The sequence below is a fragment of the Zunongwangia mangrovi genome (assembly GCF_900112105.1).
Classification (GTDB): Bacteria; Bacteroidota; Bacteroidia; order Flavobacteriales; family Flavobacteriaceae; genus Zunongwangia; species Zunongwangia mangrovi.
In genome coordinates this window covers 57,672-115,342 of the sequence record NZ_FOKV01000008.1, presented here as the reverse complement: position 1 = coordinate 115,342, position 57,671 = coordinate 57,672, and the positions used below count along the sequence as shown (strand labels likewise).

At 33.9% G+C, this 57,671-nt stretch carries 54 protein-coding genes (2 of these 54 cut by a window edge); 17 read left to right on the top strand and 37 right to left on the bottom strand.

Annotated features, from left to right (window positions below):
* Together BM201_RS15175 and BM201_RS15170 are read right to left on the bottom strand one after the other, a co-directional pair.
* Positions 1-1,771, bottom strand: partial view of an alanine/glycine:cation symporter family protein gene (locus tag BM201_RS15175; protein ID WP_092544127.1) — the 5' portion only. Its footprint begins 317 nt before the window's first position; the window shows 1,771 of its 2,088 coding nt (coding positions 1-1,771); its start codon is at positions 1,769-1,771; the stop codon falls past the left edge of the window.
* Positions 1,772-1,958: 187 nt separating this feature from the next.
* Positions 1,959-2,936, bottom strand: a complete 978-nt coding sequence (locus BM201_RS15170) for a PLP-dependent cysteine synthase family protein (protein ID WP_092544125.1) — start codon at positions 2,934-2,936, stop codon at positions 1,959-1,961.
* A 139-nt stretch (positions 2,937-3,075) separates the two neighbouring features.
* On the opposite strand from BM201_RS15170, the gene BM201_RS15165 reads away from it, so the two are divergent.
* Entirely contained in the window at positions 3,076-3,537 is a 462-nt protein-coding gene (locus BM201_RS15165; RefSeq protein ID WP_092544123.1) for a copper resistance protein NlpE N-terminal domain-containing protein, read from the top strand.
* A 186-nt stretch (positions 3,538-3,723) separates the two neighbouring features.
* Here the strand turns inward: BM201_RS15165 and BM201_RS15160 are convergent, their stop codons facing one another.
* The gene (locus BM201_RS15160; protein ID WP_092544121.1) at positions 3,724-4,956 is read right to left on the bottom strand and encodes an ABC transporter permease; all 1,233 of its coding nucleotides are present in this window, start codon (positions 4,954-4,956) and stop codon (positions 3,724-3,726) included.
* A gap of 13 nt (positions 4,957-4,969) precedes the next feature.
* Here BM201_RS15160 and BM201_RS15155 point away from each other — a divergent pair, with 13 nt between their 5' ends.
* Together BM201_RS15155 and BM201_RS15150 are read left to right on the top strand one after the other, a co-directional pair.
* Entirely contained in the window at positions 4,970-6,217 is a 1,248-nt protein-coding gene (locus BM201_RS15155) for an exo-beta-N-acetylmuramidase NamZ family protein (protein ID WP_092544273.1), read from the top strand.
* 11 nt (positions 6,218-6,228) lie between these two features.
* Positions 6,229-6,852 carry a class I SAM-dependent methyltransferase gene (locus tag BM201_RS15150; protein WP_092544119.1) on the top strand — a complete coding sequence of 208 codons (624 nt, stop codon included), beginning with the start codon at positions 6,229-6,231 and terminating at the stop codon, positions 6,850-6,852.
* A gap of 15 nt (positions 6,853-6,867) precedes the next feature.
* Here BM201_RS15150 and BM201_RS15145 read toward each other — a convergent pair whose 3' ends face one another.
* Positions 6,868-7,362 carry a YkgJ family cysteine cluster protein gene (locus BM201_RS15145; RefSeq protein ID WP_092544117.1) on the bottom strand — a complete coding sequence of 165 codons (495 nt, stop codon included), beginning with the start codon at positions 7,360-7,362 and terminating at the stop codon, positions 6,868-6,870.
* Between the two features lie 20 nt (positions 7,363-7,382).
* On the opposite strand from BM201_RS15145, the gene BM201_RS15140 reads away from it, so the two are divergent.
* Both BM201_RS15140 and BM201_RS15135 read left to right on the top strand, forming a co-directional pair.
* Positions 7,383-8,090, top strand: coding sequence for a class I SAM-dependent methyltransferase (locus tag BM201_RS15140; protein WP_092544115.1), 708 nt, complete (start codon positions 7,383-7,385; stop codon positions 8,088-8,090).
* Between the two features lie 25 nt (positions 8,091-8,115).
* Positions 8,116-8,904 carry a hypothetical protein gene (locus BM201_RS15135; RefSeq protein ID WP_092544113.1) on the top strand — a complete coding sequence of 263 codons (789 nt, stop codon included), beginning with the start codon at positions 8,116-8,118 and terminating at the stop codon, positions 8,902-8,904.
* Positions 8,905-8,984: 80 nt separating this feature from the next.
* Here the strand turns inward: BM201_RS15135 and BM201_RS15130 are convergent, their stop codons facing one another.
* Together BM201_RS15130 and recQ are read right to left on the bottom strand one after the other, a co-directional pair.
* A complete protein-coding gene (locus tag BM201_RS15130; protein ID WP_092544111.1) occupies positions 8,985-9,182 on the bottom strand; it encodes a hypothetical protein in 198 nt (65 codons plus the stop codon).
* Positions 9,183-9,195: 13 nt separating this feature from the next.
* On the bottom strand, positions 9,196-11,391 hold the full coding sequence (recQ, locus tag BM201_RS15125) for a DNA helicase RecQ (RefSeq protein ID WP_092544110.1): 2,196 nt from the start codon (positions 11,389-11,391) through the stop codon (positions 9,196-9,198).
* Positions 11,392-11,476: 85 nt separating this feature from the next.
* Between recQ and BM201_RS15120 the strand changes: the two genes are divergently transcribed.
* The 4 genes from BM201_RS15120 (at position 11,477) to lptB (ending at position 14,506) form a co-directional block, all read left to right on the top strand.
* Positions 11,477-12,442 carry a KpsF/GutQ family sugar-phosphate isomerase gene (locus BM201_RS15120; protein ID WP_092544108.1) on the top strand — a complete coding sequence of 322 codons (966 nt, stop codon included), beginning with the start codon at positions 11,477-11,479 and terminating at the stop codon, positions 12,440-12,442.
* On the top strand, positions 12,442-13,269 hold the full coding sequence (gene tatC / locus BM201_RS15115; protein WP_092544106.1) for a twin-arginine translocase subunit TatC: 828 nt from the start codon (positions 12,442-12,444) through the stop codon (positions 13,267-13,269). Before BM201_RS15120 ends, tatC begins: the two co-directional genes overlap by 1 nt.
* Before the next feature lie 3 nt (positions 13,270-13,272).
* Complete coding sequence (locus BM201_RS15110) at positions 13,273-13,629, top strand: carboxymuconolactone decarboxylase family protein (protein ID WP_092544104.1); 357 nt, start codon at positions 13,273-13,275, stop codon at positions 13,627-13,629.
* Positions 13,630-13,765: 136 nt separating this feature from the next.
* Complete coding sequence (gene lptB / locus BM201_RS15105) at positions 13,766-14,506, top strand: LPS export ABC transporter ATP-binding protein (RefSeq protein ID WP_092544102.1); 741 nt, start codon at positions 13,766-13,768, stop codon at positions 14,504-14,506.
* Between the two features lie 44 nt (positions 14,507-14,550).
* Here lptB and BM201_RS15100 read toward each other — a convergent pair whose 3' ends face one another.
* Positions 14,551-15,291, bottom strand: coding sequence for a CDP-alcohol phosphatidyltransferase family protein (locus tag BM201_RS15100; RefSeq protein WP_092544100.1), 741 nt, complete (start codon positions 15,289-15,291; stop codon positions 14,551-14,553).
* 179 nt (positions 15,292-15,470) lie between these two features.
* Between BM201_RS15100 and lnt the strand changes: the two genes are divergently transcribed.
* Positions 15,471-17,063: an apolipoprotein N-acyltransferase gene (lnt, locus tag BM201_RS15095; protein ID WP_092544098.1), complete on the top strand. Its 1,593-nt coding sequence runs from the start codon at positions 15,471-15,473 to the stop codon at positions 17,061-17,063.
* A gap of 159 nt (positions 17,064-17,222) precedes the next feature.
* On the opposite strand, the gene BM201_RS15090 is transcribed toward lnt, so the two are convergent.
* The 30 genes from BM201_RS15090 to BM201_RS14945 form a co-directional block, all read right to left on the bottom strand.
* Positions 17,223-18,611, bottom strand: a complete 1,389-nt coding sequence (locus tag BM201_RS15090) for an exopolysaccharide biosynthesis polyprenyl glycosylphosphotransferase (protein WP_092544096.1) — start codon at positions 18,609-18,611, stop codon at positions 17,223-17,225.
* A 32-nt stretch (positions 18,612-18,643) separates the two neighbouring features.
* On the bottom strand, positions 18,644-19,651 hold the full coding sequence (locus BM201_RS15085) for a glycosyltransferase family 4 protein (protein ID WP_245758667.1): 1,008 nt from the start codon (positions 19,649-19,651) through the stop codon (positions 18,644-18,646).
* Positions 19,641-20,663 (bottom strand): glycosyltransferase family 4 protein, encoded by a 1,023-nt coding sequence (locus BM201_RS15080; RefSeq protein ID WP_175487063.1) that lies wholly within the window; start codon positions 20,661-20,663, stop codon positions 19,641-19,643. Before BM201_RS15080 ends, BM201_RS15085 begins: the two co-directional genes overlap by 11 nt.
* Positions 20,617-21,984, bottom strand: a complete 1,368-nt coding sequence (locus BM201_RS15075; RefSeq protein WP_245758666.1) for an O-antigen ligase family protein — start codon at positions 21,982-21,984, stop codon at positions 20,617-20,619. The genes BM201_RS15080 and BM201_RS15075 overlap by 47 nt, the downstream gene beginning before the upstream one ends.
* Entirely contained in the window at positions 21,975-23,036 is a 1,062-nt protein-coding gene (locus BM201_RS15070; RefSeq protein WP_092544094.1) for a glycosyltransferase family 4 protein, read from the bottom strand. The genes BM201_RS15075 and BM201_RS15070 overlap by 10 nt, the downstream gene beginning before the upstream one ends.
* Complete coding sequence (locus BM201_RS15065; RefSeq protein ID WP_175487062.1) at positions 23,033-24,142, bottom strand: glycosyltransferase family 4 protein; 1,110 nt, start codon at positions 24,140-24,142, stop codon at positions 23,033-23,035. Before BM201_RS15065 ends, BM201_RS15070 begins: the two co-directional genes overlap by 4 nt.
* 1 nt (position 24,143) lies before the next feature.
* Positions 24,144-24,971 carry a class I SAM-dependent methyltransferase gene (locus BM201_RS15060; RefSeq protein ID WP_092544092.1) on the bottom strand — a complete coding sequence of 276 codons (828 nt, stop codon included), beginning with the start codon at positions 24,969-24,971 and terminating at the stop codon, positions 24,144-24,146.
* Entirely contained in the window at positions 24,968-25,735 is a 768-nt protein-coding gene (locus BM201_RS15055) for a hypothetical protein (protein ID WP_092544090.1), read from the bottom strand. Before BM201_RS15055 ends, BM201_RS15060 begins: the two co-directional genes overlap by 4 nt.
* Positions 25,732-26,718: a glycosyltransferase family 2 protein gene (locus BM201_RS15050; protein ID WP_092544088.1), complete on the bottom strand. Its 987-nt coding sequence runs from the start codon at positions 26,716-26,718 to the stop codon at positions 25,732-25,734. The genes BM201_RS15055 and BM201_RS15050 overlap by 4 nt, the downstream gene beginning before the upstream one ends.
* Before the next feature lie 8 nt (positions 26,719-26,726).
* Positions 26,727-27,935, bottom strand: a complete 1,209-nt coding sequence (locus BM201_RS15045) for a glycosyltransferase family 2 protein (protein WP_175487061.1) — start codon at positions 27,933-27,935, stop codon at positions 26,727-26,729.
* A gap of 310 nt (positions 27,936-28,245) precedes the next feature.
* Complete coding sequence (locus tag BM201_RS15040; protein ID WP_092544263.1) at positions 28,246-29,406, bottom strand: glycosyltransferase family 4 protein; 1,161 nt, start codon at positions 29,404-29,406, stop codon at positions 28,246-28,248.
* Positions 29,406-30,800, bottom strand: a complete 1,395-nt coding sequence (locus BM201_RS15035; RefSeq protein ID WP_092544084.1) for a glycosyltransferase family protein — start codon at positions 30,798-30,800, stop codon at positions 29,406-29,408. The genes BM201_RS15040 and BM201_RS15035 overlap by 1 nt, the downstream gene beginning before the upstream one ends.
* Positions 30,800-31,675: an N-acetylneuraminate synthase family protein gene (locus BM201_RS15030; RefSeq protein WP_092544082.1), complete on the bottom strand. Its 876-nt coding sequence runs from the start codon at positions 31,673-31,675 to the stop codon at positions 30,800-30,802. The genes BM201_RS15035 and BM201_RS15030 overlap by 1 nt, the downstream gene beginning before the upstream one ends.
* Complete coding sequence (locus tag BM201_RS15025; protein ID WP_092544080.1) at positions 31,672-32,826, bottom strand: acylneuraminate cytidylyltransferase; 1,155 nt, start codon at positions 32,824-32,826, stop codon at positions 31,672-31,674. Before BM201_RS15025 ends, BM201_RS15030 begins: the two co-directional genes overlap by 4 nt.
* 111 nt (positions 32,827-32,937) lie before the next feature.
* The gene (locus tag BM201_RS15020) at positions 32,938-33,753 is read right to left on the bottom strand and encodes a polysaccharide pyruvyl transferase family protein (RefSeq protein ID WP_092544078.1); all 816 of its coding nucleotides are present in this window, start codon (positions 33,751-33,753) and stop codon (positions 32,938-32,940) included.
* A complete protein-coding gene (locus BM201_RS15015) occupies positions 33,743-34,705 on the bottom strand; it encodes a glycosyltransferase family 10 domain-containing protein (protein ID WP_092544076.1) in 963 nt (320 codons plus the stop codon). Before BM201_RS15015 ends, BM201_RS15020 begins: the two co-directional genes overlap by 11 nt.
* Positions 34,698-35,834, bottom strand: coding sequence for a glycosyltransferase (locus tag BM201_RS15010; protein ID WP_245758665.1), 1,137 nt, complete (start codon positions 35,832-35,834; stop codon positions 34,698-34,700). Before BM201_RS15010 ends, BM201_RS15015 begins: the two co-directional genes overlap by 8 nt.
* Positions 35,827-36,900, bottom strand: coding sequence for a glycosyltransferase family 2 protein (locus tag BM201_RS15005; protein ID WP_092544074.1), 1,074 nt, complete (start codon positions 36,898-36,900; stop codon positions 35,827-35,829). The genes BM201_RS15010 and BM201_RS15005 overlap by 8 nt, the downstream gene beginning before the upstream one ends.
* 56 nt (positions 36,901-36,956) lie before the next feature.
* Positions 36,957-37,979: a glycosyltransferase gene (locus BM201_RS15000; RefSeq protein ID WP_092544072.1), complete on the bottom strand. Its 1,023-nt coding sequence runs from the start codon at positions 37,977-37,979 to the stop codon at positions 36,957-36,959.
* A gap of 9 nt (positions 37,980-37,988) precedes the next feature.
* On the bottom strand, positions 37,989-38,774 hold the full coding sequence (locus BM201_RS14995) for a glycosyltransferase family 2 protein (RefSeq protein ID WP_092544070.1): 786 nt from the start codon (positions 38,772-38,774) through the stop codon (positions 37,989-37,991).
* Positions 38,771-39,604 carry a glycosyltransferase family 2 protein gene (locus BM201_RS14990; RefSeq protein ID WP_092544068.1) on the bottom strand — a complete coding sequence of 278 codons (834 nt, stop codon included), beginning with the start codon at positions 39,602-39,604 and terminating at the stop codon, positions 38,771-38,773. The genes BM201_RS14995 and BM201_RS14990 overlap by 4 nt, the downstream gene beginning before the upstream one ends.
* A gap of 10 nt (positions 39,605-39,614) precedes the next feature.
* On the bottom strand, positions 39,615-40,595 hold the full coding sequence (locus BM201_RS14985) for a glycosyltransferase family 2 protein (RefSeq protein WP_092544066.1): 981 nt from the start codon (positions 40,593-40,595) through the stop codon (positions 39,615-39,617).
* A complete protein-coding gene (locus BM201_RS14980; RefSeq protein ID WP_092544064.1) occupies positions 40,588-41,826 on the bottom strand; it encodes a glycosyltransferase in 1,239 nt (412 codons plus the stop codon). The genes BM201_RS14985 and BM201_RS14980 overlap by 8 nt, the downstream gene beginning before the upstream one ends.
* Before the next feature lie 4 nt (positions 41,827-41,830).
* Positions 41,831-42,763, bottom strand: coding sequence for a glycosyltransferase family 2 protein (locus BM201_RS14975; RefSeq protein WP_092544062.1), 933 nt, complete (start codon positions 42,761-42,763; stop codon positions 41,831-41,833).
* On the bottom strand, positions 42,760-43,566 hold the full coding sequence (locus BM201_RS14970) for a glycosyltransferase family 2 protein (RefSeq protein ID WP_092544060.1): 807 nt from the start codon (positions 43,564-43,566) through the stop codon (positions 42,760-42,762). The genes BM201_RS14975 and BM201_RS14970 overlap by 4 nt, the downstream gene beginning before the upstream one ends.
* Before the next feature lie 18 nt (positions 43,567-43,584).
* On the bottom strand, positions 43,585-44,532 hold the full coding sequence (locus BM201_RS14965; protein WP_092544058.1) for a sulfotransferase family protein: 948 nt from the start codon (positions 44,530-44,532) through the stop codon (positions 43,585-43,587).
* An 18-nt stretch (positions 44,533-44,550) separates the two neighbouring features.
* Positions 44,551-45,828 carry an ABC transporter ATP-binding protein gene (locus BM201_RS14960; RefSeq protein ID WP_092544056.1) on the bottom strand — a complete coding sequence of 426 codons (1,278 nt, stop codon included), beginning with the start codon at positions 45,826-45,828 and terminating at the stop codon, positions 44,551-44,553.
* On the bottom strand, positions 45,828-46,679 hold the full coding sequence (locus tag BM201_RS14955; RefSeq protein ID WP_092544054.1) for an ABC transporter permease: 852 nt from the start codon (positions 46,677-46,679) through the stop codon (positions 45,828-45,830). The genes BM201_RS14960 and BM201_RS14955 overlap by 1 nt, the downstream gene beginning before the upstream one ends.
* Positions 46,680-46,732: 53 nt before the next feature.
* Complete coding sequence (locus BM201_RS14950; protein ID WP_092544052.1) at positions 46,733-49,204, bottom strand: polysaccharide biosynthesis tyrosine autokinase; 2,472 nt, start codon at positions 49,202-49,204, stop codon at positions 46,733-46,735.
* Positions 49,205-49,996 carry a polysaccharide biosynthesis/export family protein gene (locus tag BM201_RS14945; protein WP_092544259.1) on the bottom strand — a complete coding sequence of 264 codons (792 nt, stop codon included), beginning with the start codon at positions 49,994-49,996 and terminating at the stop codon, positions 49,205-49,207.
* Between the two features lie 106 nt (positions 49,997-50,102).
* Between BM201_RS14945 and BM201_RS14940 the strand changes: the two genes are divergently transcribed.
* The 7 genes from BM201_RS14940 to secA form a co-directional block, all read left to right on the top strand.
* A complete protein-coding gene (locus BM201_RS14940; RefSeq protein ID WP_092544050.1) occupies positions 50,103-51,971 on the top strand; it encodes an ABC-F family ATP-binding cassette domain-containing protein in 1,869 nt (622 codons plus the stop codon).
* A 220-nt stretch (positions 51,972-52,191) separates the two neighbouring features.
* On the top strand, positions 52,192-52,962 hold the full coding sequence (locus BM201_RS14935) for an O-methyltransferase (RefSeq protein ID WP_092544048.1): 771 nt from the start codon (positions 52,192-52,194) through the stop codon (positions 52,960-52,962).
* 44 nt (positions 52,963-53,006) lie between these two features.
* Entirely contained in the window at positions 53,007-53,711 is a 705-nt protein-coding gene (locus BM201_RS14930; protein WP_092544046.1) for an ABC transporter ATP-binding protein, read from the top strand.
* A gap of 148 nt (positions 53,712-53,859) precedes the next feature.
* Positions 53,860-54,033 carry a hypothetical protein gene (locus BM201_RS18155; protein WP_175487060.1) on the top strand — a complete coding sequence of 58 codons (174 nt, stop codon included), beginning with the start codon at positions 53,860-53,862 and terminating at the stop codon, positions 54,031-54,033.
* 57 nt (positions 54,034-54,090) lie between these two features.
* Positions 54,091-54,663: a cob(I)yrinic acid a,c-diamide adenosyltransferase gene (locus tag BM201_RS14925; RefSeq protein WP_092544044.1), complete on the top strand. Its 573-nt coding sequence runs from the start codon at positions 54,091-54,093 to the stop codon at positions 54,661-54,663.
* Between the two features lie 155 nt (positions 54,664-54,818).
* Positions 54,819-55,040 carry a DUF2795 domain-containing protein gene (locus BM201_RS14920; protein WP_013070580.1) on the top strand — a complete coding sequence of 74 codons (222 nt, stop codon included), beginning with the start codon at positions 54,819-54,821 and terminating at the stop codon, positions 55,038-55,040.
* Between the two features lie 89 nt (positions 55,041-55,129).
* Positions 55,130-57,671, top strand: the 5' portion of a protein-coding gene (gene secA / locus BM201_RS14915; protein WP_092544042.1) for a preprotein translocase subunit SecA. It continues 833 nt past the right edge of the window; only the first 2,542 of its 3,375 coding nucleotides appear in the window; the start codon lies at positions 55,130-55,132; the stop codon falls past the right edge of the window.

The window sequence follows — 57,671 nt, the reverse complement described above, 5'->3', positions numbered from 1 at the left end:
CCGCAAAAGCCAATACAGCAGGAAACCAAGAGATCACACTACCAAAAGCATCTGCAGTAAGTTCTACACCACCCATACTATCAACTTCGTGCATCCCGGTAAATATTAGCACTAAAGCGGTCATTGTACAAACTACCATAGTATCGATAAATGGTTCTACTAAAGATGTGAACCCATCTGCAATAGGATTTTTGGTTTTTGACGCACTATGCGCGATCGCCGCAGATCCCACACCGGCCTCACTGGAAAATGCTGCCCGTTGCAATCCAACAATTAAAACCCCTATAAAACCACCTTTCATCGCACTCGCTGAAAATGCCCCATCAACAATCGCGTGAAATGCATTTCCAATATTTTCGATATTGGTTCCAATTACCACAAAACAACCTAAAATATAAACCAGCGCCATAAACGGCACTACTTTACCGGTCACTTTCGCGATGCTGTTAATTCCGCCAATGATTACAATCCCAACCAAAACAGCGAAACCTAATCCAAACCAAAATCCGTTACCTTCTAAAAACGGAATCTGATCTGAAACAATTTTAAATGCCTGGTTTGATTGAATCATATTACCGCCGCCAAAAGAAGCGCCAACACCCAAAACAGCAAATAGAATAGCAAGTGCTTTACCAACACCTTTCATATTTCTTTTCTCTAAACCGTAGCGCAGGTAATTCATGGGGCCACCAAAAATTCGGCCTTCTTCATTAATATGTCGATACTTTACACCAAGTGTACATTCTACAAACTTTAAGGACATCGCGAAAAACCCTGCTATAAACATCCAAAAAGTAGCTCCTGCTCCTCCCAGAGAAATCGCCACAGCTACCCCGGCGATATTTCCTAAACCAACTGTTGCTGAAACTGCCGTGGTCATTGCTTCAAAATGTCTAATTCTCCCGGGAGCATCTGGATTATCAAATTTCCCTTTGGCCAAATCTATAGAGTGTGTAAAACCTCTTACGTTTATAAACCCAAGACGAAACGTAAAAAATATGCTGCCCAGGATCAACCAGATCACGATAAAAGGAATTGAGTTTTTGCGAACTTCACCATTTGGATGTAAAACAGGCTGAGGAGAATCGTAAGTGATCATCGCGACCTGATGCGCATTTTGCTCGATAACATCTTCTTTATCATTTGGATCAAAAATGGCAACGCTTTCATCGACACTATGGTTTAAAGTTCCGTCTGAAGGAGCGTAAACAGGAATTTCTTCACTTCCTTTTTGTACTACAGCGATCTTGTCGCCTTCAGCAATCTTTTCTCCATCATCGATTAACCAGCTTTTAAGCGTATATTTTTGCTCGGTTTTTGCATCAAATTCGGGAATTAAAATTGGTCTTTCATCGGTATATACCACAGGATCATAAATCCCCAATGGTTCGAATGGATCCCAGAATAAAATTCCTTCTAAAAAATCTACCGCTGGTTGTGCACGACTATTTACTTTCTCTGTCATCGAAGTTGCTTCGATCTTGAAAGTTTTCTCTACTTCATTGTCATTTGCATCGGTTACCGTAACCTTATGCTCTAAACCTTCGATAAAACCAGTTGCTTTTTTGGCATCTAAAGGTGTTTCTTTTTGGCTCCACTTGTACTGATAAGGCGGTTTTCCTCCCTGTACTTTAACTACAGCTTCTGCATCGTTGATCTCTTGAGACGGATTTGTAGTTGCTACTGAAACTTGAAAATCAGCATCATTTTGTGCTAATAATGTTGTTACAAAGCATTGAAATAAAAGACCAAATAAGTAATGTTTTTTCATAAATAATTAGTTTAAACTATTGTACTCTTAATTTTACTTTTAGCTTTATTTACTCGATAATCGAGATTAAATACTTCGAGGAATGCCTTAATACAAAGAAGATTTTAAAAAAAATCCCTCACAGGCTCGCCCTTAGGTTGTCTACCAAGCTAAATGTGAATGATGTAGGGTAACAATTGCCAATTTTCTATAAAAAATCGTGTTGCTTCATCCAGTCGTCATTAAACATCTTACCTACGTACCTACTGCCATGATCGTGAAATAAAACGACCACCACATCATCCTTAGTAAAATATTCCTTTAATTGTAATAATCCTTTAGCTGCTGCACCAGCCGAATTCCCTAAAAAGAAGCCTTCTTCCCTGGCTAGTTTACGCGTGTAGATCGCAGCATCTTTATCGGTTACTTTTGTAAATCCATCGATAACGCTAAAGTCTACGTTCTTGGGCAAAATATCTTCTCCAATACCCTCGGTTACATATGGATATATTTCATTTTCATCAAATTCGCCAGTTTCGTGATACTTTTTAAATACCGAACCATAAGTATCAATTCCCCAGATCTTGATATTTGGGTTTTGCTCTTTTAGATATTTCCCAACTCCAGAAATAGTTCCGCCCGTACCAACACCAACTACGAAATGTGTGATCTTACCATCTGTTTGTTTCCAGATCTCTGGCCCGGTACTTTCGTAATGCGCTTTTGAGTTCGCAAGATTATCATATTGATTTACATACCAGGAATTTGGAGTTTCATTGGCCATTCTTCTTGCTACCGAATAATAACTTTGCGGATCGTCTGGTGCTACATCGGTGGGACAAACTACTACTTCACTTCCAACCGCTTTAAGAATGTCCATTTTTTCTTTGCTCTGTTTATCAGACATTACACAAACCATTTTGTATCCTTTTACGATCGCAGCAAGCGCGAGTCCCATCCCGGTATTTCCGCTGGTTCCTTCAATTATGGTTCCGCCTGGTTTTATTAGTCCTTTCGCTTCAGCTTCTTCCAGCATTTTTAAAGCCATACGATCTTTAACAGAATTACCCGGATTAAAAGTTTCATATTTCGCCAGAACTAAGGCATCAATTTCAGCAGTGAGTTTGTTCATTTTCACCAAAGGAGTATTTCCAATGGTTTCTAAAATATTCTCGACGTAGGTCATTCAATTTTTTTTGAATTCACAATGTAGGGAATCCAAAAGGATAATTCTGTTTAAGAAAAATTAAAACTTCGGCTTAAATTTTAGTAATTATTTAGATTTGTAATTCTGAAAATCGATATACTTTTGCGCAAAAAAAATCATGAGGAATTTTATTGCACAACAGGTTATATTTCTTGGGATTACCACTTTATTATTTAATGTTTCCTGCCAGGATGAAAAGAAAGAAAGTAAACAGGATGCACAAACTGAGTGGGAAGAGAAGAGCCCTAAGAAAAAGTGGGATTACACCGGTGTTTACCAGGTAACTTTACCATGCGTAGATTGCAGTGGAATCATCGTTAAACTACATCTAAACGAAGACGGTTCTTATCGAATCGTAAAGAATTATAATGGCAATGATGATACTCCCGGTGAAATTAAAACGGAAACTGGAAAATATCAGTGGAGTGAGAATGATTCGTTAATTATTCTTAATAATCAAAAATTCAGAATTTCTGATAATGTCATATCCTGGAAAGATCCTGAAATTGCCCGAATAAAAAAAGACAGCAGTAAAACTTACTCTTTACGTATGATCTCGAAAGATTCGATCATGAAGTAAGCTACCTCGGGGAAGACCTAGAGACATTCTTTGAAAACAAATTTTTAATTTCATGTCAAGCATCGAAATATTAAGCCTTTGGCGGTGCCAATAAAGATCATTTCTGCTTATTTAGAAAGTCAAGATGTATTCCGAAGAAAAAAGGTAAAAAAACCTGCAATATTAGCACCCAATATTCGATAAATTTTACTCGAATTTTATCGATTTTACCGGTGATATTTTTGAAATGATCATCGACGGTATAAGTAACATTAGCATACAAAGAATAAGCGTCCCTACATTTACCGCCAGGATATAATCCCAACTTATATCAATTGGTACTTCGCTCACGTAATAAGTTTCTGGATTTAGCGGTATCAATTTAAAATATTTCTGAATAAAAAGTATTCCTAAACCAATCACATTCCCCCAAAACAAGCCGAGTAAAATTAGATAACCAGCGTTATATAAAAACATCTTTCTAATTGACCAATCCTGGGTTCCTAAGGCTTTAAAGATACCGATCATTTGAGTACGCTCTAAAATAAGGACTAACAAAGCTGTGATCATATTTATCCCCGCAACCAAAATCATGATCCCTATAATTAGCGCAATATTAAAATCGAAAAGAGAAAGCCATTCAAAAATATTATAGTATTTCTGGCCAATATGTTGTGCATCCAAGAAGGATCCTGTGTTTAGGTATACTTCGTTCCACTTTTCATCTAACTTATCAAAATCGTCGATAAAAATTTCGAAACTCCCAACTTCATTGTCTTCCCAAGCATTTAGTTTTTGAACGTGGCGTATATCTGCAATTACATACAATTCGTCAAAATCCTGAAAACCTGAATCATAAATTCCCACGATCTTAAAACCACGAACAAAAGGGCGCTCTCTTCCTTCTCTTACAAAATAAGTGGGCGCACGATCTCCAATATTTAATTGAAGTCTATCTGCAAGATATCTGGAAATTAAAACCTCATCATTAAGATTTGATGAATAATCGGGTAATTTTCCTTCAACTAAAAAGTCTTTAAAATACGACCAGTTGTAATCTTCACCAACACCTTTAACAACAACACCTTCAAAATCGTCTGCAGTTCTTATGATCCCTGCTTTGGTTGCCGTCGCCTGCACATGTTTTATACCTTCAACAGTATTAAAATCTGGATAAAAATCCTGGTCTTTAGACACCGGTTCTAAAGTGATCTCACTATTATTGTTATCGTAATTAGTGACAATAATATGCCCGTTAAAAGCGGCAATTTTATCTCTAATTTTTCCTTGTAATCCCAATCCTGTAGCAAAAGATACCAGCATCATAATCACTCCAATAGCAATTGCAGTGATCGCAATTTTTATTATAGGAGAGGAAATACTACTTTTATCTTTATTGGCGTTAATTAAACGCTTAACTACAAATAATTCGAAATTCAAGAGCTACAATTATATGATTAACCGGTTGTTCAAAAGTACATTTTTATTCAGTCTTATCGCAATTCTTTCCTGCGGAAACATCGAAGCTGATAAAAATAAAACGGAAGCTTCTTCTGAAAAAAAACAGGATAGCGTAAATTCCGAAGAAACTATAGAAGAAATAGTGGTTGGGGCAAATAGAACAGAACTCTACATGCCAATGCTACACGGTAAAAAGGTAGGACTAGTTGGTAATCAATCTTCTTTAGTTTTAAATAAAGATAAAAAATCTGTTCATCTGGTTGATTCCCTTTTAGCGCTAAACGTAGACCTGGTAAAAGTTTTTGCTCCAGAACATGGTTTTAGAGGAAAAGCTGATGCGGGCGAAAAAATAGAGGATGGAAAAGATCCAAAAACAGGTTTGCCGGTGATTTCTCTCTACGGAAGTAATAAAAAACCAAAACCAGAGCAACTTAAAGATATCGATGTTTTAATATTTGACCTGCAGGATGTTGGTGCTCGCTTTTACACTTACATTTCTTCACTGCATTACGTGATGGAAGCCTGCGCAGAAAACGACATTCAACTTTTGGTTTTTGATCGTCCTAATCCTAACGGACATTATGTTGATGGCCCTATTCTAGAAAAGGAATACAAAAGTTTTGTAGGTATGCATCCAATACCAACCGTACACGGACTAACAATGGGTGAATATGCAAAGATGATCAATGGGGAAAACTGGCTAAAAGACGGCATTAGCTGTAATCTTGAAGTGATAAAAATGAGTGCATACGATCATCAAAAGAAATATAGTTTACCAGTAAAACCTTCACCTAATTTACCTAACGATAAATCTATAAATTTATATCCCAGCTTGTGCTTTTTTGAAGGTACCAATGTTAACGCAGGTCGCGGAACCAACAAGCAATTTCAGGTTTTTGGCTCTCCTTTTTTAAATAATGAAGCCTTTTCGTATAGCTACACACCAAAATCGATGGAAGGGGCTAAAAATCCTAAACATTTAGATAAAAAATGCTTTGGAGAAGATCTTAGCAATAATAAATATTTAGATCAGCTTAATTTAGAATGGCTAATAAAAGCTTACAATAATACCGAAAATAAAGCCGAATTCTTTAATAGTTTCTTCACCAAACTTGCAGGTACCAAAAAACTTCAGCTACAAATTGAAAATGGATTAAGCGCAGAAGAAATTAGAGCAACATGGCAAGATGGTTTAGCAGAATTTGAAACGAAACGCGAAAAATACTTGTTATACGAATAATGTAAAGCGCTATGGAAAACGACTGGCTACAGCGATGGGAAGATCGTTTTAATAAAAAAGATTATGCATACGGAGTAGAACCTAATACGTTTTTAGCGCAACAATTACAAAATTTCAAAACCGGCAAAATTTTATTCGGCGCTGAAGGCGAGGGTAGAAATGCTGTTTTTGCCGCTAAAAATGGCTGGGACGTAGCTGCTTTCGACATTAGTACAGCTGCTAAAAATAAGGCGCAAAAGCTTGCAAGATCAAAACAGGCAAGTATCGATTACAGAGTTGGTAATTTACCCGATCTTGGTTTTAAGTCTGAACAATTTGATGTGATCGCTTTGATCTACGCCCATTTTCCAGCCGATATTCGTGGAAAATACCATGCTTTTTTAGCAGAACTTCTTAAACCCGGCGGACATATAATTTTTGAAGGTTTTGGAGAAAACCACCTTAAATTTAGAAATGAGAATCCTAATGTTGGTGGCCCAAGAGACCAGGAAACTTTATTTTCTAAAGCAGAGATTCAGCAGGATTTTAAAGATTTTAAAGTCAATTTTCTAGAGGAAAAACCCATTGCGCTAAACGAAGGCTTATACCACAACGGCACGGGATCTGTGCTTCGATTTATCGGAGAAAAATTATAATTAAAATTACCGAATTTAAACTTTAATTCGGCGTTTCATTTCTTCTACAATATTATAAGCAGCAGGACAAATCGCAGTATTCTTAATGGTAAGATTCGATATTTTATGAAAGTCTTTTCTATCGGTATGCGGATATTCACGGCACGCCTTTGGCCGTACATCATAGATTAAGCAATAATTATCATGACCTAAAAAAGTACAGGGAACATTTTGCAACACATAATCTTTATCCTCATCTACTCGAAGATATTGATCGATAAATTGTTGTGGCTTCAATTTTAAAAACTTACTAATACGCTCTATATCCTTATTGGTAAAAAGTGGCCCGGTAGTTTTGCAGCAATTTGCACAGTCTAAACATTTAGTACGGGAGAATTCTTCCTCGTGCATTTGCTGCATTTTAACGTCTAAATCTTTAGGTGGACGTTTCTTTAGCTTAGAAAAAAACTTTTTATTTTCCTTCTGCTTATCTTTGGCCTTTCCCGGCAGCTCTTTTAAAATTTCCTGCATGCCGCAAAGATAATAAGATTATGAAGGAAAAAGATATCTTCGGAATGGCAATGAAAGCCTATTATTTCGAAAAAGATGCAACTCCTATTGAAGTGCATTCGCCAGATTTTGATGATGATGAGATCGCAATTAAATACTTGTTTAGAGAATTTGCTGAAATGCCTAAAACCGAACAAAAAGCGCTTACACTTGCCTATGGTAATGTGTTGGATGTAGGTTGCGGTGCCGGAAGTCATGCACTTTATCTTCAGCAAAAAGATATAAAAGTAAAAGCTATTGATACTTCTGAAGGGGCGATTGAAATTGCCAAAGAACGCGGAGTAATAAATGCTGAAGTAAAAGACTTTTATGCTGAAATTGGTCAATATGACACGCTATTATTCTTGATGAATGGCACCGGGATTATTGGAAACCTTATCAATACCGATAACTTTCTAAGTATCTGCCAAGAGATCCTGAAACCCGGCGGGCAGATACTTATCGATTCATCAGATCTTAGCTTTTTAGAAGATGAAGAAGAGCCAAACGAGGATTTAGATCGTAAATATATAGGAGAGATCGATTTTCGTATAAGTTACAAGGGAGAAAAATCAGATTATTTCCCATGGCTTTACTTAGATTTCAATTTGCTTAAATTAGCGGCCCAAAAGCACAATTTTAATTGCGAATTGATCGTTGAAGGCGAGCACTACGATTATTTAGCAAAACTTACGCTTAAAAATGATTAAATTTGAACACCATATTATATTCTAAATGAAGAAGTTTTACAAGTATTTTTATACACTATGCCTTTTTGTATCGATCACCTCTTGTTCTAGCGATGGCAATGGTGGGGGCGATTCAACAGATGATACTCCGGTAATCGATAGAACATTAAATCAGCAAGGATTAGGTGATTCGGCTAATGACCTTTTGAGTGATGATAATTATACTTCGATGAATATCGAGGTATTATTTGTAAATGGTTTTCAGCCAACACAGGCTGCCATGGAAAACTTTCAGGCATTTATAGAAGAAAGAACATATAAGCCAGATGGGATTTCTATTAGCTATCGAGAGGTAGCTTCATCTGGCATGTCTCCTTTTGCGATAGAGGAAATTGCAGATATCGAAGATGAAGAACGAGGCACTTTTAATATTGGCGACGAAATTAGCGTTTATATTTATTTTGCTGACGGTAGTAACGAGAACGACACCGACCAGCGATTTGTTTTAGGTTCTGCTTATCGAAATACTTCTATGGTTATTTACGGCGAGACTATAAACAGATTTGCCGCCAGAGCAAATGCACCCAGTAAGAGTGTGATTGAAACCGCTGTTCTAAATCACGAATTTGGGCATTTATTTGGTCTAGTTAACGTAGGAACCGAATTACAAAGTGATCATGAAGACGACGATAATGACGGTCATTGTACTGAAGAAAACTGTTTGATGAGAGCTTCTTTAGAATTTGGAAGCGGTATCATAAACCAAGTTCGCGGTACTGCTCCAGAAATGGGACCACTGTGTATTGCTGATTTACAAGCCAACGGCGGAAAGTAATTCAACTGAATACATATTAAAGCATAAAAAAGCCTTTTTGACAATTCAAAAAGGCTTTTTTAGTATTATTTTAAACTCTTTTACTTCTTCTGAAGTTTTTTGTTCTTTGTAAAAGCAACAAGCGATAATATTAAAAACCCTACAGCTATTCCATTGAAAAAACCTCTTAGCAAGTCTGTAAATATTTCTAGGTTTACTGAAACTACACTAATTACCAATAACGACATACCCAAAACCAGTAATGTTAGCGCTTGTTTTTTAGTCGGATTTACTAGCATGTTATGGTTGATTTTAGTTTGCCACTTCGCTTATAAATTTAATTCGGTACAAACGAAGTTCTTCATCGTCATAATCACCGTCAAATTCTTCTAGCGCAGCTTCAATCTTATCGGTTTCAGCTTCAAGAAAATATTCGTGTAATTCTTCCTGCTGATCTTCATCTAAAAGATCTTCGAGATAATAATCGATATTCAGCTTAGTACCACTATAAACGATAGCTTCCATCTCTTTAATAAATTCAGGCATTTCCATCCCTTTTGCAGATGCAATATCATCTAAAGGTAATTTTCTATCCACACTTTGTATGATGAATAATTTTAATGCACTATTAGCTCCGGTAGACTTTACAACTAGGTCATCTGGTCGTATCACTTCGTTATCTTCTACATATCTCGCAATAAGATCTACAAATTCTTTACCGTATTTTTTAGCTTTTCCTTCACCAACACCGTGAATATTCCCAAGTTCCTTAAGATCTACAGGATATTTAAGTGCCATATCATCTATAGAAGGATCCTGAAAAACTACAAAAGGAGGCACAGCATTTTTCTTGGCCACTTTTTTACGTAGTTCCTTTAGCATGCCCACTAATTTATCATCGACTCCAGTTGAAGCTTTGGCCGATACCGCAGCATTATCCGTATTTTCGTCGAAAATATGATCGTGCGTCATCATAAATGACTCTGGGTTCTGCAGGAATTCTTCTCCTTTTTCGGTTAGTTTTATAACTCCGTAAGTTTCGATATCCTTTCTTAGATAGCCTGCTACAAGTGCCTGCCTTGTAAGTGCCATCCAAAAACCTTCATCTTTTCCTTTTCCTTTACCAAAAAGCGGATTAGTATCTGTTTTATGTGATAAGATCAAGGCGTTACTCTTTCCAACGATCGTCTTTACGATCTCTTTAGATTTGTAAAGCTGTTTGGTATCTTTAACAACCTGGATAAGCAATTCTAAATCTTCCTTTGCTTCATGTTGCTTTTTAGGATTACGAACATTATCATCCATTTTGGCCTCGTCCATTGTTTCCTCATCAAATTCTTCCCCAAAATAATGGAGAATGAATTTACGTCGAGAAATAGAAGTCTCTGCATACGCTACGACTTCCTGAAGCAATGCATGGCCAACCTCCTGCTCTGCAACAGGCTTACCACTCATAAACTTTTCTAGCTTTTCGATATCCTTATAAGCATAGAATGCAAGACAATGTCCTTCTCCTCCATCACGACCAGCTCTACCGGTTTCCTGATAGTAACTTTCTATACTTTTAGGAATATCATGATGAATCACAAAACGTACATCGGGTTTATCGATTCCCATACCAAAAGCAATGGTTGCTACAACAACATCTACTTCTTCCATCAAGAACATATCCTGATGTTTTGATCTTGTTTTAGCATCTAAACCTGCATGATACGGAATCGCGTTTATACCATTAACCTGAAGGGTTTGTGCCAATTCCTCTACCTTTTTACGGCTAAGACAATAAATGATCCCGCTTTTACCATTATTCTGTTTTACAAAACGAATAATATCGGCATCAACATTTTTAGTTTTAGGCCGTACTTCGTAATATAAGTTAGGACGGTTAAAACTTGCTTTAAAAGTTTTAGCCTTAGGAATCCCAAGATTCTTAAGTATATCTTCCTGTACTTTTGGAGTTGCAGTAGCGGTAAGAGCGATAATTGGAATGTTCTCTCCAATACGTTTAATAATATGTCTTAGATTTCGATATTCTGGTCTAAAATCATGTCCCCATTCGCTAATACAGTGCGCTTCATCTATGGCTAAAAAAGATATTTTCTGCTCTTTTAAAAACTCGACATAATCCTCTTTTGTAAGAGACTCTGGCGCTACATAAAGAAGCTTGGTTACACCATTGATGATATCTTCCTTTACCTGTTTAACTTCTGTTTTATTTAGCGAAGAATTTAAAACGTGGGCGACACCATATTCCGAAGAAATTCCGCGAATGGCGTCTACCTGGTTTTTCATTAAGGCGATAAGGGGTGATACTACAATTGCTGTTCCTTCTTCAATTAATGCAGGTAGCTGGTAGCATAGGGATTTACCTCCTCCTGTTGGCATTATTACAAAAGTATCGTGCTTATTTACAATACTGGCAACAACATCCTCCTGAAGACCTTTAAATTGGCTAAAACCAAAATATTTCTTCAGTTGTTTATGTAAATCAATTTCAGTCAAACTCATTCAATTGTGTTACAATTTTACATACATTTGCACATCTAAATATACATATTTCTTTAGTATCTGCAATCCTTAATTATTTCAAAATTTGAAACTTCAGCAAAAAATTTTAAATGTAGCGAAAGAAACTGTAAAAATTGAAGCTAAAGCGATTGCAAATTTAGAACATCTTATTGATAATGAATTTGTAGAAGCTGTAGAAAATATTTACAATTCTAAAGGAAGAGTGATCGTTACCGGCATTGGAAAAAGTGCTGTAATTGCCAGTAAAATTGTTGCTACTTTAAATTCTACAGGAACGCCGGCAATTTTTATGCATGCTGCAGATGCTATACATGGCGATCTTGGCATAATACAAAAAGACGATATCGTTATTTGTATTAGCAAAAGCGGAAACAGCCCCGAAATTAAAGTTTTAGTACCTTTTATTAAGGACTTTCATAATACATTAATTGCCATCACTTCCAATAGGGATTCGTTTTTGGGACAATCGGCAGATTTCATTTTAAATTCTTTTGTAGAAAAAGAAGCCTGCCCAAATAATCTAGCCCCTACTACCAGCACAACTGCACAATTGGTTATTGGTGATGCACTGGCTATTTGCTTATTAGAATTAAAAGGATTTTCTAGCGAAGACTTTGCAAAATACCATCCCGGCGGCAGTCTTGGAAAAAAACTATATTTGCGAGTTAAGGATATTGCCGCTCAAAACATGAAACCCAGCGTTTCCCCAGAAACAACGGTGACCGATGCAATTATCATAATTTCTGAAAACATGCTTGGAGTAACCGCTGTTTTGGAAAATGATATAATTGTTGGTATCATAACCGATGGTGATATTCGTAGAATGCTAAAAAACAATAACGAATTTAAGAATCTTACTGCAGGTGATATTATGAGCACTTCTCCTAAGAGTATTGATGAAGATGCACTGGCTACCCAGGCACTCGATCTTTTAGAAGAAAATAAAATATCACAATTATTAGCTACTAAAGACGGCAAATACAGTGGTGTGGTTCATATTCATAACTTAATAAGAGAAGGGATATTATAATGAAGAAAATAGGCCAGCCTCAGGAAGAACCAGAAATGTCTTTTTTAGACCATCTTGAAGAATTAAGATGGCATTTAATACGCGCCGTTCTTGCCGTTGTAATCGCTGCTACTTTAGCCTTTTTTCTGAAAGGTTTTATTTTTGACGTTCTTCTTTTTGGACCTAGTAAAGGCGACTTTTGGTCGTATAGTATGCTTTGCGAACTTTCTCAAATCGTAGGGATAGATGGCGGATTTTGTTTTGAAGAACTTCCGTTTACGATACAAAGTAGAACTATGGGAGGACAATTCTCTGCTCACGTGTGGACCTCTATTACCGCCGGATTTATAATCGCATTTCCTTTTGTAATTTATGAATTCTGGAAATTTGTTGCACCCGCGATGCACGAAAATGAGCGTAAACATGCAAAAGGTTTTATTTTTGTAACTTCATTTTTGTTCTTTCTAGGAGTGCTTTTTGGTTACTACGTGGTAACCCCTTTATCGATTAACTTCTTAGGAAAATATCAGGTAAGTGAAGTTGTTTTAAATGAGTTTGATCTTAGCAGTTACATAAGTCTTGTTAGGGCATCTGTGATCGCAACCGGACTTATTTTTGAATTACCAATACTAATTTACTTCCTTACAAAAGTAGGCGTGGTTACACCGCAATTCTTAAAAACTTATAGAAAATATGCATTAGTGATCGTACTTATTCTTTCTGCGGTAATTACTCCTCCAGATATTGTAAGTCAGATTATTGTTGCAGTACCGGTACTTATTCTTTATGAGGTAAGTATTGTAATTTCAAAGGTTATTTATAAAAGAGAAATTAAAGAAAAAAGTTAAGCTATGATTGATCAGGTTGACGAATTTAATTCGTATCGCCAAAAAATGAACGATAAGATTCTTGGAGAGAATAATAAAGTTTTAAAACGTATTTTCAACTTAGACACCAATGCTTTTGCTGAAGGTGCTTTAGATAAAAGAACTAAAGAACTTTTAGGTTTGGTAGCATCCCTTGTTTTAAGATGTGACGATTGCGTAAAATATCACCTTGAAAGTAGTTTTAAAGAAGGATTAAAACGTGACGAGGTAATGGAAACCTTAAGTATCGGGACTTTAATTGGCGGCACAATTGTGATCCCACACTTAAGAAGAGCTTTTGAATACTGGGATGCTTTAGAAGAAGCTAATACCGAAAAATAAACTACTTCAAGGCAAGCCCACGAGGTATTTACTAGAAACAATTTTTTAATTTCGAGGCAAGCCTCGGAGTATTATACCCTTTGGCGGTGCCAATAAATCGGTATAATTTATGTTTATACTGAACTAAATTCAAGACATGAAGTTAACAGCCGACAATCTTATAAAACAATATAAAGGAAGAAAAGTAGTAAAAGGAATTTCTCTTGAAGTGAATCAGGGTGAAATTGTTGGATTATTGGGGCCTAACGGTGCAGGAAAAACTACTTCATTTTATATGATCGTTGGGCTTATTAAACCAAATAGTGGTAATATTTTCTTGGATAAAGAAAATATTACCAACTTCCCTATGTACAAAAGAGCTCAGCATGGGATTGGATATCTGGCTCAGGAAGCTTCGGTATTTAGAAAGTTGAGTATCGAAGATAATATTATGAGTGTGCTGCAGCTTACCAAACTTTCTAAAAAAGAAAGGCACATGAAAATGGAGTCTTTAATTGAAGAATTTGGACTTAATCATATTCGTACCAACCGCGGCGACCTTTTAAGTGGTGGTGAACGCCGACGTACAGAAATTGCTCGTGCCCTGGCTACAGATCCTAAATTCATTCTTTTGGACGAACCTTTTGCCGGTGTAGACCCAGTTGCGGTAGAAGATATTCAGCGAATTGTAGCGCAATTAAAAGACAAAAATATCGGAATCCTAATTACAGATCACAATGTGCAGGAAACTCTTGCTATTACAGACCGAACTTATTTAATGTTTGAAGGAAGTATCCTAAAACATGGTATCCCAGAAGAACTTGCCGAAGATCAGATGGTACGTAAAGTATATCTAGGTCAAAACTTTGAACTTAGAAAAAAGAAACTTTTTCAGTAGAATTTCAGCAGAAAAACATCAGCCGATTTTGTATAATTTCAGCTTTAATTTTTCTTTCCGAAGAAAACCGATAAAAGTACATAACTCAATATGATCATCGGTACAGCTAAAAACTGAAATAATACAATAAGCACCACACAAAGGATAAGGAATATATATCTAATTTCATTTCCTTTAAATCCCCAGTTTTTAAATTTAAGAGCGAATAAGGGCAATTCAGCATTAAGTATAATTACACTCACAATGGTTAAGACAACAAGAAACCATTCATTTAAAATCAAATCTGTCGCAAAACTATTGGGCTGAAAAGTTAAAATTAAAGGCAAAGACAATATTAAAAGTGCATTAGCCGGTGTTGGAAGACCAATAAACGAATCGGTTTGGCGATCATCTACATTAAATTTTGCCAGTCTAAAAGCCGATCCCAAAATGATCAACAAACCAAACAAAGCCATAGGATTAAAGGTAAATTCCAGCCAATTGTTTTCAGATGTCCATTGCTTTACTCCGTCTTCACCTGGCAGCGCCATCGTAAATAGCTGAAACATTACTATTCCCGGCACTACACCGCTTGTCACAACATCTGCAAGAGAATCCAACTGTAGCCCAACATCACTTTTTACATTTAAAGCTCGTGCAGCCAATCCATCAAAGAAATCGAAAAATATTCCCAGCGCGACAAAAAATGCAGCAGCAACCAGATTCCCCTGTACGGCGAAAATGACGGCTAAACTTCCACTAAATAAATTACAAAGCGTTATAAGATTAGGAATATGTTTTTTCATTGGTCGATTTAGTTTGCAATCAACTAAAATAGGTAAATAGACCTCAATGTCTAATAAAATTTCCTTAAAACCTTTTTTCGGACCTGAGTTTATTATTTTTGAATTCAGAAATTAAAAGCAATTTTACGATCCTGAAACGACCAATATCAATCGGTAGTCAGTTTAGAAAATAGAACCTTATGAAAAACTTTCTTTTAGCCATTTTAAGCGGACTTTTACTTGCTTTTGGTTGGCCGGTAAATGGTTTTCCTTTACTCTTATTTTTTGGATTTGCACCCTTACTGATAGCAGAATTCAATATTCGAAATTCTGAAGCAAAATTTATTAAATGGAAAGTTTTTGGAGTTTCTTATCTGGCATTTTTCATCTGGAACCTTCTAACAACATATTGGATCTATTTTTCAACACCTTTTGGCGGTGCTTTTGCGATCTTAGCGAACTCGCTTTTAATGTCGATCGTGTTTCTAATTTACCACATCGTAGCAAAACGAACAGGTTTTAGAGCATCAGCTAGTTTTTTTATAAGTTTTTGGATCGTTTTTGAAAAAATTCATCTCGGATGGGAATTTTCCTGGCCATGGCTAAACTTAGGGAACGCTTTTTCTGAATATATAAACTGGATCCAGTGGTATGAATTCACCGGGACTTTTGGTGGCACTTTGTGGATATTGCTCGTTAACTTTATCATTTTTAAAGCTATCCTATCTTATACTGAATTTAAAGACCGCGGCATTTTGTATCTCGCAACTTTAAAGTCGGTTTTGTTAATTGGTCTTCCTATTTTGGCATCTTATATTATTTTATGGAATTATGAAATGCCAAAGAATAAGATCACTGCTCTTATTTTGCAGCCAAACATTAATCCATACACAGAAAAATATAATACAAACGACACAGCGATAGGTGACTTATTGCTAAATATGAGTCGGGAAAATATTACAGACTCAACAACGATTGTACTAGCTCCTGAAACGGTTTTTGCTGACGGAACGGTTTTATCAAGATTCGATAATTCTGAAGCGGCTTTCTACGGAAGACAAATTGCATCCCTTCAGCCAAAATTAAGCTTTTTAGGAGGTGTTTCTTTTTATGAACGTTTTTCAGATCCTTTAAAAGTCAGCCCGCAATCCAATAAATTAAGAGAAAATGACTGGTTTGACGATTATAACTCGGCATTCCTGATCGAAAACAATTCAGCAAAACAGATCTATCATAAATCGAAATTAGTCGTTGGTGTAGAAAATTTTCCTTACCAGGGTATTTTAAAACCAATCTTAGGAGACGTAATGATCGATTTGGGCGGAACTGTAGCTATGAAAACCACGCAGCCAGATCGTGAAGTTTTCAATATAGCGGATGGCGTAAATACAGCACCTATTATTTGTTATGAATCGATCTACGGCCAATATGTGACCGGCTATGTAAAAAATAATGCCAATTTTTTAAGTATAATCACCAATGATGCCTGGTGGGGAAATACTGCCGGACATCGCCAGCATGCGAGTTATGCTAAACTTAGAGCTATTGAAACAAGAAGATCGGTTGCACGAAGCGCCAATACCGGAATTTCAGAAATTATTAATCCAGTTGGTGAAGTAGAACATCAATTAGGTTATGACAAACGCGGAACGCTTTCGGGAAATATTATACTTAACGATAAACTCACATTTTACACCAAACACGGAGATTACATCGCTCGAATTTCGAAGTTTTTAGCGTTATTTATTTTCTTATTTGCTGTTGTAGGAATTAAGCGAAGTAAGTATTTTTAAGGTTTAAAGATCAATATTCCGAATCGGCGAGGCGGGCGGGTTTAGAATGTGAGCACACCTCGCTATGATTGCGAGAATTCAATGCACCTTTCAATAAATTAAAGACTCAAACGGCTTATAGGCTATAATCTATTTTCTCTTTTCTGAATTCTGAAAAATTTACTGTCCACGCATCGAAAGCACTGTACTCAAAGTTTTTAGAATAATATTAAGATCGAGAAATAAACCACGATGCTTAATGTAGAAAAGATCATATTGTAGTTTTTCTAAAGCTCCAGCTTCTTCCCCACTATAATCTCCTTTCACCTGCGCCCAACCAGTAAGTCCGGGTTTTATGACGTGCCGAATGTTATAAAAAGGAATAGAATGTGAAAGCTCCTGAACAAACACAGGACGCTCTGGCCTTGGACCAATTAAACTCATTTCGCCCTTCAGTAAATTAATAAACTGCGGAATTTCATCGATTCTCGCCTTTCGCATAAACTTCCCAAAGGGAGTTGTTCGATAATCATTTTTTTCAGCATAACGAGGGCCAGCAGCTTCCGCATCTTTGATCATTGTCCTAAATTTCACGATCTTAAATGTTTTTCCATTCTGTCCTATTCGCTCCTGGGTGTAAAATAAACTTCCCCGATTTCCTATAATATTACCAATTAGTATAAAAGGCGTTAGTATTAATCCAACACACAAGCCTAAAATGGAAAATACAACATCAAATAAGCGCAATCCAAAAAGGTAAAATTTATTTTGATTGCTTCGGCTAAATGGGAAATAGCGATAGAAATCGTGATCTACATTCTGAACGGGAATACGTGCAGTAATATCTTCATAGACCTGCATATAATCTTTGATAGGAAAACCTTGATTCAGTAAAAAACTCAACTCGTTATAAAGTGGAAGCATCAAACCTTTTTTATAACCGCTCGCCACTACTATTTCTTTGATATGATATTCTTTAACTGCTTTTCGAAGATCACGCACTTCAAATTGAATAAGATTTTTATTTTTTACTTTAATTTGGCCATCTGTATTAATAAAACCTACAATTTCGTAGTTAGGATCGGCCTTTACAAAAGCATCATAAATAAGCTGAATATCAAAACTATCACCAACAACGATCACTTTTTTATTAAATCTTGGTGAAGCTATGAGATAAATATAAGCCGCACGCCATACCAATAGCGTAATAGTAATCGTTAGAAAAAAATATAAAATCTGAAATCGGTTATTTGGCAAACTTGGACTCAGCACTGGGGTAAGCATAAAGAAAAGTACAGTAATTGATGACGTTAAAAGCACATTCTTTAGAACTGAATCGAATTTGCTCGCTTTTTGAAGATCGTAGAGTTCGAACACGTGAGCGAACAATTTTAGGTAGGCCACAAATAATATTGTCCAATACCAAAAATCTGCCGTTATCCTAAAATAACTAAAATTTGTAAATGTTCCTAGCAAGAACAAAGCTGCCAGAACAAAAAGCACATCCAAAATTCGCAAAAGAACTTTTCTTTCTGAAATTTCGAAATGTAGTAGGGGTTTGTCTGCCATTTCAAAAAACTTTCTGATGCTAAGATACACTTTTAAGATAAAATATTAAGCCACAGTTTTTTAACGATCTCCCAATTAAAACCTTCAATTTTTTTACGTGCTCTTAGGCAAATATTGGATGCTTTTATCGAATTTTCTAAAAGGTTCTTAGTTTTAGCAATTAGTTCCTCAATATCTTCACTATCATACAAAACACCATCCTCCTGATCTTTTATCAGATAAGAAATACCGCCTACATTAGAACTTAAGACCGGCAGCCCCAAAGCCATAGCTTCAACAATACTGACTGGTGTATTATCTATTCTTGCTGTATTTATAAACAAATCACATTTTTCTGAAAGATTATGCCATTCTTGCTTTTCTAATTTTCCGGTAAAATCTACAGGTAAATTATGCTCTTCTACATATTTTTTGCATTTATCATAACTTTCATCCTTTTTGGGCCCCACCATAAAAAGTTGGGCATCTTTATAATCTTGCAATAAAGCTTCGAGTAGTTGAATTGCCAAAAATGGGTTGTAAATCTCAGCAAAAGCTCTCACCCAAAGTAGTTTCGGTTTGAACTCAGTTCGAGATTTAAATTTATATTCCTCAAGTGGAATTGAATTTGGAATAAATTTGAGATTTTCAAGCCCTGAAGTCAAAAATTTGGACAGCAAAAACTGAGATGGTGCTATGTTATATTCAGCATTTTTAAAAAATGAAAAGTATTTTGTTTTGAGTCGTTTTTCAAGATTTCCGCCATGCAAAATATTGATATATGGAATGCTATTTAATTTACATATCCTACCGCAAAGGTAAGCGTACCAAAAATTTTGCGTACTATAAACATCGATTATCACCCAATCAACTTTAGGCCCAAGCTGAAGAGTTTTAAATAACATTTCCGCTAGACGCGACACTTTATTGATCTTAGAAGAAAAAGAATAGACTTCGAAACCTTCCTTTTGTAGTAGCCCAGGTAAAATATCTGCTGAAGTAGGAGTTCGATTTAGTTTGGCTAGTTTATTACCTATATAAAGAATGCTTTTAGCCGACATTATTAATCACTTCTAGCCAATCCTTTCTAACATTTATCCAACCAAAAGATTCAGCCTTTTTTCGAGCATTAAAAGCTATAGCCTGACCAATATCTGGATTTTCAATAATATTCTTTATTTCTGAATACATCTTTTCTGAATCTCCGGAATCAACCAATACACCGTCCTGAAGATGATCGATAAGAACTGGCATACCACCAACATTTGTAGAAATAATTGGTAGCCCGAGACTCATAGATTCAATTACGCTGATTGGAGTATTATCAATTGTAGTTGAGTTTATAAAGAAATCGTATTCTTTGGAAAGATCTGCCCAGACTTTCTTTTTCAACTTACCGGTAAACTTGACATTGAGATCTTTCTTTTTAACTAATCGCTTACATTCCTGCATACACCCATCCTTTTCTGGTCCAATCATACATAATTCGGCATCTTCAAATTCTTCAGACAACAATTCTAAAACTTTAATGGCCATTTTAGGATTATATCTTTTCTGAAATCTTCTTACCCACAATAATTTAGGTCGAAAAGTGGATCTTTCTTTATAAGGGTAATTTTGTAAATCAATCGAATTTGGGATTAATTTTAAGCGATCAAAATCTCTTGATTCAAATTCACTTTTTAGAAAATTTGAAGGAGCTATATTTACAAATGCATTTCCAAATAATCTTTTGCTGAATTTAGGATCTTTATCTAAACGCTCTGGTAAGTTACCTCCATGTAATATAGGCACGTAAGGTATTTTGTATATTTTAGAAAGTCGCCCTACCAAATAAGCATAGTAAAAATTGGTTGCCCCGTAGGTATCGATTAGAACAATATCTGTGGTAGAATGAAATTTCATAATAAGGCATAACATCTCAGTCAAACGGATAAGCTTATTATTTTTAGCTGATGCCGTTTTTACCTTAAAGCCTTCTTCCCTTAGCATTTTACTTAAGAAAGAGATGTAAGTAGCGGTAAAACTATCTACTCGCAAATCGTTTCCTATATACAGGATCTTTTTTGTCATCTACTATATAAAGTAATGCCAAACCATAAACGAAGGCCGGTAAAGCTATTCGCATGGCTGAATGATTAATCGTTAAAAACCAAAATGCTAAAAAAGCTAAAAAATAATAATTGTTCTCGAATTTAAACCAAAATACTAGAGGAACAAAAATTAATATCAATAAACTAATGAGACCTAATAGTCCTTGTTCAGAAAGCATCCTACTGATTTCGTTATGAGTAGCAATACTTTTACCTAATTGCTCTTCTCTATATTCTTTACCTTTCCCTACCCCTATTCCCAATATTGGATGATTTACAAAGGCATGCAGTTCGGTTTCTATCAATTCAGCTCTTCCAGTTGTTATATCCTCTTTTAATTTTCCTGAGGCATCTTTATTGGTATACCTATTGCTTATTAGTCCATAAGTTTTGACCAAACTAAAGGTCCACACGCCCAGACCAACCGCTGCGATAAAAAGAATTTTTCTAAAAATAGCAGATCTAGACTTTCCGTCCATTTTATAATAATAGAAAATCAGAAAAGTGCTTATACATATAATTCCGGTAAATACGCCTCCACGTGAAAATGTCACTACTGCTCGATAAGCCATCAAACCAAGCAATGCAAAATCAATAAGGTTTATTAGTTTATCTTTCACTAAAAATAGTCTGGTACAGATTAGAAAAAAGCCCATCCCAAAAATAGTAGAAATCTGATTGGGTCCATATCCACCAGTTGCAGAATAATTCGCAGAAACATTAATTAATGATTCTTTTAAACTCGGCGTATATAAATATAAATAAAACATATTTGATATAAGTGGTAACAGAAGCATTAAAATTACCTTCTCAAAATCAGACCTCTTTATCTTTTTATAATAACAGTAAACTGCAACAATTCCCAGACAAACTGGACCACTAAGATTAAAGGCCACCAATTTTCTAAATTCTGCAGTATAGCTGATATTAATCGCTGAGACTAAAATCCCAGGAACCATCATCAAAATAAATAACCAGTAAGGAACTGTTTTAGAAGATGTTCCTTTGAAAAACATTCCAATGAGCAGAAATATAATAACCATGTATTTACCGGTTTCATAAAAAACCATCCCTGCTGTCATCCTAAAATACACCTCACTTCCTGCCATATAAGCTGCAGCCATCAAGGCTTCATTGTTCTTATTCTTTTTTTGAAGAATATATATTAGCCAAAACAATAACATTCCATGACAAAGAAGTACAGAAACAGGTCTAAATAAATAAATAGCAAAAGCCATCCCTATATGCAGCAATAGCAATTGGAAGTATTGTTTTCTATTTTGTTCTATACTTAACTGCATTGCTTATAGAAATCAATGAATTTTGAAATGTTGACCTCAGCACTAAACTTCTGTTTTACGTGAATGGAAATTCCTGCACCATGTTGAAGTCTTAGTTCTTCACTCCTAGAATAAATTTCAATTGCATTAGCAATATCTTTTTTAGCACCTGGTTCTACCATTATTCCGTATTCACCAATTACTTCAGGACACTCTCCTACTTTAGTACAGATAACCGGTAATCCAGCCATCGCATATTCTAATATAGCTAGAGGAAGCCCTTCAGACTTGGAAACTAGTATACCTATATCTGCCTGAGAAAGAATATCTTTTGTAATTTTATGCGAACCATAATAAAAGATATTCCTTGTTTTCTCTATTTTAGTTTTCAAGTCTTCACTGTATGAATCTTTAAAATCCTTTCCGAATAAATGTAGACTAATTTCCTTATTATCAAAAAACTCGTTAAAAACATCTATTAATAAATGATGATCTTTCTGAGGTCTTAAATTAGCTACGCAAATTATTTTGAAACATTGCTTACCTTTTAAAGTCAATTTATGTTCACTACTCTCAACTAAGTTTACAAAATTATTGATCATCTTGTAATTATGTGCTAAAAGCATTTTTTTATTCCATCTTAATAGCTGCCGATTAACACATACAACTCCGTCAAAATATTTAGAACATTGTTTTAGTACTTTATAATTACGATCTTTTAGATATTCACTATCTCCATAATGATCATGCCATATAAATACAATTTTAGTATTGATAAAAAATTTCAACAAAAAACCAATAAAATATGATGTACCATGAGCATGTATCACATCTATTTTATTTGCTCTAACAAATTTGTGTAAAGAACGTAAAGCTCTGAGATCTAATATTCTCTTACGTTTTAGAAAAAAATATTTTGAAAAGTCTACAATTTCATCTTTTAGCAAGCTCTCTTCTCTTGTTACACATAGATAGCTTTCTACATCATTCTTATTTAGTTCATTGAACAAATTTACAGCCATCTTTTCTGCTCCTCCCGGATGTAAAGAATCTATGATTTGTAGCACTTTCATAACAGGTTCTTTATTTCTTTTTCAAAATATTCCACCGTATAATGCTGAGACCAATTCATCGCTTCTGTAGCCATTTTTTGTAATTCCCCTCTATTTTCCAAAACTTCATTTAGCTTCGTAAGATCTTTCTCTAATTCCTCATTAAGAAGAATCCCTCTTTTTCCATTTTCTAGCATCCAAGGCACACATGAAACACGAGTTGCAACAGGAATACATCCAAAGAACATAGCTTCAGCAACCGCTTTGGGCCAACCTTCACTTTTAGAAGGTAAAATCGAAAAATGGGATCTTTTATATTGGTCCTTTAATTGATCTAACGGAACACCTCCGCAAACAGTAATACAAGTACTAAGATTCATAGTTTGGATATAATTTTCTAAATCAGGTCTTAATGGTCCCTCTCCAAAAATTTTCAAACTAACATCTCTTCCTGAATTCTTCAATTTTTCTACCAAACGAATTGCATAAAGCGGCTGTTTTCCTTCAACCAGGCTACCTACAAATAAAAATTTAAGCTCACCCGAAAAATTTTTTTCGACCTCTTCTATCTCAACTTCAGAGAATGAAGCGGTAAAAAAAGGTATAATATTTTTAGTTTGATTTGGCCATTTACCATAGGTAAGCACCTTTATATTCTTACTTAAAAGCGTATTTGAAACTATCCATTTTTGAAGTTTATAACTCAAAGGTTGCTTGGAATTTGGTTCCCAATTACCGGCATACTTTACTGTTTTAGCTTTTGAAGGAAAAAATATTTGTACTAAACATCCCAAAAGCCCCATATTTCCAGGGCAGCGCAAATGAATATGATCTGCCCAGATCATAGCCTTACTAATTTGAAATATTAATAGTGGAAGTTTTAATATTGATAGTAGTTTTTCTTTTAACGATACGATAGAAAATCTCGGGACCTCAACAAAATTTAAATTTGAATGCTTATAAGCCGATACTAGCGCTGATGTTTCATGTAGCTGAAGTGGTGCCACCACCTTTACCTTTTCCACATACTTAAACCACATGTTCATCTCACGAAAATAGGGCGCATAACCCAAATACTGGTTGTTTTTCAAGCTATGCGGAACATGGGTGATAATTAAGAAGTTCATTTTAAACCGAAGCAATCAGATATAATGTTGGTCCATGAAATTTCCCAGTCATCTTTCTTTGTAATAAGCTATAGAAATTTGGATCTTTCAGATTGAAATAAGGCATACTTTTTTCACGAATCTTTACATTTTTAAATCCATATAATTTAAAAATTTTTCGAAGAGAATCCATTGTGAAATAGTTTAGATGTATGGGTGGACCGCTTTGAAATAACTTATTATCGCTATTCTTATAATTCAAACGTTTCTCATAATTTGGAACAGACAGCATAAGAGTGCCATTTTTATTTAAAACATTTTTTAAAAGCTCTAGGCAAAGATTTAAATCCTGAATATGCTCTAAAACCTCCCACATCATAATAACATCAAATTTATCAGTAAAGCCTTTCATTACTCTAAAATCATCGTTTATAATATCTAAACCGAATGATTGAGCTCTTGTAGCTATTTTTTGATCTATTTCTATTCCTTTATAAAAAATATCTTCGAATTTTTGTTTTAAATATAATCCTACCAGTCCATTACCAGACCCGACTTCTAAAACCCTATCACGATCATTTATGGTTTTTGATATCAAGGTTTTTCTATTATAGCCTATATTTAATTTACCTGAGTGCATCTCATTTATTTCAGTAGTACTATGAACTTGATACTGAGATTTTGGACCTGAATTATATAACTTGTCATAAACCCTTATGAATTCTTCTTCGTTAAAAATAGAATTGCAAAATACCAAATTACAGCTTTTACATTTAACTAAGTTAAACTTAGAATTTTGGAATTCAATATGACAATTACAAACTTTACATCTCTCAAATTTTTCCATCATTTAAAATAAGAATAATTTGAAAACTTTAAATTTTCTTGAATAATTTTTAAAAATTCTAAAACTTTAGTTTTCGAAAAATCGCTTTTTATACTTTTTCCTAATGTCGTTGAAACATCAAAATACTTCTCTCCTCCAATTCCCATATCAAGCCCATAAGATGCCAAAGGCAAATTGGAAGAGTAAGCGGCAACTGCAGCTAAAACCAAATTATTAAATCCAGAATTTACACCGAAATGTTCATAACCCCATTTATGAAACACATCTATTAGACTATCATTAAGCAATTTAGAATTGAGATTATTTGAATCATTTGTAATTAAAAATTCAATTTTCTCTCTTTTATAGGTATTTAAATAATCCCAGATTAAATTTCTTTTATAACGAGTCTTTTCGTTTACATAAAAATAGAATAAGGTAGTTAGCCAATTTTCACTAGCCTCAAATGTTTTAAGATACTTATAGAGGTAAAAATCGTCATTTACAGTATAAACAAATTTACATTGCGATTTTCCCAAAAGTTTTAAAGCGTTATTACAGCAAAAATATAAGGTGTTTTTATTCCAATCTATGTGATTAGAAGAAGGACCGCTCGCCACAGCAACGATTTTATCAAACTGCTCTAATTCAATATAATCCAATATATGTCGAAATGATGAATAGTGACTGAATCGATTGGCAGGAGTAGAAACCGTTTTAGGATAAAATTTATATTTATGGTATAAATGGATGTAGTTCCTTTTGGAAAATAAAGATTTAATATTCATTTTTTTGAAATTAACAGTCCGAAAAATCGCCCCATAGCCTCTGTAAAAGCTTCTTTTTTCTTTGGAGTATTTATCACATTACTCAACCTAATAAATGCTAGCAAAAAAGATATTTTATAATAAGTCAACTTGGCCGAAAAACTAGGATTCGGATTTTTTATTTTCCAAATATAATTGCCGTTCTGGCTAACCATCTTTCCGTATTTAAATTGATTAGGTCTTCCCGATTCTTCATGGTAATGATACAATTTCGCAGCCGTATTTACATATAACGCACCTAACTTAGACAATCGTAAACAAAAGTCCATATCCTCATATAAACCGTATCCTTCAAAATATTCTGAAAATTGAATTTTAGAAAAGACTTCAATTTTAAAAGACATAGCACATCCCATAAAAAATTCTACTGGATAGGTTTTACCAGAAGGAGGCAAAAAGCCAATGGAAAATCCGTGCGAAAACTCCGGCATTATTCCGGGAGGTTTATCGCTGAGTAAATTTAATTTTTTACGCAAAATATTTCTACTGCCTAATGTTCTTTTCCAGCCATCAAATTCAAATTCGTTAAATTCAGCTCGTTTTTTTTCTAATCTCTCCCAAATTATATGTTCTTCAATAATATAACCGCCTACACCTAAAGCATCTGGATATTCCTGATAAGTTTCGATTAACTTTTCAAAATAATCGGGTTCAAGCACCACATCGTCATCTAAAAAACAGGTAATCAAACTATCATGGCTTATTTTATCTATTCCAAAATTTCTTTGTCTGGTTAAACCTCGATCTTTTTCAGCAACCAAATAATATTCAATATTTCTAAATTCATGTTCAGCAAACAGATTCTTAGTTTCCAGATTTGTGGAACCATCTACAATAATAATCTGATGAGGATATAATTTTTGTTCGCCTATAGATCTAAGTAATTTTAAAAGTGCGTTGGGCCGCTGGTACGTACAAATTATAAGAGAAAACTTACTTTCCATTATTTAAACTATTTGTTAGCAATTTTTCGTGCCCAGGCTTCACTTGCTTCCCATCGCTGCTGCATACTTTTTTTGTACTTCAAAGGATTTCTGATATCCTGAACTTTGTAAAATTTAAACCATAAAATAAACTTGTACGCTCTTATCTGAGGTATTGAATAATTTTTCTGCATAAAAGTCATTACCGTTGGTGAAGGTTTGGGGATTGGTTTTGTTTGCTCCCATGGTTTTATAATTTTAGTTCTAAAACCGCCCATTGGTGCTTTTAAATGTACGATTTCAATTTCCGGATGATAGATTATATCCACTCCTTTATTACGTAATTGCATACCGAAATCCATATCTTCTCCATAACCAAATTCTAGTGCTCTGTCAAATTTCACATTTTGGAGAAGAGCTCGTTTAATAATAGCGTTACCAGCTCCAAAAGTCCCCCATTGTTTGGCATGCTTATACAATAAAACTTCAGATTTTGATCTATAGGCGGTTACTAAAATTTCTAAGCCGTATGTTTTTATCTTAGAAAAACATCCTTCTAATAAATTAGTATCAAATTTATTATCATCATCACAAAAAAAAACCCAATCTGCAGTTACCTTCTGTAGTGCTAAATTTCTAGCATTGCAAGCTCCCGTTTGATGGGTGAAAATATGATTAATATGAAATGGCCATTCCTCAGCAACAAAGTTAAAATCGCTTGTACTCCCTTTATCTGGATTTTGCTCAACTATAATAACTTTCTGCGGAAGCAAGGTTTGCCCTTTCAAATCCTCTAAAACATCCAATAAGTATTCTGGCCTACCAATTGTTGGAATTATCACGTCTATTGTATTATCGGTAGCGGGTTTAGAAGATTTAACTTCAATATCAGTAAAATCAATTTCAGTATTAAAAAAATTCCTTTTCAAACCAGATGAAGTAAAAGATAGTAAAGGATATATTTTTTTATAATGCACAAAACAAAATAATAAAATTAATCCTCTTGCCTTTTTATAAAATTGAAAAGTAAAAGAAAACAAATCCTTAGTTGTAGCTTTATATTCTAATTTTTTTGCTTTTTTTATAGCTAATTGCGGTGCATGATAACAAAATAAGCCATGTTGCTGGCCTAACCTGGCAATAGCATTTAATAAATATTCAAAATTCGATATTTGCTGAAATTCTTTTTTAAATTTTAAAATTGCCAAGGCATAAATCCCTCCAATATCGCTGCTCATTAACCAGGTGGGATAAAATACTGACCGATTTATGTTTGCAAAAGGAAATTGATCTACATACCCAATATCTTCGCTAAAAAAGCTAGTCTTAACTGCACAGGAGGCCATTATTAGGTTATGATGAAAAACTTTAGTTAAAGCTTCTTCGTTTATATTATTTTGTTGCGCTTCTTCAATCCAAATAATTTTTTCTGTAGGGAAATCTTCAGCCAGTTTCCAGAAAACTTTTGTTAGATTTCCTGTATAGCCATCTAATTGCATTTCACCTTTATAAATAGCGCATACTTTACTGCTATTTTGATGAATTAATTTAATCATGATTTTGTGAGGCTAAAATTTCTTTATAAAATTTGATATTTTCAATAGCTTTTTTTTGAATATCGAATCTTTCTTCAACCTTTAATCGAGCATTTTTTTGAAGTTTTTCTCTTAAAAGATCATCTTCAAAAATCTTATTTATCGCATTTGCAAAGGCATCATGATCTGCCGGATGTGCCAATAATCCATCTTTGCCATGATCTATTATTTCCTGTGCCCATCCGATGTTGGTATTTACCACTGCCTTTTGTAAAGCCATCGATTCTATTGTAACCATTCCTAAAGTCTCTGCATAGGATGGAAAAATACAAACATGTGCATTTTTAATATGATTTTTCACTTCAGAATAAGGCATTTTACCTAAATACTCAATCCCAAAAAGTTTTTTTTCTTGTATCTTTTGCTGAAGTAATGCCCAGGTTGATGTACTGCCTGTTTTTATATCTGCACTATCGCCGCCTACCAATAGTAATGTTGCTTTTGGATATTTTTGCTTAACTTTTTCGAAAATAGCAGGTAATTCTAAAACTCCCTTTTTGCGAATTAAGGTACCTAAATATAAAATTGTAAATGCTTCAAATTGTTCTGGATTTTCATTACTGAAATGCTCCAAATTTAATCCATAATGAATGGTTTTTATGGCTTTGTTTTTAATATGAAACAATTCTTTTGAAACATTTCCGGCAAAAGTTGTGGGAGCAATAAAAGCATTTGCATTATTTACCGCCTGCTGTTCAAAAAATCGGTTTTTGAATTTTTGGGGACGCTTTTCTAAATGGCAGAAATAGGTATCACTACCATGAAATCGCATTACTACAGGAACCGAAAAGTTCATAAAAGCTGTAATCCCCGTCCAATCCGGAACTTCCAACACATCAATATTAGTGTGCTGAATACAATTATTCAACCTTTTATTTATGTATTTTCGATAGCAATAAAATCCGCCAATTTTATAGGTTTTTTGTTTAATACAGTAAAAATGAATATCATTTTCTTCAAATTCGGTATCCTCTTTCTGACCATATACAAAAACACTAATAGTTACCCCTTGTGCTTGTAACGATAAAACCAAATTTTGTAAACTACTTCCTAAACCACCAGAGTGACTTATTTTTGGGTGTGGATATTCAGGAGTTAGAAAACCTATATGCATTAGTTCAAAATATTTTTGATAGTTTCCCAAATCGCTAAAGAGGACGTTTTTGGATGTTTACCTGCCACCACTGTAAACCAAATTTGAGCCTGAGCTACAATAGGTTCTGGTTTCGCTATTAAGTTTTCCAAACTAGCTTGCAAGCTTTGCTTGGAGTTAGCCCATGCCACTGCATTTTTAGATGGCATCGATCTAAAATGTACATAGTTATAATTTTGACCTATATCTCGGATGCCTTTTTTCAATTGCGGTTGCTCATAATTGATATAGATGCATGGCTTATTATGAATTGCAAAATCGAAAACCATAGAAGAACAAATATTCACTACAAGTTCTGAATGCTCACAAACTGTTGCTAACAATGAAAAATCGTAAGGTTCAGGAAGTATGGTATTCCATTGTTTCCCCATCGCTTTCCAGGCCGGTGCTATTTCCGTAATTTCCTGTTTGTATTTTTCTATAATTTCTTGATACCTTCCTGTATGATCTACCGGAGCTTTTCTAAATATAATTCCTAAGTTATAACCTTCTTTATTAAGATTTTGTACTGCAATGGCTAAATCTTCTAAATAATATTGATCTAGTGGCGAGGTTGTAGTATCGTCTCCTGAGAAACAGATATACCTTTTTGATTCATCTAATCTGTAATCTGCAAAAAACTTAGCTTTAGGTATAATTAAATCAGGATTAAAATGAGGCTCAAATTGAGGTGTTCCGGTAACAATAACCTGATGATCTTTTAGAAATGAATAATACTTCAGCATTTCAGCTTTCATCAAATCGCTCCACACAAAATAATAATCGGTATCCACCACTAACATCGCCTTAGGTACATTATCCCAACTATAAATAAACGTAGCCGTGAGAATTCCTAAATCTTTAGCCGCTAATAAAGCACTAATAGCCTGGGTAGAACGCTGACTGGTGCATAATATTAAATCGGGTTTATACTTTTCCAGTTGCTTTTTGCAATATTCATATTTAGGATTTTGTCGTTCTAATTTATCAATACGTTTTTTAATTGCAGCTAATCCTCTTTCAGAATTATGTTTTGCAATCAAAAATCGAGTTAGAAAACTACGTGTAGCTTTCTTAAAATTGCTGTATTCAAAAGGGAATTTATAGGTCTGATACACCAAATCATCGAATTCCTTATGCCATAAATTAAGTTCTATTCGTTTCCTTGCTCTAGAATAAACAGGCGTAAGTTTATGCACACTATTGGGTTCGATTTTAACCTCTTCTAACCCCAATTGTTCTTGTAAAGGAAAAACACTATTATTCCAATACACCACGTCCATACCTAATTGTTGGCCCAAGGTGTTAAAATTGGTATAGGCGAAATTCCGGAGCCCTACACCGTCTGGAAGAAAAACAAAAACCTTTATAGCCATTAATCTTTTCTGAATTTCAATTTTTCTCGTTGTACTTCTTCAATTTCTAAAATATCTTTCTCTTTGAACGTTAAGGAGTTATAAACCGCGCTTAAATCTCGTTTTAATTTACGCATCCCTGAAGGTTCTAACGAAGCTGCATGATCAGTTCCCTTCCAGGTTCGATCTAAAGTATAGTGTCGTTCTACCACATTAGCTCCCAGGGTAAACGCGGCAACATCTACTGCGATTCCTAAATGATGGCCGGAAAACCCGATATGCTTTACCTTATCTTCATAAAGTTGTTTCATTCTCGTGATTTCTAATAAACAAACGTCTTCAAAAGGAACTGGATAACCCGATGTACAATTGTAAATTACTAAATCTTTGTTTCTACCCTTTTTCGTGAAGAAATCAACTAGATCTCCTATTTCGTTTTTAGTAGTCATTCCTGTAGAAATATGAATTTCGCCGGAATAATTTTCGCACAACCAATTCAACATCTCATAATGATTATTACAAGCCGAAGGAATTTTAATAAAATCAGGTTGCAAGCTGGCAATTTCTTTTGCTGAAGTTAGATCCCATACTGAAGTGGAGTACGTGATTTCCATTTCTTCACAAAAATCTTTCAGTTCTTGATGTTGTTCTACCGTAAACTCTAAAAATTCACGATGTTCACCATACGTATCTCCATACGCATTTACCGGATTAGGATGCGGTGCGTTATACTGACTTTCAGTTAGCAATTCTTTATTATTCCGTTTTTGAAATTTCACGGCATCTACTTTGCAAAATATCTTGGCTACTTTAATAAGCTCTTTTGCAATTTCCATATCGCCTTTATGGTTGCACCCAATTTCGGCAATTACGTAAGGTTCTTTATATAGGTTCAAAATCTAGTATTATATTTTTTTATGAATTGAGCTGCTTCGCGAATAGCTCCTTCTCCTGATTTTTTTGCCAGATTCACATCGGCAATTCGTTTGATTTCATCCATCGCATTTGCCGGAGCAAAACTCCAACCTACACGGCACATATTCGCCAGATCATTTACATCATCTCCTACATAGGCCAAACTATTTATCTCTACATCATTTTTCAAGCAATAATCTTGAAGCAATCCGAATTTATCTTTTGCTCCTAAAAAGACTGTATCGATTTTGAGTTTTTTCATTCTGGCAGCAACCAAGGCAGAATTTTCTGAAGTCATTACCATAACTTTTACATCAAATTGTCGTAGAATTTCTAATCCCATCCCATCACGCATATCAAAAGATTTAGCAAGTTCTCCGTTTTCAGAAAATAGTACTTTTCCATCGGTAAAAACCCCATCTACATCTAATACCAAATGGGTAATTTTAGTATTCTTTTTTTGCTGTTGTAAATTGGTTGCCAAAAGATTTTCAACAATATTCCAATCGGCTTCAGTATCAATTTCAGTATAAGAAATTTCAGGCATTTCAAAAGGAACAATTACGCCACTTATTCGATTTCGGCTAGTCTGAAGGGCTTTTTTTGTGGTACAATATACCGCTCCATTTTCAACTAACAAGCCTTCGAAATCTTGCCTTCTTGGCCTATTTTTATAATCATAATTGATAGATTCTCCATTATTATTCCAGATAAAACGATGGGTTTTCACTACGCTTAATGAAGAATCGGCTCCTTCTTCAATTTTTAAAAGACCTTCGTTTATATGCTCAGCTTTAGTAAATGGAGAGGTCGCTTGTAATAAACAGAATACATTAAAATTATATTCAACAGACTCACAATAGTCTAGCATTGCAATTTCTGTTGAAGCAGTATCGTTAGCCGTATTTTCGGGACGTAAAACTGCTTTCACTTTTGAAGACCACTTAAATTGATTTTCGATAAATTCGATAATTTCAGTATCATCGGTAAAAACGATTACCTCATCAAGCTTTGAGAAAATAGCTTCGGTAAGCACCCAGCAAAATAAGGGTCTTCCCAACATTTTTCGTTTATTTTTACCCGGAATCCCTTTGGAGCCTTTTCGTAATGGAATAAAACCTATAGCCTTCATTAATCTGTTAATTAAATGCTAATATACTATTTATAATTTGGGTGTAAATTTATTTCGACGAAACCTAAAATTACTCCGCCAATGGTCGAAAAGTGGCGATAAATGGTTGATTTATTTCCTGAATGGGCAAGATTCTAATAAGCCATTTTTTAAGGCTTCCAGCACTTCAAAATCTGGTGATTTTGGATAAGTTTCAAATAAACTTTCTAATTCTGAAAACGTATATGGTTTTTGTCTAATTTCAGGTTGATAAAATGGAAGTTGAACCGATTCCATATAATCCTGATATTTAACATCATCACCAAATACTTTATCTGAAAATTTTTGCCAAACTGCCGGTATACCATAAGCATGACTCACAATTATACCATGTAGCGAGGAAGAAACTACACGCTCACAGGCTAAAATTTCTCGGGTAGTTTTTTCAACATCATTGGTCATAAAATCAATAAGACAAACGCCGTCTATACCAGAAATTAATTTCTTTGCCAATGTGTAATCATTGTAGTGGGGAATAATGCCAATTTTATAGATTTTAGCCCTCCCAGGTGTGTAAAAATCAGGCAGCAAAATGGCCGGATCGCCATACACTTCGGGAACCTGATAGCCTTTTTCTATTAAATATTTTCTTGTTTGTGGACCTCGTACTGCTACAAAAGTAGCATCTTTTATATGATATTCTTTACTTATAATTCCACTACCCCAAACAATACATTTTTTATTTACATGAGTTAAAATACTTCCGATGGTTACATAAATTGGTGAAAACAAATCTTTATAACTATGCTTTTTTGGCCAGGCAAATTCGACCTGCTTTCCTGATATTTTTTCTACCAGATATTTACCCAACATATCGCCATAATTCTCTTTACATTTATGCTGAATTTTACGCTCGTTCCACCAGAAAAGTCGGATTTTAGTTGACATTTTTATTTTCTTTGATTGATTTCAACCTTTTAACTACCATTTCCAAAACTTCTTGTCTAAGGATTTTTGCATATTTTTGTCCCCTTTCAAATATGCTATTATAGACTTTGATACACTTGTTGAGTCTTAACCTATACTCATCTTTTGAAAGAGCATTTATAAAACTAAAAAGTTCTTCGGCATCCTTGAAATCAGCATAATCTATGAAACTTTGCTTAGGAAACAATTCGTAAGCATTAGTGTTTTCAGAATAATATATAGGCAAACAGTAATTTTCAATACTATTCCATATTTTTTCTGTCATATAATTTGGGAAAGCTGTATTTTCAAAACAGAGATTAAAATTATAGTTGCTTAATATTTCTTTTTTTCTAGTGGGCCAACCACCTGTTCGTGAGTCTTCAATAGCAATATTATTAGGCCAGCCTTTTCCATAGACATCTAAAACCCCCAGTTTATCTCCGACAAGCGCAATTTCTGACCGTAAACCTATTAAATCAATATTCTTTCTGTTGAAAATTAATTTCGGAGCATTTATACCGTTATAATAAGACATTAAAGCAACTGTCTTTTTACTTTTGAATCTAAATTCATTTCCTAAATAGTTCAATGATCTGTTCATCATTTTAGCATGAAATGATAAATTTTGCAGGAAAACGTCCTTTGTGTAAATATTCATATGATGGACTTTTATAAATCCAAAATGTCTAGTTACCTCTGTAAATGACAAATCAAACCTAGGCTCATTAGTCCACAGTAAAAATTTCATTCCAGATAAACCACGAAAAAAATATTTTTTTAAGTGTCTAATTGTATCGCTTACAATAATATCCGCATCTTGAACATTTTCTACAAACTTTATATTATACTGTTCAAAAATATTAAAATCTCCTTCCTCAAAATTATCGAAAGGAGTATACGCCATTTTAGATGCTTTAAAAATTTTAATCATTCATTACATTTATATAATTCTGGATACATAGCTTCCTTATATTACAATAAGATAATGCATCTTTAATCTGTGTATTATTTTTTGTAATAGTTGAATCTAATGATTTAGAAATCAAAATTGCTATTTCTTCAACATCCTCACAATCGGAAATAAGCAAACCATTTTCACCATGAACAATAATTTCCTCTGTAACTCCGCCCGGATTAGACTGGATAGGAAATACATCCATACAAATCGCTTCTAATAATGTATTGGGCATTCCGTCAGAGTTACTATTCCCAATATAGATTTTGGATTTACCCATTAGCTTAAAAACCTCAGTGTGGGAAATTTTGCCTAGAACTTTAAAGCTATTCCAATTTATTAAGTCTGTTTGGTTTACCCATCGAAAAACTTCCGGATCGGCTCCAAAAACGACAATTTGATACGATTGAAGTTCTCCTTTCAATTTTAAAATAGCTTTTAATACCGGGATTGCTCTTCCCGATCGTCCATGATAACCTTTAATCAAAATAATATTTCTTTCTTCTTTTGATTTTTTATAGCTATTTAACTGTTCTAAATGAAATCCTCCGCCACCGGGAAAAACACCTAAAAATTTTCCGGTAAAACCATGATTTTCGGCTATTTTAAAATCTCTCTTACAATCGGTCATCAAATAATTTACACGCTTAAGTACCTGCTTAATATCTGCTAAATAATTGGCATTATTTTGAAAATAGAACAAATCGCTTCCCCAGGAACTATACATCCATTTTAAGTTCTTATGATTTTGCATAACCGATAAAATTGGCGTACAGGAAACATACAGCGCAAAACTATGCACCAAATCTGGTTGAACTTCAGCGATAGTTTTTTCAAATTCCTTAGAAAGATTACGTTCATTGTATCTTGAAATAATCTGATATAATTTGGGGAATTTTGATTTTATAAAAATACGCCCCGGAAAATCCCAAGACATTTTCCAATTGGTGATTTGATGTACCCAGCTAATTCGTTTTACATTATTCCCGGCTCCGGTAATATCAAACCAATATACTTCAAAATCGCTATCTTTTAGCTGATCCACCCATCTAAAAAAATGCAAACTAGGCATCGCCACCATTAGTATTTTTTTCCTGTTAGGCATCGGGTACTATTTTTAATAGTATTTCTTCATTTTCCCAATCGATATTATAATGATAAAGGGCTAAGCGATGATGCTGAATTATTGCTTCTAAAAGTGTATTATTGACTCCTTCTAGCGAATACGTTCGTATATGTTTTTTACCGCTAATTTTTTTTATCTGATTTTTTATTGATTTTGAACGAATATCAGTTGTAATTTTAATTTCGGAGGCTTTTTTTAAACAAGGGAAGATACCAACAATAAAGGCATCAAATTGAAAACATTCAGAACTGATTTCGTATTTATGCATCGGCTTTTGTAAATCCTTCAATTTGGTTATATCAGGTATTTTACCCCATTCAAATTCGCCATTGGCCTGGGTTGTTTTATGCTGATCTTGAAAAGTCATATACCGATGATTAATTTTTTCAAGATTGGTATGGAAAGGAAAATTACTTTTTTTACTTCGGTACTGCTTCGGGTGCCACTGATGTTTTACTAAAATTTCTTCATCGTAAAAATGTACCGAATATCCCTCATTTTTTAATCGTAAATGCACATCGGTATCTTCTGCTCCCCATCCATGATAAAACTCATCGTAGCCGTTTATTTTTTTCAATATTTCGGTTTGGTATAAAGTAATACCGGTAACGTCTTTATTACTGCTAAAAGAGACCTTTGAATTTTCAAAAATTAGATTTTCCCCGGTTGTTTGCCGATCTAGAAATCCAGTCTTAAAATAAACTATTCCTTTTTCTTTATAAAGCTGTTTTGTTTTCTGAACGAAATTTGGATGAAATAATAAATCTATATCGGCTACGCATAAAAGCGAAGAATTACACTTTTTTAAAGCGATATTAATGGCCCTGCTTTTATTCCATAGTTGTCCATAAGCAGGCACATAAATATATTCTAAAAAATCGTAGGATTTTATGAGTTTTTCCAGCTTCAACGTAAAGCTTTCTGAACTTCCATAATTTACCAGAAAAACTTTAAAATCCTGATCGTTTTGAACTTGTAACGATGTTAAACAGCGTTTTACAATTTCTAATTCACGATCACGATATGTTAAAATGAGACTAAGCATTAAAGGTCTTTATTAAAGAATCTAATTTAAAATAGTATTTATTTATAGGAAGTATATCAATAATAAGTTTTACCATACTTAGCTAGAACATTTTTAGGCAATCCTTTGTTTTTAAAGTAACAATCATTAATAAGCTTAATACGCATGATTTTTTTAAAAAACTTATTTTTTATCAGGAAAGCTAATTTTGAAGGTTGATTTAGTTGAAATTTATTATATTCCAATTTGTTTTTGTTTTGATGAAATTTCACCTCATCCATCCAATCCTCATAAACGTTTCCCATATGGCAGGCATAGTTTTTAAAGGTTGTAAGTTTCCATAAGCCTTTATTTTGTGCAGCTACATCTAACAAACGTTCACTATTGCTTCCCATTTTTGCAGGAACATATTTTTTTATTTCGTTAAAAACCTCTTTCCTATAAGTTGCTACAAAATGGCTTGAACCAATACAAGCTGTTGTTCCCTCTTTTTCAATACCTAATATATATTTTAAGTAATGATGATCTTCTTTCATGTTCCAACCAATACTATGATAAAATTTCTGCATTTCTCTTGGTTCTTCTACCTTAAAAAACCGCATATCTTTATTAAAGAAATTATCGAATATTACATTTGTACAAAAATTGGAGTACATATTAAATTGGGGAACAATCCCCACCGTTCCCGCTTTTGGAAACGTATTGAAAACCTTAATTGTTTCTTGTTGCCAACCGCTCAAAAACATCGTATCAGCATCGGCAATAGTTACTAAATCAAAATTATGCCCTATTAAACCTTTATAAATTGCATTTAATTTACCAATATTAGAGGTATTAATAAGCTCTTTAATTTTACCTTCTTCTTTTAAATTTGAAAGGTAATTTTCAACCTCAATACAACTTCCATTATTTACGATAGATATATATGTATATTTTAAATCTACTGTTTCAAATATAGATTCAAGACACTTTTTAAAGATCGTAAAAGCATCTTTAAAGTACTCTTTTTGATAAGGAATATAAACCGGAATTATGATCTGATGTATAAAGTTATTACCAGAGACAACTTTATCTTTATTAGGATTATGTCCTTTCCTCATCCGATAAAATTAGTATTCAAATTTTCCAGGCTTTTTTTTCTTAAATTCCAAAACAAAAAAGAAAAATTTAATTGCATAATACACGTCTAAGAATAAATTTTTAGATCCGTTTAAAAACGTAGCTACAACATTATTGAATGCCTGTCTTACTTTTATTTCTCTATGCCATATTTGATAATTTCCTAACAAATCATTTGTTCTTCGAAAATAAGCCTGAGCTTTCGTTCTGCTTACCTCATAAGCAAATATTACCGGAGCAAATTCTATCTGATATCCTTTATTAAGTACCCTTTTTGTCCAGTCTTTATCTTCAAAAGTGGGTACTTTATCATTGAAAGGAATTTTCTCCCATATCTTTTTTCTAAATGCTGAACCTGTAAAAATTAAGCCCGACTTATTTGGGTCTTTCACAGCATCTATACTCAGAATATAATTTCGATAATCATTTGAGGCATGCAAACATCTAACACCTGCCAATTTTTTATTAGTATCGAATTTTTCTTTTATTACATCAAAAAATTCGGGACTTACGGGATAAGAATGAGCACTAAATATTACTACAATATCACCTTTAGCCTTTTCAGCTGCAAAATTTGCACTCCCGCCGTAAGAAAAGTTTTTTATAGTTTCAAAACGAGCATTAAATTTTTTAGTGACCCTTTCACTACCGTCTGTGGATTCATTATCAACTACTATTATTTCATCAATAGCATGAGAATATCTATTGGTTAGATTGAATAACAAAAATTCTAAATCTTTTGCTTCATTTTTGTTTCGGATAACTACTGAAATCATTTTTTAATAATTCTCTTAAATGTTGTATATAATCTAAAAAAAAACGTGCTTTTTACTTTACTATTAAATTTTCGTAATGCTTCGTTTTCCTGATATGCTAAAATTGGATTAGGAAAATTTTCCTGATAAATTTTTTTATTCTTCGTATAAACGTAATCATATAATCCAAAATAATATTCTGGGTTACTTTTAAAAGTATTTGTAAGACTACCGGTACTATGCTTACGATAAAAATATAAGACTTTTGGAATATGCTTAATTTTCGACTTATGATTTAAAGCCCTAATCCAAAAATCCCAATCTTCAAATGATTTCAAGTTTTCATCATAACCTTCAACTTCAGTCCATAAGTCTTTTTTAAAAATAGAACAAGCGATGAAACAATTTTGCAATAATAATTGTTTATAGGAGAAATTTGGCAAAACAAGTTTTCCACTCCGTATTCCAAAAAATTCAACATCAAATGAAATTAGATCGAATTCTTCAGATTGAATTGATTTATTAAATTCAGTGACTAAATCTTTATGAATTATATCATCTGAATCTAATGGCATTATATATTTTGTAACTGCAAGAGATATCCCCAAATTTCTTGCACTGGCAAGTCCCCCATTTTTTTTACTAACTACTTTAAAACGACTATCTCTTTCAGACCACAAATCAGCCAGCTTCTTTGAATCATCTGTAGAACCATCATCAACTACAATACATTGCCAATTAGTGTTAGACTGATTTAAAACAGAAATAAATAATGCATTTATAAATTGATCCCCATTAAAAACAGGAACAACAAAAGTTAATTTAGGTACAGAAAAGTCTTTATCTACCATAGATGACAGATTAATAACGAAAATTTTTTTTCATTATATTATTGAACCGAAAAATTAAAATTCCTTTGACATCATTTAGATGCAAATAAGTTATTATAAACTGAATGCTTAAAAAAAGGAAATCGATATTATTTAGGAATTTTTTTCTTCTTAAAGAAAATAAATTTTTAAGATTATTCGAAAAAGTACTTTTATCCTTGAAAAGAAATTCTTTTGCTATTTTATAAAAAAAAATTCTGAAAGAAATATATAATTTTGGATCTTTCTTCATACAATTCAAATAAATATTAATTAATTTGAACAAACTGTTTACTACATTCTTTTTATAAGAATCACTTATTATTCTTTCATTTTCGGGCATACGATAAAAATTATCGACCCTGTTTAAAAAATCAAATTTATACCTTTGTTGTATTAAAATTCGAATATAGATTTCCACATCTTGAAATCTTGCGAGTTTTTCATTAAACCGGTTTTCGTGAATAACCCTTCGGCTCCACATCACACTAAGAGTAGACCACCAAGGGAAATTGTAGCTAGCAAATAAATATAAGCAGTGTTCTAATTTAGATAAAGTGTCATTTATTGGAAATTTATTATTAAAATCACTTACTAATCTTGCGGTATCCGTACATACAAAATCTAGCTTTGATTCAATAAGTTTATTTTTTCTTAGCTGAATACACTGTTTCTCTAAAAAATCATCACTATCAAGAAAAATTAGTAAATCACCTTTACTTAGATCAAAACCATAATTTCTACAGGCATTTGCCCCTTTAGGCTTATGACTAGAACGATGATGATATTTAATTCTCGTATCTTTTTCACAATAAAATTCCATTAGCTCGTCCGTATAATCGTTCGAGTCATCATCTACCACAATACATTCCCAGTTTTGATAGGTTTGGGCAATGACAGATTCAAGAGTTTCTCCAATAAAATGAGCCCGATTATAAGTTGGAATTATGATGGAAACTAAAGGATTATTCATTTAAAATTTGATCATATAATGCTGTAAGCTTATTTCCTAACACTTTTGAATCATAATTACTTACAACAAACTTTCTTCCCTGTTTCCCCATTTCCTTTCTCAACTCTTTATCTGCTATAAGCAATTCTATCTTATCAACAAAACCAGCTATATTTTTTTCTTCAACCACAAAACCTGTTATATTATTTATCATTCCGTATTTCATTCCTCCTACATCTGAAACTATTACCGGTAATTCCATCGCCTGCGCTTCTTGAAGTACCAAACCCTGGGTCTCGGCACGGCCATTAGAATCATAAATCCCAGGAAAAATAAATATATCTGATTTAGACATATATGATATTATTTCTTCTTGCGATAATGCCCCTCTCAATTTTATAAAATTATCCAATGAATTTTTATGTATGTATTCTTCTAGTTGAGTGTACATCACTCCTTCTCCAATAATATCAATATGGAATTGTTTACCATTTTGAATCAACTTTTCCGCAATCTTAATTACTAAATCGGGAGCTTTAAATGAGATTAATCTTCCAACAAACAAAAGTTGAACCTTATTATTCTCAGATAGTGCATTTCCCTTAAATATTCTAGTATTTAATCCTACTGGTAAAATTTCAATTTTGTTTTTTCTGGTTATTCTTCGTAATAATTTCTCAGTGTAAATAGTATTAACGGTTAATAAATCAACTTCGCTAAAAAGTAATTTATAATCAGCTATATAATAACTTAATAAATGTGGACTTATATCATAACCATGGAAGGAGGTAATAAACTTAGCATTAGAAAAAAAACCAAATGATTTCATTTCAGCCACGTATTTCCCAGAAGGACCAAAATGAGCATGAAAAATATCGAAGGAAGCTTGTTTGGTGATCCAGCGATAACGCGTATAGTTTCTAAGGTTTAAAGCTTTTTTACCATATTTTTTAAAATTGAAAATCCTGAAAATTTTTCTAAAACTAATATGCTCGTGATTTTTCAATAGAAAAGTTAAAAACTCAATAAACCGTCCAATTTTCGAAATCTTCGTTTCTTCCCAATAAATAGTTTTATCTATTAATTTATAATCTAATACGTTCTTATGAATTATAGGATTAGTATTTTTATTAAAAGAAAAAATAGTAACATCATACCCTTCATCAATAAGATTTATTATCTGATTCACAACAAACGTCTCAGATACCGTCGGAAAAGATTGAACTATAAAGGCTATTTTCAGTTTTTTCATAAAATCAATCTCTAATAATTCTTCGCCTTAGTCTTTTAAAAACTTTTCTAAAAACTAATTTAGACAAGATCTTTTTATCAACATGCTTTAAGCCTAAAAAATATAACTCTAAAAATGTTTTATAATCTGCTGTATTAAACGTAATACTTAAGAACATTTTTAACTTTCTTAGTTGATATTCTTTTTTATTTTTTTCAGTTAAAAACGGTTTTAGCAAATCACCGTGTGTTTCAAATAAATAGGATATACAATTCAAATAATTTTTAACATGTTGAGTGTTAACCATACTAAATGCTTTGGATACAGAAGCTTTATCATGAATATTCCAAACAGTCGTATTTTCCGGTATCTGATAAAAAGAATATTGCGCTGCAATTCTTAACCATAAGTGGGTATCTTCCCAAACATTAAATTTTTCTGGGAATCTATGTTCTTCTAAAATATTTCGATGAAGACATACCGAGTTAATCAATAAAAATTTTTCCCATATATAGAATATAGGATGATTAAACTTTTTTTCATCATAAAAGTTTCTATATACCAATTTCCCATCTCTATTTTCTACAATACCTGTATAAAACATGGCAACCGGAAAATTTTTATTAATTATAAAGTTGTATAAGGTTTTTAAGTGATGAGGATAGTACTCGTCATCACTATCTAAGAAACAAATATACTGCCCCGCAGCATTTTTAATACCAAAATTCCTCGCAACACTCCTCTCTTCATTTTGTTTATAATAATATCTAACCCGAGAATCTGTAAACGAAGAAACCACTTCTTGCGTATTATCTGTTGAACCATCGTCTACAACAATACATTCCCAATCATTAAATTCCTGATTTAATATCGAATTAATTGCCGCACTTAGGTATCGGGCTCTATTATAGCTCGGGATAATTATCGAAAAAAAAGGAGATTGGTGATTCTTATTCATGAAAATAGTCTAAAAATTATAGAATGTAATTTTCTTGAAAATCTCTTATTATCGGTAATTTCAAATTTTCTATATCGGTAAGAGGTAAATTTCTTCTGTTTCTCAATAAATTCAATATAAGTCCTATATATAGGTTTAGGTACAACTTCCTCAATAACCTTCTCCCTCTCTTTACCCCTCAAGATCAAATCGTTACTTATACCAGTCATATCAAAATACGCGACAGGCATATCGATATATTTAACATGGGCATTATTCAATCCTAAGGCTATTAAAAAGAATTTCCAGTCTGAAACGATTTTTAGAGTATCATCGTATAATCCATATTTTTGGAACATTCTTTGATTTATAAAACACGCGCCGTGATTTATTGTTCCTGTAATAAAAGTTTGAAATTTTATTTGCTTTCCAGCAACTCCTTTATCTAACTTCAGGTCTCCATTTGGAAAAGACTTTATTAAATCTCCATAAACAAAATCACTATCAATTAATTGTTTCTGAACCTCACTAAACACATTTGAATTACAAAGCCAGTCTCCGCTATTTAAAAAATATAAATATTTGCCTTTTGCTATTTTGATACCTTTGTTCATGGCATCATAAATTCCCTTATCATTTTCTGAAATCCAATAATCTATATCTTCATTTTTCTCTTTTAAGTAGTCTACACTTCCATCTTTAGAGCCTCCATCAATTACGATATACTCATAATTTTTAAAAAACTGATCTAAAACACTTTGCACGGTATTCTTTAAACCTGAAAGGTTATTTAGATTGATAGTTATTATTGTGATAAGAGGCATAGAAAAAATCTTTACAATTTAAATTATTCGAAATAATCTTAGAAATAATTGCTTCAATAAGTAATTTATTTCAGACTTAAAAGAAAAATCTGAATGCCTTTTTTCATCCATATCCATAAAGTACGAGAACAGCCTATGCCCTTTATTGCCATCTTGTTTAAATTTATACCCACCATAATTTAGAAGAAATTCTTCTCCTAAGAAATTAGCGTAACCATTTAAAATACATTTTTGAAATTCGTTAAGAGCTTTTCGTTTAGAACGTTTTTTTGCCTCCTTATAACCGAGTACTGAATTCTGATATGGATCCCCGAATGCCCCCTTGTATTTTTGGTTTTTTGAGACATCTAAAACCTCATCGGTATAACCTACACCTATCCAGTCGTACAGTTTCTTTATTTCTATCTCATTATTTTCTATTAGTTTTTCATATTTTACGACATAAACGTTTTTATTATATCTGTTTAAGTCACAAAAATCAGCTATTATAGACGGAGCTAAAAGTAAATCCCTTCTATGCTTGGCTAATGCTTTTAAACCATTAATATCCCAAGTTATCATCATAGATCTTGCAACCTCAACAGGATTTCGCTTTAAGATTACAATTTTACTTTTTGGGAACAGTGCTTTAATTTCATTTACTATTTCCCAATATCTTGGAGTTTTATCTATAACGTAGGTATAGTTTTTCAAGAGGGGCTTGTAAATATTTAAAATGAAATCCTTTTTTACCTCCGTTAAATTTAAAGATGGTAGTTTACTTTTATAATCCTCGAAGGCTCTTAAAGCCAATTTATTATCAAATTTGGCATCTATTAATTCAGGTTTAATTTGATTTGCAAAATTCAACAAAACCCAGGGTTCACTGCAGGTATTAACAAATTTGTTATTAGATAATAAATTTTGAAGATAAGTTGAACCACTGCGGGGTTGAGATATAATAAAGATTAAATTTTCTTCTTTCACAAAAACTTTATTGTATTTTTAAAGTGTTCTTATTTGCATATCGAAATCGATAAGACATTTCCCCAACAGCTTTCGATGAGGCAATCTTCCCGTTTTAAAAAAATCACCTTCTTTAATTTCTAATGTAAAGAAATTTTCATGTTCATATAAAACCATCTTTTCAGAACGATTATATATTTGGATTCCAAGACTATACCTTCCTGAAGATAAAGGTAATTTCGGTATATTAAATAATAAATCAACTACTTCATTCTCTTTTAAAAGATAGGTTTCATTACGATGATAACTATTTAATGTAGTAATTAATTTTTCATTGCTAAAGAATTGAATTCTAACGTCTATATATTGATCTAATGTAGCTATATTTTTTAAACCTAAATTTAATTTATACTGTGATCCAATAAATAATATTTCTGCTATATTTTCTAAGTTATCAATAACTTTAAAATGGTTAATTCGTATATTTTTAGATGATAGTGGAAAACTTACCTTAGTATCTTTCTGTTTTTCTTTAGCCAAATAATTACTTATTGCCAGTTTCGTTTTTCCATTATATGACACTGTTCCGTTTTCAAGAACTATACATCTTGAGCACAATTGTTCTATCGACAACATATTATGACTTACAAAAAGCACTGTTCTACCCTCTCCGGTAGAAAGATCCTGCATTTTGCCAATTGCCTTTTTTTGAAATTCGGCATCTCCAACGGCTAAAACTTCATCGACAACTAAAATTTCAGGCTCTAAATGTGCAGCAACTGCAAAACCCAGCCTAACTCGCATTCCACTGCTATACCTTTTAACTGGAGTATCGATATACATTTCACATCCAGAAAAGGCAATAATTTCATCGATTTTGGATCTAATTTCAGGCTTCGTCATTCCTAAAATCGCACCATTTAAATAGATATTTTCCCTACCTGTAAGCTCTGGATGAAACCCGGTTCCTACTTCTAAAAGAGAAGCAATTCTTCCCTTAGTTCTAATACTTCCCGTGGTTGGAGATGTTACTCTAGATAACAACTTTAATAATGTAGATTTTCCCGCACCATTTTTACCAATTATTCCTAAAACCTCTCCCGTTTTTACTTCAAAATTTATATCTCTCAACGCCCAAACATAATCTTCGCTGGCTTTCGCTGAACGATCATTTACAGCACCTACTTTTAAATAAGGATCTTCTTTTCCACGTATTTGATGCCACCAACGATTTAAGTCATGACTCAAAGTACCTGTTCCCACCGTCCCTAAACGGTATTGCTTCGAAATATTTTCAGCTTTTAGAATTACGCTCATTATACCGTATCTATAAAGTTTTTCTCTGTCCTGTTAAAAACAATCAAACCAACCAAAAAAATCATCATACCAACAACAATAGTATATATAAAAGACCTTAGGTCAAAAATTCCCTCATCCAATATCATATAACGAAATCCTTCTATAATCTGTGTAAGTGGATTTAATTGTACAATCCAGGCAATATCTGGCATTTTTTGTTTTACCTGGCTTAAAGGATATGGAACAGCAGAAATATAAACCAGTAAAGATGTAGCAAAGCCTATGAGTACCGTTAGATCTCTATACTTAGTGGTCATTGCTGAGATTATCATTCCAAAACCTAAGCCCATTAGAGCCATTAAAAGAACATATATAGGAAATAATACAATATTACTATTTGGCGAAATAGAAGTTCCTTTAAGAATAAAATAAAAGTAAAAAGCAATCAATATTAAAAGTTGTATTCCAAATTTCACTAATCCGGCTATTACTTTACTTAACGGAACGATCACTCTTGGAAAATACACCTTTCCAAACAGTGCCGCATTCTGATTAAAAGTATTTGAGGTACTTGTAAAACATTGATTAAAATAGTTCCACGCTGTTATACCTGTTAAATTAAATAAAAAACTAGGCACGGCTCCAGTTGAAACACTTGCTATATTATTGAAAACCAAAGTATATATAACCGAAGTAAATAACGGCTGGATAAAAAACCAAAGCGGACCTAATATTGTTTGCTTATAAACCGTGGTTATATCACGCTTAACAAACAAAATTAATAGATCCTTATAACGCCAGATCTCCTTAAAATTAAGATCTATTAATTTGCGCTTAGGCGAAATTTCATATAACCAATCATCATTCATTTTCGTAGGGAAATATTAAATACTTTTCTAAGCTTATAACCTCTTAATAAAAACTACTCAAACTTTCGTTTAAACTTTACCCAGGATCTTTTTAATTGCGATGCTGTTGATGGTGCCTCTCCATAACCATTGTTGTAACGATTATATCCGTAGCCATATCCATAGCCATAGCCATAGCCGTATCCATAACCGTAGCCATATTTTGCTCTATGCACAAAGTGATTAAGAACAAAACTTATGTTTTTTATCTCCCCTTTAGCATACTTTTGGTTAATTGACTCTAGCATTCCTCTTTTAGTATAGTCCTGTCTAATCATATAGATAGTCGCATCTGCATGTTTCACTAAATTTAATGCATCGGCTACCAAACCGATTGGAGGAGTATCTAAAATGATATAATCATATTTTTTTCTCAGCTCTTGTATAAGTAATTCCATCTGATCATTCATCAATAATTCTGATGGATTTGGAGGTACGGGTCCTGCCGTGATCACATCCAAAAATGGAATCTTACTTTCCTGGATAATTTCTTCTGAAGTAGCATCCTGTATCAAGTAATTACTTACCCCAAGATCGTTATTTAATCCAAAATCATCAAAGATCTTTGGCTTACGTAAATCGAGACCAACTAAGATGGTTTTACGCTCACTCATAGCAAAAACAGTTGCCATATTCATCGCACAAAAAGTTTTTCCTTCACCAGAAACCGAAGAAGTGATCAATAATGTTTTAGCGCCTTCTACTCCTTGCTTTTTGTACATAAATTGCAAACTGGATCGCAACCCCCTAAACCCTTCTGAAATCGATGACTTAGGACTTTCAAACACTGCCAGGTTACTATCCATTTTACTTTTACCTATCATTCCTAGAATAGGAATAGGAGATAAACGCTCAACTTCCTGTGCATTATGAATATTTGTATTTAAAAACACCAATAAGAAAACAAAAGTTAACGGAATAACACCACCTACCATAACCGCCATCACATAGTTGAGCTGAGTATTAGGTCCAATCCTACCACCTCCAATATCTTTCGCTTTATCAATAATGAGCACATCACTCACATTCGCAGCTTTAATAAGTCCGGCCTCATTCCGCTTTTCCAGAAAAAGATTGTAAGTACTTTCACTAATATTATATTTACGCTGAATTTTAAGTAAGTCTTGTTCTTCTTTAGGTAGTTCCCGTATCTGTTTTTCAGCATTCGAAATACGTCCATTTACGTCTCTAATCTCTTCTTCTAATAGACCTCTAGAACTATTAATGTTTTCTAGTAAAACAGACTTCACACTATTTATCTGTCTGTCTATATCTGCAAAGACAGGAGCTCCTTCTTTCAATGTATATTGATAATTGCTCCGTTCTTCAGCTAGAGTAATTAATCTTGCTACGGCAGAAGAAATACTACCTTCACTAATCCCTGCTACTGAGGGTGCTGGAATATTTGAGTAATCTGTCCTTGTTTCAAGGTAAGTTCTTAAGGTTCTATAATATGAAAGCTGACGACCAATCTCTTCTTTTCTTGAATCTAATTCCAATAACTTTGATGACAATTGCTGACTTTCAGCCGAAATATCTAATATCTCATTATCGTTTTTATAAGAATTCAGCTCGCTTTCTACTAATCTTAGTTCTCTTGATTTTACATTTAAGCTACTATCAATAAAAGCGATGGTTTTAGTAGCGAAAAGATTCTTTCTTGCAAGCATATTGTCACTCAACACCTTGACAGAACCATTAAGATAATCTACAATTCTTGCTTTATTGTTCCCGGTCTGCGCAAGCTGTAAAACTGAAGCCCCATTAGATTCTGGCTTAACTGAAACATTTTTGTATCTGGAAACGGCAGAATCAAAATTCAAAAAGCTTATGTAGAATTTCTTCCCTTTCTGAAGAGCTTTTTCATTTCGCCTAACTACTGCATTAAGAAATGGTGTAGTTATCTTTTGTCCAAATTCGAATTGCTTCTTAAATGCTGTTACCGAAACACTTCTACCTTCTTTATCTTTAGAGCCATAAGATTGGGCAGTAAAATTATTTGGAATAGAAGCCGATATTGTAAAACTATTTTCATCTACAACCTCGACAGTATAATTGATACCCAGTGCCTGGTATTTACTAGTATCTGCGATAACATCAAAAGGTGTGCTACCATAAGCATCTATTCGCTGGTATTCTCCGTCTTCCTTATAATTTACATAAAATCCCAGTCGTTCTACAACTTCTTCATTATGTGTTCTTGAGCCTAAAATAGTAATCGCGGTATTCACTTTATCTGAAGTTCCTCCCCAGTTAAATGTCAAACTGGTATTACTGGTAAAGAACGGATTTTGATCGTCTTTAATAGAGATTAAATTCTGTAAACGATATACCGGCAATTTTCTAACATTGTTATAATAAGCTACCGCCAAACTTACCGTGATAGAAAACAGGATAAGCTTCCAGTAACTAATAACCTTAAGAACAAAGCCCTTAAAATCAAAAGTTGAACCTACATCTGATATGTGATCGTCTTCATGTGCCATTTAAAACCTAGTAAACAATAGTATTGATGTTGATATTAACGAAATTACAGTTCCTATAGTTCTAAAACTTTCGATTCCCGTAGTACCGGCACCTAATGATTTTTGTGGTAATGGATCGACAATAATTAAATCATTTGGCTGAATATAATAATATTCACTCTTTACCGCATCCAAATTAGTCAAATCGATATGATGTACTTCTTCGCCATGCGGATATTGCCTTAAGATCTTTACATCTTCCCTATCCCCTACATCACTGATTCCGCCAGCATTAGCAATGGCTTCCATTATAGTCACTCGCTCTTTGTAAAGCACATTACTACCTGCACCAATTTCTCCTATTGTGGTATAACGAATACCTGCAAGTTTTACGGTAACAAAAATATTCGCTTCCTGCTTGAAATATTCAGATAAAAGTTGATCTTCTATTTTTTCACGTATTTCTTCTACCGTGTAGCCCATCACGTTGATCTCACCTAAAGTAGGTACTCGAATGTTCCCATGTTGATCCACAGCGAAACCATCGTAATACATTTGCTCTTCCCCGGTTGCATTAGCTATTCCTTCCCCGGTTGGATTAAACATTTCTACAATGTCCTGATCCAGAGCCTTTACGCGTATGCTTAACAAATCTCCTACTTGTAAACGATAAGGCTTATTTAAGCGGTGAACTTCTACAATGCTATCCATACTTGCCTTATCTTCCTGTAGGTAAGAAAGCTTTTTGGTAGAAATACATGAGGATGACAACAACGTGAGTGCAATTGCTAAGAGTAATAGAATTCTCTGCATAGGGGCTTCACAATTTTTTAACAAATATAATTGTTGTAGATTAATAATAAAATAATTAACATCAATCTCGATAATTTAACTTTATTTGCGGATAAACTGATCACTTGTGAATTACCTTTCTGTTGAAAACATAGCCAAATCTTACGGTGAACGTATTTTGTTTAATAATATTTCCTTCGGAATTAACGAAGGTCAAAAGGTAGGTTTTGTCGCCAAAAATGGCACCGGAAAAACTTCCCTGTTAAATATTCTTGCCGGTTTTGACACACCCGATGAAGGAAATGTAGTCTACCGTAAGAATATTAAGACCGCATTTTTACCGCAGGAGCCCGATTTAGATCCTAATCTAACTATTGAACAGACTATCTTTTCTGCGGAAAATGAAACCTTGGAAATTATTAAACGCTACGAAGCTGCTTTAGAAAATCCTTCAGATACTGAAGCTTATCAAAAAGCTTTTGAAGACATGGACGCAGCACAGGCATGGGATTTCGAAACGCAGTATAAACAAATACTTTTTCAGCTTAAATTAGAAGATCTACAAAAAGAAGTAAAGAATCTTTCAGGAGGACAGAAAAAGCGTTTGGCACTGGCAAATATGCTGCTACAAAAACCTGACTTTATTATCATGGACGAGCCTACTAACCATCTAGATCTCGACATGATCGAATGGTTAGAAGAATTCTTCAGAAAAGAAAACTTCACCATTTTTATGGTTACTCACGATCGCTATTTCTTAGAACGCGTGTGCAACGAGATCGTAGAATTAGATGAAGGTCAGCTTTATACTTATAAAGGAAATTATTCTTATTATTTAGATAAAAAAGAATCCAGAATAGAACTGGAAAACACCAATACCGAAAAAGCAAAGCAGCTTTTTAAAAAGGAACTAGACTGGATGCGTCGCCAGCCAAAGGCTCGTACCACAAAATCGAAATCCAGAATCGACGATTTTCACGAAATAAAAGCCAAAGCTTCTAAACGTCGTAAAGACCACCAGGTACAATTGGAAATTAACATGGAACGCCTTGGCAGTAAAATGGTCGAACTCCATAACATTTCTAAAAATTTCGAGAATAAGACGCTTTTCGACAATTTCGACTATAATTTTCAGAAAGGAGAACGTGCGGGTATCATTGGAAAGAACGGAACCGGAAAATCAACATTCCTAAACATTCTTACCGGAAAACTAAAACCTGACACGGGGAAAGTCGTGGTAGGTGAAACCATTAAATTCGGGTATTACACGCAAAACGGGATAAAAGTAAAACCGGGACAAAAAGTTATTGATGTTATTCGTGAATTCGGTGATTTTATTCCGCTTAAAAAAGGTAGGCAAATTTCTGCTCAGCAATTGTTAGAGCGTTTTCTTTTCGACCGTAAAAAGCAGTACGATTTTGTAGAAAAATTAAGTGGTGGCGAAAAAAAACGTCTGTATTTATGTACCGTTTTGATTCAGAATCCAAACTTTTTAATTCTGGATGAGCCTACCAACGATCTGGACATTGTAACTTTAAATGTCTTGGAAAGTTTTCTACTAGATTTTCCTGGATGCTTATTGGTGGTTTCTCACGACCGTTATTTTATGGATAAGATCGTAGATCATTTGTTTGTTTTCCCCGGAAATCAAAAAATTGAAGATTTCCCCGGAAATTATTCAGATTACCGCGCTTATGAAGGTAGCTTAGATGCTCCTGAAGAGCAAAAAGAAACCAGCGATAAAACCTCCAAAAACGATTGGAAAGACGGCAGCACAGGAACAAAACTGAGCTATAACGAGCAAAAGGAATATCAAAAATTAGAAAAAGAGATCGCTCAACTCGAAAAGAAAAAAGGAGATGTACAGCAAAAATTCCTTGAAGAGATGAGCGGAGAAGAAATCGATAAAACTTCATTAGAACTTAAAGATATCGAACAACAGATCGAAGCAAAAACCGAAAGATGGTTCGAGTTAATGGAGAAAATGGAGGGCTAGAGAATAGCTATTAGACCACTTCGTTGTTAGAGTATAAACATATTATTCTGAATGTTGAATTTTGAATTTTGAATTAATTTGAAGATTTCATAATGAATAGATGTTTGTTAAAAATCGAAATTATATAATTTTAGACTGAATTTTTGTAGCTGCTAAAAAATTAAAATTGATTAATGATCATTGTTTATTGATCATTGAACCATAAACTTCTAACCAAACCTTGCATCAACTAAAAGCTTACATAAAATTCCTGTTTTCATCCCAAAATCAGCACGGATTGCATTCGCCTTTTGTTTATGACCTGGTAACCAATTGTTTTTACGACAAAAAAAAGTATGCGGAATATTCCAAAATTAAAAACTATAAAACAGCGCTTTTAAATAACCAAAATGAGATTAAGGTTACAGATTTTGGTGCGGGTAGTCGAATCTTTAAAAGCAACAAAAGAAAGATCTCTAAAATTGCTAAAGTTGCCGGAATCACTTCGAAAAAAGCAAAATTTTTATTTAGAATCGCGCAATATCTTCAGCTAAATAACTGTTTGGAGCTTGGCACTAGTTTAGGAATTGCTTCGGCTGCTATTGCTTCCGCAGAAAATGTAAAATTAACTACCATAGAAGGTTGCCCGGAAACCGCGAATATGGCCAAACGGCAATTCGATAAATTCGGTTTTAAAAATATTGAGCTCAAAATTGGCGAATTTCAGCAGTATTTATTTGATCTGTCAAATTGGGCATCATTCGATCTTATTTATTTTGACGGCAATCATCAAAAATCGGCTACGCTTCAGTATTTCGAATCCCTTTTACCAACGGCGCATAATGATTCGGTTTTTATTTTTGATGACATTCACCTTTCCGAAGAAATGGAAGATGCCTGGCAAGAGATCAAGCAACATCCAAAAGTTCAGGTTACGATAGATACGTTTTATTTAGGTTTGGTTTTCTTCAGAAAAGAACAGGCAAAAGAACATTTTAAAATTAGATTGTAACAAAAACAAAATCTTAGCGTCATACCTTTATAAATTGATTTTCTATGAGCAATAAGGTTATCGAAATTCGAAATATTATTCGAAATTTCCCTTTAGGACAGGAAGTTGTGAAAGTACTTAAAGGCATCGATCTGGATATAAATCGCGGCGAATACGTAGCATTTATGGGACCTTCAGGTTCGGGAAAATCAACTTTAATGAATTTACTGGGTTGTTTAGATACACCAACTGGTGGTTCTTATATTTTAAACGGAAAAGATGTAAGCAAAATGACCGATAGCGAACTTGCCGAAGTTCGTAATAAAGAAATTGGTTTTGTTTTCCAGACGTTCAACCTTTTGCCAAGAACTACCGCGCTGGATAATGTGGCATTACCTATGATCTACGCTGGTTATTCTAAAGCAGATCGTAAAAAAAGAGCTGAAGAGGTTTTAAATAATGTTGGCCTTGGCGATCGTATGGATCATAAACCCAACCAACTTTCTGGTGGGCAACGACAACGTGTAGCGGTGGGACGTGCTTTAGTAAATAAACCTTCGATAATTCTTGCCGATGAACCTACGGGAAACCTGGACTCTAAAACTTCCGTAGAAATCATGAATCTTTTTGATGAAATTCACGCAGCCGGAAATACCGTTATCCTGGTAACTCACGAAGAAGATATTGCAGAGCATGCGCACAGAGTGATAAGACTTCGTGACGGAATTATCGAAAGTGATACCAGAAAAGAAATGGTGAGTAGTGAGTAAATTTGTTTTATCATTAATACATAGGCTATTTTTTATAATTCTTATCAAAACTTTTTCCAATTCAAAAAGATCAACTCCTAAAAGTTTACGGCTATTGGCTTTCTATAAAAATCTTAACTTTGTAAGCATAACTTAGAATCTTAAGCTTGTGTTCGATCTAGATCAGGAAACCTATATTTATCTTATTATTATTGCTGTTGGATTGCTGGTATTTTCTATGGGCGCCAAACAGCGAAAAAAAAGACGTAGTGAAAATTTAGATTTTCGACGTAGATATCAGGCACGCAAAAAAGAAGAAGAAAAAGAGAAGGAAACCAAATAAATGCACAATTTAGATTGTAACTTCGCTTTCTTATCATTCTTCTGAAAAAATTACTGAATGAAAATTTACACAAAAACAGGAGACAAAGGTACCACGGCATTATTTGGCGGCACCCGCGTTCCTAAACATCATATTCGCATCGAGAGTTACGGTACCGTAGACGAACTTAACGCTCATATTGGTCTTATCCGAGATCAAAAAATTGATAAAATTACCGCGGAAGTTTTACTGGAGGTGCAGCATAAACTTTTCACCATTGGTTCTATCCTTGCTACAGATCCTGAAAAAGCGACCCTAAAAAATGGCGAATCTCGCCTTAATATTCCGCGAATTTCTGAAGAAGATATTCATTTACTGGAAACCGAAATGGATAGAATGAACGAGGAACTTCCAGAAATGACTCATTTCGTTTTACCTGGTGGGCATCAAAGCGTGTCATTCTGTCACATAGCAAGATGTGTTTGTAGACGCGCAGAACGCTTAAGTACAGCATTATATAATGAAGAAACTTTTGATGAAGAAGTTTTAAAATACTTAAACCGACTCTCTGACTACCTCTTTGTGCTGGCACGACTATTGACTAAACAACTGCAAGCTGAAGAAATTAAGTGGATTCCAGAGAAATCCTAAAAATTTAGCAATATACAAGCAAAAGTATGCTGTATTTACTAAGCTTTTGGCGCTTTTGCTTATGTTCTTAACAATATTGATTAAAAAACAGACTTTTTTCTTGGGTATTTCAGTAAAAAAATTATTTTTGCAGAAATTAAAAACCCGATTAACTAATGTACTGGACTTTAGAATTAGCATCTTATTTAAGTGATGCACCATGGCCGGCCACCAAAGATGAGTTAATTGATTACGCCATTAGAACCGGAGCACCATTAGAAGTAGTTGAAAACCTACAGGCCATTGAAGATGAAGGTGACTCTTACGATTCTATCGAAGAAATATGGCCGGATTATCCAACAGATGATGATTATCTGTGGAATGAAGATGAATATTAAACCACATTTGTACGTATAAAGTTAAAAGTCTCATTTATTAATGAGGCTTTTTTTTTGTGTACCTTTGTACCCCTAATAATAGGAAAACTATGAGTTTTTTAGAATCTGTATTAAAAGTATTTGTTGGCGACAAATCCAAAAAGGATGTCAAAGAAATACAACCAATAGTAAATAAAATTAAGGCGCTCGAAGCAGATTTTGAGGCATTGAGTTTGGACGAGCTTCGCGCTAAGACTACGCAATTTAAATCAAAAATATCAGAGGCTTTAAAAGAAGTAAATAAGCAGGTCGAAGATCTTGAAAAAGAAGCTGAAGAATCTGATGATATTACACGTAAAGAAGATATCTATGCTGAAATCGACGGACTTAAAGATAAGGCCTACGAAATTTCAGAAGGTGTTTTAAATGAAATATTACCTGAAGCTTTTGCCACCGTTAAAGAAACAGCAAAACGTTTTGCTAACAATCCCACTTTAGAGGTAACAGCATCTGCATACGATCGTGAGATCTCTGCAGATAAAGATTACGTAAACCTTGAAGGTGAAAAAGCTATATGGAACAATTCCTGGGATGCTGCCGGTAAACCGGTAACCTGGGATATGATACATTACGACGTACAGCTAATTGGTGGTGTAGCAATGCACCAGGGTAAAATTGCAGAGATGCAAACCGGGGAAGGTAAAACACTTGTGGCTACGCTTCCTGTTTATCTTAATGCGCTTACCGGCAATGGGGTTCACCTGGTAACTGTTAACGATTATCTTGCAAAACGTGATAGTGCCTGGATGGCGCCTATTTTCGAATTTCATGGTTTAAGTGTAGATTGTATTGATTATCACCGCCCAAATTCGGCTTCACGTAGAAAAGCTTATAATGCAGATATTACTTACGGTACCAATAACGAATTTGGTTTCGATTATCTAAGAGATAATATGTCACATGCACCAGACGATCTGGTACAGCGCCCACATAATTATGCGATCGTCGATGAGGTGGATTCTGTTTTAATTGATGATGCGCGTACGCCACTTATTATTTCTGGACCTATTCCTAAAGGAAATATTCACGAATTTGATCAGTTAAAACCTGCTGTAGCTAATATTTATGAAATTCAGCGTAAAAAAGCGACAGAATTTCTTCAAGCTGCAAAAAAGCTGATTTCTGAAGGTGATGAGAAAGAAGGCGGATTACAACTTCTACGTGCTTACAGAGCGCTTCCAAAAAGTAAAGCTTTAATTAAGTACTTAAGTCAGGAAGGTGTAAAACAAATTCTTCAGAAGACAGAAAATCATTACATGCAGGACAACAACCGCGAAATGCCTAAGGTTGATGCCGAATTGTACTTTACTATTGAAGAGAAAAATAACCAGATTGATCTTACCGACAAAGGTATCGAATATCTTTCTGGACAGGATGACCCTAACTTCTTCGTGATGCCAGAAATTGGTATGGAAATCGCCAAGATCGAAAAAGAAGGTCTTTCTAAAGAAGAAGAAGCTGAGAAAAAAGAAGAACTTTTCCGTGATTATAGCGTAAAAAGTGAGCGTATTCACACGCTCCGCCAACTTTTAAAAGCCTATACCCTATTCGAAAAAGATACCGAGTATGTGGTAATGGATAACAAAGTTAAAATCGTAGACGAGCAAACCGGTCGTATTATGGACGGGCGTCGTTATAGCGATGGTTTACACCAGGCGATCGAGGCAAAAGAAAATGTAAAGATTGAAGATGCTACGCAAACTTTTGCTACAGTAACACTTCAAAATTACTTCAGGATGTACCGTAAACTTTCGGGTATGACCGGTACTGCGGTAACTGAGGCTGGAGAATTCTGGGAAATCTACAAACTGGATGTTGTTGAAATTCCAACCAACCGACCTATTGCCAGAAATGATAAAGACGATCTTGTTTACAAAACAAAACGTGAAAAATATAACGCGGTGATCGACCACGTAACCGATCTTTCCAGAGCTGGAAGACCGGTACTAATTGGTACAACTTCTGTAGAAATTTCTGAGCTTTTAAGTAGAATGCTTAAACTTAGAAATGTACCTCACAATGTCTTAAATGCGAAATTGCATAAAAAAGAGGCCGATATTGTTGCTGAAGCTGGTAAAGGCGGTATCGTAACTATCGCAACCAACATGGCAGGTCGTGGTACCGATATTAAACTTTCTAAAGAGGTAAAAGACGCCGGTGGTTTAGCAATCATTGGTACAGAGCGTCACGATTCTCGTCGTGTAGACCGCCAGTTAAGAGGTCGTGCAGGTAGACAGGGAGATCCAGGTAGTTCTCAGTTCTATGTTTCCTTAGAGGATAATTTAATGCGTTTGTTTGGATCTGAAAGAATTGCTAAGCTTATGGACCGTATGGGTCTTGAAGAAGGTGAAGTGATTCAACATGGGATGATCTCTAAATCTATCGAAAGAGCGCAGAAAAAAGTTGAAGAAAATAACTTTGGTATTCGTAAACGTCTGTTAGAATATGACGATGTGATGAATGCGCAGCGTGAAGTGATCTACAAACGTCGTTACCATGCCTTATTTGGTGAGCGTTTACGTGTAGACCTTGCGAATATGATATTCGATATTTCTGAATTAATTTCTGAAACGAATAAACAAGCTAACGATT

Bases quoted from the DNA above. Each gene is read 5' to 3' on its own strand.
- BM201_RS15170 (WP_092544125.1), bottom strand. From the start codon at position 2,936: ATGACCTACGTCGAGAATATTTTAGAAACCATTGGAAATACTCCTTTG.
- BM201_RS15165 (WP_092544123.1), top strand. From the start codon at position 3,076: ATGAGGAATTTTATTGCACAACAGGTTATATTTCTTGGGATTACCACT.
- BM201_RS15155 (WP_092544273.1), top strand. From the start codon at position 4,970: ATGATTAACCGGTTGTTCAAAAGTACATTTTTATTCAGTCTTATCGCA.
- BM201_RS15150 (WP_092544119.1), top strand. From the start codon at position 6,229: ATGGAAAACGACTGGCTACAGCGATGGGAAGATCGTTTTAATAAAAAA.
- BM201_RS15145 (WP_092544117.1), bottom strand. From the start codon at position 7,362: ATGCAGGAAATTTTAAAAGAGCTGCCGGGAAAGGCCAAAGATAAGCAG.
- BM201_RS15140 (WP_092544115.1), top strand. From the start codon at position 7,383: ATGAAGGAAAAAGATATCTTCGGAATGGCAATGAAAGCCTATTATTTC.
- BM201_RS15135 (WP_092544113.1), top strand. From the start codon at position 8,116: ATGAAGAAGTTTTACAAGTATTTTTATACACTATGCCTTTTTGTATCG.
- BM201_RS15130 (WP_092544111.1), bottom strand. From the start codon at position 9,182: ATGCTAGTAAATCCGACTAAAAAACAAGCGCTAACATTACTGGTTTTG.
- recQ (WP_092544110.1), bottom strand. From the start codon at position 11,391: ATGAGTTTGACTGAAATTGATTTACATAAACAACTGAAGAAATATTTT.
- tatC (WP_092544106.1), top strand. From the start codon at position 12,442: ATGAAGAAAATAGGCCAGCCTCAGGAAGAACCAGAAATGTCTTTTTTA.
- BM201_RS15110 (WP_092544104.1), top strand. From the start codon at position 13,273: ATGATTGATCAGGTTGACGAATTTAATTCGTATCGCCAAAAAATGAAC.
- lptB (WP_092544102.1), top strand. From the start codon at position 13,766: ATGAAGTTAACAGCCGACAATCTTATAAAACAATATAAAGGAAGAAAA.
- BM201_RS15100 (WP_092544100.1), bottom strand. From the start codon at position 15,291: ATGAAAAAACATATTCCTAATCTTATAACGCTTTGTAATTTATTTAGT.
- lnt (WP_092544098.1), top strand. From the start codon at position 15,471: ATGAAAAACTTTCTTTTAGCCATTTTAAGCGGACTTTTACTTGCTTTT.
- BM201_RS15090 (WP_092544096.1), bottom strand. From the start codon at position 18,611: ATGGCAGACAAACCCCTACTACATTTCGAAATTTCAGAAAGAAAAGTT.
- BM201_RS15085 (WP_245758667.1), bottom strand. From the start codon at position 19,651: ATGTCGGCTAAAAGCATTCTTTATATAGGTAATAAACTAGCCAAACTA.
- BM201_RS15080 (WP_175487063.1), bottom strand. From the start codon at position 20,663: ATGACAAAAAAGATCCTGTATATAGGAAACGATTTGCGAGTAGATAGT.
- BM201_RS15075 (WP_245758666.1), bottom strand. From the start codon at position 21,984: ATGCAGTTAAGTATAGAACAAAATAGAAAACAATACTTCCAATTGCTA.
- BM201_RS15070 (WP_092544094.1), bottom strand. From the start codon at position 23,036: ATGAAAGTGCTACAAATCATAGATTCTTTACATCCGGGAGGAGCAGAA.
- BM201_RS15065 (WP_175487062.1), bottom strand. From the start codon at position 24,142: ATGAACTTCTTAATTATCACCCATGTTCCGCATAGCTTGAAAAACAAC.
- BM201_RS15060 (WP_092544092.1), bottom strand. From the start codon at position 24,971: ATGATGGAAAAATTTGAGAGATGTAAAGTTTGTAATTGTCATATTGAA.
- BM201_RS15055 (WP_092544090.1), bottom strand. From the start codon at position 25,735: ATGAATATTAAATCTTTATTTTCCAAAAGGAACTACATCCATTTATAC.
- BM201_RS15050 (WP_092544088.1), bottom strand. From the start codon at position 26,718: ATGGAAAGTAAGTTTTCTCTTATAATTTGTACGTACCAGCGGCCCAAC.
- BM201_RS15045 (WP_175487061.1), bottom strand. From the start codon at position 27,935: ATGAGCAGCGATATTGGAGGGATTTATGCCTTGGCAATTTTAAAATTT.
- BM201_RS15040 (WP_092544263.1), bottom strand. From the start codon at position 29,406: ATGCATATAGGTTTTCTAACTCCTGAATATCCACACCCAAAAATAAGT.
- BM201_RS15035 (WP_092544084.1), bottom strand. From the start codon at position 30,800: ATGGCTATAAAGGTTTTTGTTTTTCTTCCAGACGGTGTAGGGCTCCGG.
- BM201_RS15025 (WP_092544080.1), bottom strand. From the start codon at position 32,826: ATGAAGGCTATAGGTTTTATTCCATTACGAAAAGGCTCCAAAGGGATT.
- BM201_RS15020 (WP_092544078.1), bottom strand. From the start codon at position 33,753: ATGTCAACTAAAATCCGACTTTTCTGGTGGAACGAGCGTAAAATTCAG.
- BM201_RS15015 (WP_092544076.1), bottom strand. From the start codon at position 34,705: ATGATTAAAATTTTTAAAGCATCTAAAATGGCGTATACTCCTTTCGAT.
- BM201_RS15010 (WP_245758665.1), bottom strand. From the start codon at position 35,834: ATGCCTAACAGGAAAAAAATACTAATGGTGGCGATGCCTAGTTTGCAT.
- BM201_RS15005 (WP_092544074.1), bottom strand. From the start codon at position 36,900: ATGCTTAGTCTCATTTTAACATATCGTGATCGTGAATTAGAAATTGTA.
- BM201_RS15000 (WP_092544072.1), bottom strand. From the start codon at position 37,979: ATGAGGAAAGGACATAATCCTAATAAAGATAAAGTTGTCTCTGGTAAT.
- BM201_RS14995 (WP_092544070.1), bottom strand. From the start codon at position 38,774: ATGATTTCAGTAGTTATCCGAAACAAAAATGAAGCAAAAGATTTAGAA.
- BM201_RS14990 (WP_092544068.1), bottom strand. From the start codon at position 39,604: ATGGTAGATAAAGACTTTTCTGTACCTAAATTAACTTTTGTTGTTCCT.
- BM201_RS14985 (WP_092544066.1), bottom strand. From the start codon at position 40,595: ATGAATAATCCTTTAGTTTCCATCATAATTCCAACTTATAATCGGGCT.
- BM201_RS14980 (WP_092544064.1), bottom strand. From the start codon at position 41,826: ATGAAAAAACTGAAAATAGCCTTTATAGTTCAATCTTTTCCGACGGTA.
- BM201_RS14975 (WP_092544062.1), bottom strand. From the start codon at position 42,763: ATGAATAAGAATCACCAATCTCCTTTTTTTTCGATAATTATCCCGAGC.
- BM201_RS14970 (WP_092544060.1), bottom strand. From the start codon at position 43,566: ATGCCTCTTATCACAATAATAACTATCAATCTAAATAACCTTTCAGGT.
- BM201_RS14960 (WP_092544056.1), bottom strand. From the start codon at position 45,828: ATGAGCGTAATTCTAAAAGCTGAAAATATTTCGAAGCAATACCGTTTA.
- BM201_RS14955 (WP_092544054.1), bottom strand. From the start codon at position 46,679: ATGAATGATGATTGGTTATATGAAATTTCGCCTAAGCGCAAATTAATA.
- BM201_RS14950 (WP_092544052.1), bottom strand. From the start codon at position 49,204: ATGGCACATGAAGACGATCACATATCAGATGTAGGTTCAACTTTTGAT.
- BM201_RS14945 (WP_092544259.1), bottom strand. From the start codon at position 49,996: ATGCAGAGAATTCTATTACTCTTAGCAATTGCACTCACGTTGTTGTCA.
- BM201_RS14930 (WP_092544046.1), top strand. From the start codon at position 53,007: ATGAGCAATAAGGTTATCGAAATTCGAAATATTATTCGAAATTTCCCT.
- BM201_RS14925 (WP_092544044.1), top strand. From the start codon at position 54,091: ATGAAAATTTACACAAAAACAGGAGACAAAGGTACCACGGCATTATTT.
- BM201_RS14920 (WP_013070580.1), top strand. From the start codon at position 54,819: ATGTACTGGACTTTAGAATTAGCATCTTATTTAAGTGATGCACCATGG.